Below are 57,671 nucleotides of genomic sequence, written 5' to 3'. Positions count from 1 at the left end.
CTCCTAAGTCTATGCTATAATAGTACTAATGAACGAGAACCTATCCCAAGAAAGCACCACACCAGAAGAAGCCCTCCTAGAAAAGTCCCTCCGCCCCCAATACCTCAGCCAATATATCGGCCAGGAAAAGGTCAAGGGCCAGCTTGAGATTTTTATCAAGGCAGCAAAGATGCGTGAAGAGGTCCTGGACCACGTCCTCCTCTTTGGCCCTCCTGGTCTTGGTAAGACGACCATGGCCTTTGTCATTGCCAATGAATTAGGCGTAGGCCTCAAGCAGACGAGCGGTCCGGCCATTGAAAAGCCGGGCGACCTGGTGGCCATCCTCAACGAGCTGACGCCGGGCGACGTCCTCTTTATCGATGAAATCCACCGGATGCCGATGGCTGTGGAGGAAATCCTTTATTCTGCCATGGAGGACTTCTACATTGACATTATGATTGGTTCGGGCGACGGCTCTCGCAGCGTCCATCTGGACCTGCCGCCCTTTACGCTGGTTGGGGCGACGACCCGGGCTGGCATGCTGTCAAATCCTCTGCGGGCCCGCTTCGGGATTTCTGCCCACATGGAGTATTATGCAGAAAAAGACCTGGAGGAGATTGTCAAGCGGACGGCTGAGATTTTTGAGGTTGAGGTCGCTGATGAGGCGGCTCTTGAGATTGCCCTCAGAAGCCGGGGAACGCCTCGTATCGCTAACCGACTCCTCAAGCGTGTCCGTGACTTTGCCCAAATCATGGGCGACGGCCAGGTTGACCGGACCATCACAGACAAGGCCCTGAACATGCTAGATGTCGATAATGAAGGCCTGGACTATGTCGACCAGAAGATTCTCAAGACCATGATTGACATGTATCAGGGAGGCCCTGTCGGCCTCGGTACGCTTGCTGTCAACATCGCTGAAGACCAGGAGACGGTTGAGGATATGTATGAGCCCTACCTGATTCAAAGAGGCTTCATTATCCGGACCAAGCAGGGACGGAAGGCGACGGCCAAGGCCTATGAGCACCTGGGTTATCCGCTACCAGAAAACTTGTAAAAAGAGAGGCTGAAAGGCCTTTTTTATATGTTAAAATATAGATATGAAAAGAAAACTACTCTTTGTCTGTCTCGGCAATATCTGTCGCTAAAGGCACTGCCTTTAGGTTGCGGATAGAGCAAGCGTAGCTTGCCTCCTCTCTGCGACAATCAGGTCCCATATAAAAGCTAGGAGAAGCGTTATGAAAAGGAAACTACTATTTGTTTGTTTAGGAAATATCTGTCGCAGCCCCATGGCTGAGTTCGTCATGAAAGACCTGGCTGAAAAAGCCGGCCGTGCCGAGGATTTTGAAATCGAGAGCCGTGGCACTTCTGACTGGGAGCACGGCAATCCCATCCACAAGGGCACGCAAGGGATTTTCAAGCAGTATGAGATTCCCTACAGCCAGAGCAAAGCAAGTCTTCAAATCCGGCCGGAAGACTTCGGGTATTTTGACGAAATCTATGCCCTGGACAGTTCAAATTACCAGGACCTCCAGGCCATGAGCCCAGCGTCTGAAAGTCACAAGATTAAGATGCTGGTCGAGACAGGTGTCCCAGACCCTTGGTATACGGGCGATTTTGAGGAGACCTATCGGCTAGTTAAGTCTTCTTGTCAAAAGATTTTAGATGAGATGTAAGAACTTCTAACATAACTTCGTTAAATTCTTGACCTCTCTCTAAATTTACGTTAAAATAGGTCACATGAAGGAGAAATTGTGAAAGAAAGAGAATTGCGACGCTCGATGGCAGTCCTGCCCATCGGGACAGTGATGAAGCTGACTGATTTGACGGCCCGGCAGATTCGCTATTATGAAGAGTCCAAGCTCATCTTCCCAGAGCGAAATGAGGGTAACCGCCGGATGTATTCGCTCAATGACATTGATGTCCTTTTTGAAATTTCAGATTTGCTGAAGGAAGGCAAAAATATTGCCAGCATCCAGAAGATTTTTGAAAAGAAAAAGGGGAAGCAGGAGGGGCAAACCCTCTCGATGAGCGAGGTCCATCAGGCCCTCGAGCGAGAATTTTACCAGCAAGGCCGCTTTGGCAATACGTCCTCAACTAAGTTTAATCAAGCCCGCCTCTAGGCTATAAGGAAAAGGAGCCCTTATGACAATCACTGCCACAGACATCCGCCGGGATGTCAAAGAAAAAAACATCAAGTTCTTGCGACTCATGTTCACAGACATCCTGGGAACCCTCAAGAACGTTGAAGTCCCAGCGACGGATGAGCAACTGGACAAGCTTTTTGAAAATAAGATGATGTTTGATGGCTCATCAATCGAAGGTTTTGTCCGCATCAATGAATCTGACATGTACCTCTACCCAGACCTGGATACCTGGATTGTCTTCCCATGGGGCGATGAAAACGGCAAGGTGGCAGGTGTCATCTGTGACGTCTACACACCAGAAGGCGAGCCCTTTGCAGGCGACCCGCGTGGTGTCCTGAAACGCAATCTGAAGAAGATGGAAGAGGCAGGTTTTGCCAACTTCAACCTTGGCCCAGAACCAGAATTTTTCCTCTTCAAGCTCAATGAAAAAGACGAGCCAACTTTAGAAGTCAACGACAAGGGCGGTTACTTCGACCTTGCACCGACTGACCTCGCAGGCAACACCCGCCGTGAAATTGTCAATGTCTTGACTGACCTCGGCTTTGAAGTTGAAGCCAGCCACCACGAAGTGGCGATTGGCCAGCACGAGATTGACTTCAAGTACACCGATGCCCTCAAAGCTTGTGATAATATCCAAATCTTTAAGCTGGTGGTCAAGACCATTGCCCGCAAGCATGGCCTCCATGCGACCTTCATGGCCAAGCCTGTTCACGGTATCAATGGCTCAGGCATGCACTGCAACATGAGCTTATTCACAGCTGATGGCGAAAACGCCTTTGAAGACCCAGCCGGCGACATGGGCCTGTCAGATGTGGCGCACAGCTTCATTGCTGGCCTGCTTGACCATGCCTACAACTTCACAGCCATTACCAATCCAACCGTCAACTCCTTTAAGCGGCTGGTGCCGGGCTATGAAGCCCCTGTCTATATCGCCTGGGCTGGTCGTAACCGCTCGCCTCTGATTCGCGTACCTGCAAGCCGTGGTAAATCAACTCGGGTCGAGCTCCGTGCCGTTGACCCAACAGCAAATCCTTACTTGACCCTGGGCGTCCTCCTTGCTGCTGGACTTGACGGTGTGAACCGCAAGCTTGAAGCCCCTGCAGCGATTGAAGACAACATCTATGTGATGACTGAAGAAGAGCGGAAGGCTCACGGCATCACAGACCTGCCATCTACCCTACACAATGCCGTCAAAGCCCTGCAAGAAGATGAAGTCGTCACTGAAGCCCTCGGTGGCCACGTCCTTGCGAACTTTGTAGAAGCAAAACGCATCGAGTGGGCGAGCTATGCTCAGTATGTCAGCCAATGGGAATTGGATAATTATTTGGAACTTTATTAAGACAGTAAAACCAGGCTTTGAGCCTGGTTTTTTCTGGTTTAGATTTTGATTTATGGTAAATATACCAGGAGCAAAAAATAAGAAGCGTTCGTACTTTGGCGAGTCCAACGGTTCTTAGAAACTAAATAAAACTGGCCACCGTTCTTCATACGGCTACAGGGCAGGTCTTCCTCCCTTTTTATAATTTCATTATAACAAACTTCCTTCCACAGTCAAGCCAAATTCTTTGAATTATCAAAGCTTAAATTGTAAACTAAGGAAAAGGCTTACTTTTTGAGAAAGGCGATAATGAAGATGACTAATAATGAAGAATTTCAAAAATTTTTAGATGAAATATCATACGGCGAAATCCGTGTTCTGGCCATGGAGAACAGGGGAGCTTACGCCGAGCCAGAAGAGGAGACTGCAAAATCTACAGACGCCAACTTTTCTGAATTTCTCAATGAAGATGAGGACCTGCTGTTATTAAAGCGGTCAGACGACTTTGAGCCACTTGATGAGGAAGATTTCAATCGCTCACTTGCCCAGTTGGACAAGCCACAGCATCTCATCATCGTAGACTGCCTGGTGCTGGGAACGACTGAAATCAGGGCTTTTCTGCTCAAACTCCTAGACGAAGGCCTTCTTGAAAAGAGCAAGCTCCTCCTGCTGGATTTACCAGAGCTGGAATACCTGACCTTAAAAGAGGCATTGACTAGCAAAATAAAATTTTAAGAAAATTTAAGGGCGCCCATAAGAAAAATTATCACGGTAAATGAAATCCTGTGATATTTTAATATAAAGAGCTTTTGAAAGGACAAATATGACAAAATTAAAGACAAAATTGATTCACGGTGGCATCTCAACAGACCAGACTACAGGGGCGGTTTCAGTACCTATTTACCAGGTCTCAACCTACAAGCAAAATGCCCTGGGCCAGCCCAAGGATTATGAATATTCTCGCTCTGGCAATCCGACCCGACATGCCCTCGAGGCCTTGATTGCTGACCTCGAAGAAGGGGTCCAAGGCTTTGCCTTTGGATCTGGCCTTGCCGGGATTCATACGGTCCTCTCGCTCTTTGAGCCTGGCGACCATATTATCATGGCTGATGATGTCTATGGCGGGAGTTTCCGCCTGATGGACAAGGTCTTCTCAAAGTTAGGGATTCGCTATGACTTGGTGGACATGAGCGACTTGTCAGCGATTGAGGTGGCCTTCAAGCCTGAGACCAAGGCGGTCTATGTGGAGACGCCATCGAATCCTCTGCTTAAAATTTTAGACATTGAAAAAATTGCAGGCCTTGCTAAGGAACATCAGGCCCTGACACTGGTGGACAATACCTTTGCGACCCCTTATCTGCAGAGGCCACTGACTCTTGGAGCTGATGTCGTGATGCATTCGGCGACCAAGTATCTGGGTGGCCATTCTGACGTTGTGGCAGGTCTTGTTGTCGCTAAAAGTCATGAGCTTGCTGAGCGGATTGCCTTCCTGCAAAATTCGATTGGGGGCGTTCTGGGACCGCAAGACAGCTGGATTGTCCAGCGGGGGATTAAGACGCTTGCTCTTCGGATGGAGGCGCATTCCAAGGCTGCGATGAAAATTGCAGAATTTTTAGAAGGCCATCCGGCTGTGGCCAAGGTCTATTATCCTGGCCTTGCGAGCCATCCAGGTCACGAGATTGCCAAGAAGCAGATGGCGACCTTTGGTGGTATGCTCTCCTTTGAGTTGGTTGATGAAGGGGCTGTGAAAGGTCTGGTAGAAGGCTTGAGCTACTTCACGCTGGCAGAATCACTGGGCGGTGTTGAGAGCTTGATTGAGGTGCCTGCGGTCATGACCCATGCTTCGATTCCAAAAGACATTCGTGAGTCAATCGGGATTAAGGACGGCCTGATTCGCCTGTCGCCAGGGATTGAAGACCTGGATGACCTCTTGGATGACCTGAAGACGGGCCTGGAAGGAATCTAGTCCAATGAAAAATAAAATCGTAAACAATATCACAGAATTGATTGGACAGACCCCTGTCGTCCGGATCAAAGCTGGCGATGAGCAGTCGGCTACTGTCTATGCCAAGCTGGAATACTTTAATCCTGGTGGTTCTGTCAAGGACAGGATTGCCTATCAGATGATCCAGCAGGCTATCGAAGACGGCGAGCTCAAGCCTGGTGGGACCATCGTTGAGCCGACTTCCGGCAATACAGGGATTGGCCTGGCCATGTCGGCTGCTGCCCTAGGCTTTAAGGCGGTCATCATCATGCCGGACAATTACAGCGAGGAACGCCGGAGGCTGGTCAAGGCCTATGGGGCGGAGTTAATTCTGACGCCAGAGGCAGAAGGGATTGCTGGAGCCATTGCCCTGGCTGAAAAATTGGTCGCTGAAAAAGGCTATTTTATGCCCATGCAGTTTGAAAATAAGGCCAATGTCAGAGCCCATGAGCTGACGACAGGGCCTGAAATCCTGGAAGCCTTTGAGGAGATTGGCCTGGATGCCTTTGTGGCAGGTGCTGGGACAGGTGGTACTATCTCTGGGGTGTCGCATTATCTGAAGGACAGAAAGCCTGAGATTAAGACTTATGTCGTCGAGCCGGCTGAAAGTCCAGTCCTCAGAGGGGGAGAAAAGGGCAGTCACAATATCCAGGGGATTGGGGTGCCCTTCATTTCTCCAAATCTGGATGAGACGGCTTATGACGGTATTATTGATGTTTCGACAGAAGAGGCGATGGAGGCTTCGAGGCTCCTTGCCAAGAGCCAGGGCATCAGCCTGGGGATTTCTTCAGGAGCTGCGATTCATGCGGCTTACCAGCTGGCCGATAAGCTGGGGGCTGGGAAGAATGTTTTGGTGCTTTGTCCTGATTCTGGGGAGCGTTATTTAAGCACAGAACTTTATGCAGATCTTAGTAATTAGAAATATTAAAAAAGGTTCACATCTGGAGTAGAGTTTTTGGCGACAAAATGCTCTGCAAAGCGACGGATGTAAAAGCAAAAAAATCCCAAATTCGGGATTTTTAATTTTCTAATTTAGCTTCCTGATATTGCCTAGACTGCTTCAGAATATCTTCAAAAGTCCTGAGAATACTGTCTTTGAAATCACTGTCTCCAAGCTGCTTTTCAAGTTTTTCAAAGACGGCTTTCTCCCGGTCTTTGTCCAAAATCGCTAGGCCTGCTTCTTTTTTAATCTGGACAATCCCTGAGACAGCCCTCATCCGCTCCTCAAGCAAGCTCAGCAACTCCCCATCTATCCGGTCAATTTCATTTCGATAATCTTCTAAATTCATATTCTCATTATAACAAATTTTTAAGAAGCTGATAGGCTAGAGGGAGGGTCGGATGGGGTCAATTTGTGCTATAATATTAGCATGAATAAAAGTGAAAAAATTGACGGCTATGAGCTTCTGAATCTTCAGCTCAAGGGCCTTTTAGCAGAACAAAACTACACGATTTCAAACCTTTCCAACGCCTCCGCCCTCCTCTGGGATTTCCTGCCAGACAGCGTCTTTACAGGCTTTTACCTTTATAATGGCGACAAGCTGATTTTAGCTCCCTTTCAGGGTTCTGTCAGCTGTGTTGAAATTGAGCTGGGCAAGGGAGTCTGTGGCCAGTCTGCGGCTGAACGCAAGACGATCGTGGTTGACGATGTGACCAAGCACAAAAACTATATTTCTTGTGACAGCCGGGCCATGTCTGAAATCGTCGTCCCTCTGATTAAAGATGACAAGCTGATTGGCGTGCTCGACCTGGACTCTTCAAAGGTCGGCGACTACGACGAAGAGGATATCAAGGGTCTCGAAGCCTTTGCGGAAAACCTGCTCGCATTGACAGATTTTGAATTTTTCAAGGTAGGTTAAAATGAATTCACAAATTGAAGCATGGCTCAAGGCCTACTATAAGCATGAAGAAGGCACAGCTCTCAACCCAGGAAACATGGGCGATAGCAAGAAGTTTGCCCGTGAACTCGGCATGCTCCTCTACCATCTGAAACGCCTGGACCAGGCGGGAGCACCCGGACCAAGCTTTGAAAATGCCTTTGCAGGTTCTGAACTTAGCTTTTTTGAGGCGGAATTTGCAGATTTATTGGCCAATTTCAAGGAGCTCGTCCCATCGGATTTGCTGGTCATCGAGTTTGACAAGGTCGTCAATCGGGCGACAGAAGCAAAGACAGACTGGTTGCACGGTGATTTCTGGCCGGAGAATATCTTGGTCAAAGACGGCAAAATCCAGCAGGTCAGAGGCTTTGATAAGGCCGTCGTCGGCAATCCTTCGGCGGACTTGGCGATTGCTTGGAGCCTCTTTGATGTCAAGGAGCGGAAGGTTTTCTTTTCAGCGGCTGAGGCCAGCCAGCAAAGCATCGATGAGGCTAGACTCTACGCCCTCCGTCATGCCCTGAAAAATTATCATTCAGAAGACATTGACCAGCTCATTATGAGCCGGGACAGTCTTACTGAAGTCCTCAAGGACTACGGCTTTACAGGCGATGAAGATCTCCGCCAGTAGGGTGATATTAAAGAAATAGAAAGATTAAATGGCTTACCAAGCACTTTATCAAAAATATAGAAGTCAACGTTTTGACGAGATGGTGGGGCAGGAAGTTGTCGCTACCACGCTTAAAAATGCAATCATAGGCGACCGGATTGGCCACGCCTATCTTTTTAGTGGCCCTCGTGGGACTGGTAAGACCTCGGCGGCCCGGATTTTTGCCAAGGCTATTAACTGTCCCAATCAGAAGGATGGCGAGCCCTGCAACAACTGCGACATCTGTGCTGCCATTACCAATGAAAGCCTCGATGACGTCATCGAGCTCGATGCAGCCAGCAACAACGGCGTCGATGAAATCCGAGAAATCCGGGATAAATCGACCTATGCACCGACCCGGGCCAGCCACAAGGTCTACATCATTGACGAGGTCCATATGCTGTCAACCTCGGCCTTTAACGCCCTCTTAAAGACGCTGGAAGAGCCGGCTGAAAATGTCGTTTTTGTCTTGGCCACGACGGAAATCCAGAAGGTGCCAGCGACCATCATCAGTCGTCTTCAGAGCTTTGCCTTCAAGGCCATTACGACGGCTGACATTGAGGGTCATCTGGCAGAGGTCTTGAACAAAGAAGGCCTCAGTTATGAGGAAAAGGCCCTCTCGATTCTTGCCAAATCTGCCCAGGGCGGGATGCGGGACGCCTTGAGCCTTCTCGACCAGGCGGTTTCCTATGCCGGCGATGGCCAGATTGATGCCCGGATTGCCATGCTGGTGACCGGGACGGTCGAAGACGAGGCCTTGAAAGCCTATGTGACGGCTGTCTTGTCCTATGATGAGGCAGCTGCCCTGGATGAGTTGGACAAAATTTTCCATGAAGGCAAGGACATGCTTCGTTTCACGGAGGACCTTCTGGCTTATTTCCGTGATCTGCTTCTGGACAAGTCGGCTGAGGTCGAGCATGCCCGCCTTTATCAGATGATTGATGTGGCCATTGAGAGCTTAAAAAATCTCAAGGAGACCACCCAGACCAAGATTGCGGCTGACCTGATGACGATGAAGCTAGCAGAGCCGGTCACCGCAGCATCGCAGACCGCTTCAGCTCCAGAAGGTTCAGCCGGTCTTGCCCAGCTCCAGGCTGAGCTGGCTAGCATGAGGGCACAACTCCAGCAGTTGAGCCAACAAAGGCCTGTGGCTTCAGTCGCTACTGCCAAAGCTGAGCCAACAGCAGAAGTCCGCCAGGACGCCCCAGCTCAAAAACGGCCTGCCAAGCCGGCTAAATCCAGCAGACTTTCCCAGGAAATCCTCTTCAAGGCCCTTGGCGAAGCGACGAGCGAGGCTAAGATGGCTGTTTCTGAAGCTTGGCCCGAGCTGGTCTCAAGCATCAACAAGCCGGCTGACCGGGCCCTGGTCAATAACACTGCCCCAGTCGCTGCCTCAGAAAACTACGTCGTTGTGACCTTCCCTCATGAGAATCTGGCTCATCGTCTCAGTGAAAATGAAGAGCTCCAACTGCTTTTTGGCAACATGCTTTCTAGCATCTGTGGCTTCTCGCCTGAGATCTTGGCCCTGGCTGAGGGCGACTGGCTGGAGGTCAGAGCCAGCTATGTGGCCCAGCTTAAAAAGACTGAAAGTCCTATGCCTGCTGAACTTCCTGATTCTGAAGGAGAACAAGTGGAGCAAGAGGACCCGACAGCCCTTGCCAAATCCCTCTTTGGCGATAAGGTTGTTGAAATACAAGACTAAAAAAACTAGCCATTGGCTAGTTTTTTCGATTCTGTTTTCCAGCGTTTCGTCCGCCAGCAGATGGAGTCACATCTTTTCTGGCTGATGAAATCAGATTGTCCAAGCCTTGAGCAGTCGCTGCGGCAGGCGTCACGTCCTTGGGCAGGTCGACCATCTTAGGAGGATTGAGCTCGAATTCTTTTTCAATCCGCTTTCTCAGGCGTGGTTTGATGATGAAGGTTACGATGACTTGTTGAAGGACCATGACAATACCACCGACCGCCCAGTAGAGGGAGACACCGGCAGGCGAGATGAGCGAGAAGACGAAGATCATCGCCGGACTCATGATGAGCATCATGCGAGAGGTCCGTTTTTGTTCTTCTGGCATGCCGATGGTTGAGATATAGGTCTGGATCAGGTAGAAAATCCCAGAAATGACGGCCAAGAGTACGCTAGGGTGGCCCAGGTTAATGCCGAAGAAGCTGGCGGTTGTGATCCCTTGCGTGTAGGCTGCTGCATTGTAGAGAGCAATGAAGAAGGGCCACTGAATCAACATCGGCAGGCATCCCAGTGAGGCGAACATGTTGACGCCGTTGTCTTTTTGGGCCTGCATGAGGGCCTGCTGGGCGGCCATCTTGGCTTCAGGGGTCTGGGCCTCTTTGAGGCGTTGGTTCAAGGGCTCAAAGACGGGCTTCAGATAGGCTGTCTTTTCCTGCGTGTAGGTCGCCTTGTGGGCCTGGTAAAGGCCGAGAGGCAGGATAATCAGGCGGATAATCAGCGTGACGAGGATGATTCCCCAACCGTAGCCCATGTGGAGGTTGTGGGCGAAGAGGTCGACAAAGTCAGACATGGGCGTGACGATAAAGCGATAGGTAAAGCCGTTCATACCGGCCTCTGTAGGGACTCGGACCCCGTTGACCATGTGGGTCTGCACACAGCCTGCAAGAAAGAGCAGGGCAGCTCCAGTGATTCCAGCAAGTGAGAGTCTTCTTGTTAATTTATTCAAATTCAAATCCTTTTCTAATAAAGCACTATTTACCTATTTTACAGAAAAAGGAGGGAAAATTCAATAGGGCTTAGGGATGAGTTTTGGCTGGTGCTCTTATTGTAGGTTCGTTCCAGAATTCCGGAAAAAGCTATTGTGTGGCCGCAAGCGAAGCCTGTCGGCTTCGCTTGCGGCCTACAGCATTTTGGTGAGATTTCTGGAATGAAACGAACTGCTAGAAGTTCCGATTGGTTCTTATTTACAAAACAAAAGCCCATCATCAGACAGGGCTTGTACATCATATCTATTAGCTGATAAAGGCCTTAATTTCCTTATCAAAGTTATCAATTTTAGCATTCGCAGCTACTTCACTATCAGCGGCAGCTGCCAGGTAGAACTTGATTTTAGGCTCTGTTCCTGAAGGGCGGACGGCAATCCAGCTTCCATCTTCGAGGTGGTACTTCAAGACGTCAGATGGCGGTGTCGTGAGCTTTTCGACCTTGCCAGTGTGGCTGGTCGCTGTGAGCTCTTTGAAGTCTTCAATCAAGAGGGCTTCGAGGCCGTCAAACTTGTCTGGAGCATCTGCACGGAATTTGCCCATGATTTCAGCGATTTGGGCCTTACCGTTTGAGCCTTCAAGTGTGACAGAGACGGTCTTTTCAACGAAGTAGCCGTATTCCTTATAAATATCTTGAATGCCGTCATAGAGAGTCTTGCCGAGGCTACGGTAGTAGGCTGCGACTTCGCAGACGATGAGCATGGCTTGAATGGCATCCTTATCACGGACAAATGGCTTAATCAGGTAGCCAAAGCTTTCTTCAAAGCCAAGCATGTAGCTGTGGGCATGGTCGTGTTCCCATTGTTCAATCTTTTCGCCGATGAACTTGAAGCCAGTCAGGACGTTGAACATGGTCACATTGTAGCTTTCAGCAATTTTGCTGACGAGCTCAGTGGAAACGATAGACTTGACAATGGCTGCGTTCGCAGGAAGGCTACCGGCAGACTTGTGGGCTTCGAGGATGTATTTAGCGAGAATCGCACCGATTTGGTTCCCTGTCAATGGCTGATATGAACCGTCTGGCAGGCGGACCTCAACGCCGAGCCGGTCGGCATCAGGGTCAGTGGCGATGAGGACGTCGGCACCGACTTCACGGCCGAGCTTTTCAGAAAGCTCAAAGGCTGCCTGGCTCTCAGGGTTTGGCGACTTGATGGTAGAGAAGTCAGGGTCTGGGACGGCCTGTTCTTCAACGACGGCGATGTTTTCAAAGCCAGCCTGCTGGAGGGCGCGACGGCCAAGCATTTCACCCGTCCCATGGAGTGGCGTAAAGACAATCCGCATGTCCTTGCCGTATTCGGCAATCAGGTCATGGTTGATGTTGATGGTCTTGAGGTTTTCAAGATATTTCACATCAATATCTTCGCCGATGACCTTAATCATGCCATCCTTGATGTATTGGTCAGTGTCTCCGAGCTTGATAGAGAAGATGTCGTCAACCTGGCGGATGTATTCGGTCAGCTTTTCAGCGTCTTCGGGTGGCATTTGGGCACCATCTTCGCCGTAGACCTTGTAGCCATTGTAGGGAGCAGGGTTATGGCTGGCCGTAATCATGACACCGGCCTTGGCGTTCAGCTCACGGACGGTAAAGCTGAGGTCTGGCGTTGGCCGCAGGCTGTCGTAGACAAAGCTAGGAATGCCGTGGTCAGCTAGCAGTGTCGCTGTTTCAAAGGCAAATTCTTTTGAGAAATGACGGCTATCGTAGGCAATGGCAACACCGCGTTTTTTTTCAGCATCTCCCCAAGAGTCCATGAGGCGGGCGAGGCCTTCGGTCGTCAGGCGGACTGTATAGAGGTTCATCCGGTTGGTTCCGGCACCAAGAAGGCCACGCTGGCCGGCTGTTCCAAATTCAAGGTAGGTATAGAAGGCATCTTCCTTGGTCGCTTCGTCCATTTGGACGAGTTCATCGTGAAGTTCAGGCAGGATGTCTGCTGCCAGCCATTTGTCATAGAGCTCTTGATAAGCCATAAATAATCTCCTTTATCGTCTGAAAACTAATCTAAAAATTCAATGAGAATTGAATTCGGTTTCAACACAATTATAACATTTTTCTTAGGAAAAGACAGCTGAAATCAGCCTGGGACTTTGACTAGGTAAAAAATTGAAAAGTTGCTTTTCGGTGGCTTTCTTTCATACAGTTTATTTTGGAATATAGAGCTGGTTGGTGCTATAATAAAAAGAGCTTGAGATAATGAAAATTCTTGAATCGAAGGATTACGAAGGTGGTGATTTGAATAACGATTTTTGAATACTTTGCGGTCATTCTTTTTTGGATTACTGTTCTGACATTTGCTGTTGTATATTTTTGGCAACAATGGCGTCAATCTAAAATTCAAAATGTTTTTGATGAAATGATACAGTTTTATGATCAAGGCGAGATTAAATTGGGGTGGAAAAAGTTGTCGAGTAATACATTCTTTAAGACGGAGATGTTTTTCGAGACAGAGGCAATCTACTTAGCTGAGGAGACTGATGTCAAACGTGTCTTTGTTCAATTTCGCAAGTCGAGTACAAAAAGTGTTGCTAGCGTCCGCTTGTTGCATCAACGTAAGATTGATGAGCAAATTGTATTTACGGTCAGTTTAGACTATTTGCCAACTAATAAAGCTTTTTATCCTAGATGGCAACTTGATGAAGTCTACCTTTCAATCGAGGACAAAGAGAGATTATCTCGCTTACTTAACCGTAACATACTAGAAGAGGCTAAAAAATATAAGGGGATTCCTAAAATCAAAGCTAAAGGCTATCGATTCGAGTTATTATATGATGAAGCTAAAAAGAGTATCAGTGATATTCTCATTAAAGATTACCTGGAGCAAAATTTGCAATCAAAATATAGTTTGACGGATACTGGCTACTGGAATATTATGAATGATGAAAGATATTTTTAGAGCTCAATCAAAAGTCTTTTCAATCAGTAAAAAAGGTCTGGCTCATAGTAGAGCTAGACCTTTTTAATTCTTCTTGGACATGTTGAAGGGAGTGTTATATTATTTAATAGCCTTTTCCAAGGCTGGCACGATGGCCATAGTCAAGATAATTGCAATGACAACCTCAGCCAAAGAATTGACCGTCACGATAGAAGCGATGAAGGCTCCAAAGGTCTGGTGCAAAGTCTCGTGGAAGAAGAGGTAGATAAAGCCGAGGACCAGGACGGTATTGGTCGCGGTGCCGACAAAGGCAGCAAGGCCTGCTCCGGCATAGTTCTTAGCAATTTTATAAATAAAGAAGGGGAAAATCCCGATGAGAATCCGGGGCAGAAAGGCGATGACCAGGGCAGAGAGCGAGCCGTGCTGGGTCGCTGGATTGGGCTGGAGGGGGCTAAAGAGGAAGCTGGACGGACTGGTCACAATAGTGGCGTTGATAAATGAAATCAGGCCCATCACGAAGCCAAGGATAGCTCCCTTACGCCATCCCAGGATAATCGAAGCGATAATAACCGGAATATGGAGCAGGGTTGGCTTGATTGGCACTGGCCAAAAGCTATAGATGATTTGGCTCAAAAATTGAATCACAATCATGATGGCGATGAAGATGGCAATAATGGCAATGTCGTTAGATTTTGATTTTCTCATTTTAGATGGTCTCCTTATTTAGCAATGCCTGATGAATGGCGGAAATAATGTCCGGCAACTCGGCGAGTGCCCCGCTCCCAAAGTCGCCACAGGCCAGCAGGGCCTCTCTGGGCTGGACCTTTTGATAGCCGACCTCTTCTAAGATGGCCAGATTTCTCTGGGTCAGTGGATTGGCGTACATTTCTGTGTTCATGGCAGGAGCGATGAGCTTGGGCTTGCCAGTCGGCAGGGCTAGGGCAACGCTGGTCACGATGTCGTTTGCCGCACCATGGGCCAGGCGACTGATGGTATCAGCTGTGGCAGGGGCCACGATGAAGACATCGGTCTGCTTGGCCAGCTCGATATGGTTGACGACTTCGGGCCGTTCTTCGTTCATGATGTCGGTGTGGACATGTTGCTTCGAGAGGACCTGGAGGGTCAGAGCGGGGATAAATTGCTGGGCTGACTTGGTCATTAGGACCGTGACCTGGTGGCCTTCCTTGGTCAGGAGATTGGTCAGGTCGGCCGCCTTGTAGGCGGCGATAGAGCCTGTGACCGCAAGTGTGATATTAGCCATGGAGGGCCTCCTCTGTCTGTGCGACCAGGGCTTGGGCGATTTCTGCCTTGGTCTGGAGTTTGGTCATCTGGTCTGACTTATCAATCAGCCAGGCCTGGTGCTGGTCTTTAGAAATCTGCTCGAGGTCATTGGCCAGGATAAAGTCGGCCTGGGCCTCGTCTCGCTTGGCTTTGGCGACAGTGAGCAGTTCTTCTTGAGAAACGCCGACCAGGAGCTTGAAGGCAACGAGAATCGCCTTGGGGTTCCAGTTCTTGATGAGCTTGATGACCTTTGGTGTCTTCTCAAGCAGGATAATCTGCTGCTCGGCGGATGAAGCCGTCTTCTTTTCCTGCTTGACTTGGAGCTCGGTCAGCTTCTGGACAGGGAAATCGGCGGGGAGGCTCTCGAGGTCGGTCATGAAGACCGGCCGGTAGTCTGAGACAGCCATGCTGTGGATGATGACGTCAGCCCTTGGGACTTCTGCCTGCATGGCCTTGATGAGACTGTCAACATTTGTAATGTCAATAATCTTGAGGCTGTTATGAGACTCTGGTCGCTTGGCCTGGGGGGCTGACAGGTAGATGACCTCGTGGCCAGCTTCAAGATAGGCTTCAGCCGTGAGGCAACCGAGCGAGCCTGTTGCAAAATTGCTGATGCCCCGGACCTCGTCGATTTTCTCGACAGTCCCGCCAGAACTGATGATTACCCGCATTGTGAACCCTTTCAGAATTGATAGCACTATTTTATCATGTTTTTTCTTAATATTCGAGCTGGAAAGCTTAAAAATTGCGACAAAAAAAGCCAGGATTGGGCTGGCTTTTTCCTGCTATTGAGGTCGCTGTGTTAGAGAAATCCTGGGAATGCAGTGGGGACACAAGCGAAGGCTCTGCCTTCCACTGGTTTTTCAGGATTTCTTACACTTCGTTCAAAGACATAAAAAATGATTTAAGCTAAGAAAAGAAGCTCGCTTACTTACGAGCTTCCCCTTCAGGATAGTGGTTTTCAGGCTTCATGTCCCGGAAAATCACGTGGATGGCAGATTTAGGAGCATTGGCGTGCTTCATGAGTGTTTCTGCGATTTCTTTGGCCACGATGGCCTTTTGTTCAGGCGTCCGGCCTTCGACGAGTTCGATAGTTACGTATGGCATTATTTATACCTCCTTTTCCTATATTTTAACACATTTTCATTCAAAAATTTCATCAAAAAAATATGCTATAATAGTATTCAGATTATTTTCAGAAAAGGGCAGTCATGAGCAAGCTTTACTTCAAATACGGGACCATGAATTCCGGCAAATCCATTGAAATCTTAAAAGTTGCACACAATTATGAGGAGCAGGGCAAGCCGGTCTTGATTATGACCTCAAGCCTGGACACTCGTGCAGGTGTGGGCGTGGTGGCTAGCCGGATTGGCATGCAGGAAGAAGCTGTAGCCATTGACGACAAGATGCAGGTCTACGACTATATCGCCGGACTAGATGAAAAGCCTTATTGTATCTTGATTGACGAGGCACAATTCCTTTCAAAAGCGAATATCTATGACTTTGCCCGGGTGGTCGATGAGCTCCATGTGCCAGTTATGGCTTTTGGTCTGAAAAATGACTTCCGCAATGAGCTCTTTGAGGGCTCAAAATATCTCCTACTTTTGGCTGATAAGATAGAAGAAATCAAGACCATCTGCTGGTACTGTAGCAAAAAGGCGACCATGGTTCTCAGGACCGTTGACGGCAAGCCGGTCTACGAGGGCGAGCAGGTCCAGATTGGTGGCAATGAGACCTATATCCCGGTCTGCCGTAAGCACTGGTTTAAGCCGGAAATCTAAGAGGGGGCGGCTATGAAAGATTTTTATTTTAAGGGAGAGTTGACAGCTGAGATTGTGCAGGGCCTGGCCCTTCGCTCGACCAAGCGGACCCGGATGATTCTCTGGGGACTGGTCGTGCTCTTTTGGATTGCCGCAATGCTTTATTTTCTCTTTCTTAAGGGGAATTTGTTCCTGTCGGCCGGCCTCTTTACGATTTTTGTCCTTGGTGTAGAAGCCTATATCCGGCTTTCTGTTGTCCGGACCTTTAAGAAGACACCGCTCTTGCAGGGTCTTCAAGAAACCTGGCTCAATGATAAGAGCCTGCGGATTAAGAATAAAAGCGGTCAGAGAGAAATTAAGGCTGAGCAATTTAGCAAGATTAAGATTTCAGAAAAAGCAGCTGACTTTTATATCAATAAGCAACAGGCCATCAGTCTGCTAAAAGACTGGCTCCAGGATGGTAACTGGGCGGACTTTACAAAGTTGGTCGAAGAGCACTGGATTAAATAGGAAGGAATAAGCATGTTCTATCATTTCAAAGGCACAGTCACCAAGGAGGATTATATCCGGACCCTGCGTCCCGGCCTTAAGTTTTCTCTGATTGCTTTTAATGTATTGTATCTTGTCATGTTTATCATTAATTTAACGACGGGTTTTAAGCTCCCCTTTATGATTTTCCTGATTGTGATCTGGGCCCTGCTCAATCTAGGAATTTATTATTCGCCAAAGCTAATGGTAGGGCGCTTTAAGAGTCAAAACGTCGACTTTTACATCACAGAAGAACAGCTCAAGGCCCAGGGCAAGTTGAGCCAGTTTGTCAATCTTGGCGATATGCTCCTTCTGGTCTACGGCAAGCAAGGGACCATGATTTTTAAGAAGGAACACCTGCAGGATTTGAGTCAGTGGGATGTATTTGTTGGCATGACGACTAAATTATGGAAGGAAAGAAAAAAAGCCTAGGCTTTTGTTTTTCTTGAGGAAAGTAGATGCAGTTTGAACTAGAGGGTAGCTTTGAGCTCGAGGATTATAGGCAAATGACGAAGGGGGACATGAAGCAAAGATATGTTTCTAACGCTTTGCTCTGCTTAATTGTTTCTATCAGTTGTTATATAGTGCTTTTCCGTTCGCTATTATTTGCTATTGCAATATTTGTAGTCGTTTATTTTATCAGAATCTTTAGAGTTAGAAAAATGCTCACGAAGAATTATGCATCAAATAAGCTATTAAATCTCTCTAGGCGCTATATTTTTGATGACAAGGAATTAAGCCAGGAATCAGAGCTGGGTCAGACAATCTACCGGCCTGACCTGATTCACAAGGTCGTCTATGACAAAGAGACGATAATGTTATATATGGGAAGCAATCAAGCCATTTTTTTGAAAAAAGACTGGCTCAAGACAGGCAGTTGGGAAGATTTCACTGCCTATATTAAAGAAAGTTGGGATATTAAAAAATAATGTTTGATCAATTAGAATCAATGATTGGCCGCTATGAAGAATTGGGCGAGCTTTTGAGTGACCCTGAGGTTGTGGCAGATACGAAGCGTTTTATGGCTTTGTCTCGTGAAGAAGCGGGATTGCGCGACACCGTGGCGACCTATCAAGAATATAAGAAAGTTCTTGAGACCATTTCAGACTCTGAAGAAATGCTGGGTGAATCAGGTCTTGACGATGATATGAAAGAAATGCTCAAAGAAGAGCTTTCTGAAGCGAAATCAGCGAAAGTTGACTTGGAAGAAAAAATTAAAATTTTACTCCTGCCCAAAGACCCCAACGATGATAAAAATATCATCCTCGAAATCCGTGGTGCTGCTGGCGGTGATGAAGCGGCCCTCTTTGCGGGTGACCTGCTCAATATGTACCAGCACTATGCAGAGTCTCAGGGCTGGAAGTTTGAAGTCATGGAGGCCTCAATCACGGGTATCGGTGGCTACAAGGAGGTCTCTGCCTTGATTTCAGGGACCAGCGTTTACAGTAAACTCAAGTATGAGTCAGGTGCTCATCGTGTGCAACGTGTTCCGGTCACTGAAACCCAAGGCCGTGTCCACACCTCGACAGCAACTGTCCTTGTCATGCCTGAAGTCGAAGAGTTTGATTATCAAATTGACCCGAATGAAATCCGGACTGACATCTACCATGCCTCAGGTGCTGGTGGACAGAACGTCAATAAGGTCGCGACCGCTGTCCGCATGGTCCACTTGCCAACAGGCATCAAGGTTGAAATGCAGGAAGAACGGACTCAACAGAAGAACCGTGATAAGGCCATCAAACTCTTGAATACCAAGGTCTTTGACTACTATCAACAGATCGAGCTGGACAAGCAAAATGCTGACCGGAAGTCGACCGTAGGGACTGGTGACCGCTCTGAACGAATTCGGACCTATAACTTCCCACAGAACCGGGTGACCGACCACCGGATTGGCCTGACCCTGCAAAAACTGGATACGATTTTGTCTGGGAAGATGGATGAAGTGATTGATGCTTTGATTGTTTATGACCAGACGGCGAAGTTGGAAGAGTTGAATAGATAAGCGTAGAATAAAGCTCTTAACTTGGAGGTCATTTAGACTGTTGATTAGGTCCGTTGCATTTCTTCCACTCCACTCATTTTATTTGCTTTGGAAATATTTTTCCACAGCTCTATTAAAAGGAAACGGGATTTCATTTCCACGCAGAAAGTCCTAAAAAGGAGGGCTTTTTTTCTTGCTGTTTTTTGCAAAAGATAGTGTAGAGAGATAAAGTTTTTGTTATAATTAAGATTACAATAACATTGAACGAGAGATAAAGGATAATAATGTCTAGGAATCGCTTAACTCTACACACACACACACACACACACACACGGTAGGCTTCGCCAGCCCTCTTTTTCGTCATCCATTAAAAAGGTCGACTTTTTTGTCGGCCTTTTTGCTGTTCCAGAAAGGAGAATCAAATGAAATTTGATTTGAAGAAAATGCCTCTCATTTGGAAGTTGGTCATTCTGATTGTAGCAGTTTTACTCACCATCTTCTTCGTTGCACCAATGATTATGATTTTCATGCTCCTGATCATTGGACTGATTGTAAACTTATTAATTAAACGTGTCCGTCAAGAAAAGCAGATTATTGAAAAACGACGAACAGTCGGAAGGCTGAAAAATGAGTTGATTTCAAAAGAGAATTCTTGGGCAGAACTGAAAGAGGCTTCTGTTATTCAGGCCCAGGAGTTTTTCCCAGAAATCAAAGAGCAAACAGAAGATATTTTCCAAGATGAAGAAAAGATTCAAGTCCTTCTTGAGGAATCAAGCCTTTCTAAAAACAAGGAATATCAACAGATTCAGCAGCTTGGTTTTCAGCGGTTTATTGTCATATTTAACAGCTGTATCAAGATGAAACGAGTGCCAGATGACTTTGAAGATGTTCAACGTCGTCTATGTGAAGGAAGAGAAAAAATCTCGACATATGCACAAAATCTTAGACAGCTTGTTAGAGATTTTAATGAAGAGGATATGAGAGACTTTGAAGTTGCCCTTAAACAAATGGAAGGAGGCAGCAATGGTCAGTAAGATTTCAATCGAAGAATTAGAAGCGGCAGGCCGCCTCCAAACTCTTGATGTTAAAATTGATGGGATAGACTATCAGATTGTTAAATACAGAGCACCTTTAGGACGCTCAGGCAAGCATTTTATCCGAGTCTTGCAAGCTGGTCAAACTGTTTCTAATACCAAAAATATTTTAGGGCAGATTTTTAATACCTTTCAGTTTCCAGCTGAACAATACAATGAAAATACAAATATTCTTGGCGATCGGCTCCTAGTCATGATTCCAGCGAAGATTAAAGAGATGCAAGAAGCACAAAGGCAGGAAGAGTTACGTAAAGAACAGCAAAGACAGCAAGAAATTCAGCTTGAGCAGCAAAGGCTACAACAGCAGAGGGCGGAAGAAGAGCGTCAGAGAAGGCTTGCTGAGGAAAAAGAGAGAAAAGCCAGAGCCTTGGCAGAGCAAGAGAAGCGAGTGAAAGAAGCTGCGGCTCAAGAGAAGGCTAGAAAGGCTAATCTTGACCTAGAAGAGCAGTATGCTGCTTACAGCAAAATTTTTGACCTGAAAACTGTAAAGCAGCAGGAAGAAGCTGAGCTGAAGGTTCTTGAGCAGAATCGAAAATTCAAACTGCCGAGTAAGATGACCTGGATTTCTATAGCGAGTCTCTTTGTGGCGATGCTTGTAGGAGGTGGACTTTCAGCCAATGCAACTCAACTTCAACAGCAAAGAGATGCTTTGAAACAAGTTGAAAAGCAGTTGAATCATCTGGATAAGTCAGAGGTCTCAAAAGAAACTAAGGCTGAGATTAAGAAGGAACTTTCTGATACCAATGAGATTATCAAGGCTAAGAGCCTTGATAATATGAAGGCTGAAAGTAGCCGACTGGAGGCGCTTAGCAAGAAGGCTTCAGGGGAAAGCAGTCAAGTTCAAGAGCTCTTACAGAGAGCAGTTCGCTTGGAAAGTCAGTCTTCAAAAGAAGATAAGGACCAACTCAGTGATTGGGAGAAGAAAGCGAGTGATTATTCCTCTATAAGCAGTTATTCATCAGATTTTACCCATCTGATGGATTTGGTTGAAGCCCATAATAATAGAACGACCAGTATAGCTTCGATAGATAAGATTTTGGCTGATAAAGACTTATCTAAAGCCAATAAAAAGCTTTTGACTGATGATATCCAAAAACTTAAGAAGGCATCAACAACTGATGACATTACTTCCTTGATTGGAAAACTAAGCACAGATTCGTTGACAGCACAAAATCAAATTGAAGATACTGTAACTAAGCGGAAGGAAGATGAAAAGAAAGCAGCCGAAGCCCAGGCGGCTGCAGAAAAAGCTGCAAAAGAAAAAGCGGCTCAAGAGGCAGCTGCAGCGGCCGAAGCCAAGAAGAAGGCTGATGAAGAAGCAGCCGCCCAGGCAGCCGCTCAAAAGAAGGCTGCTGACGATGCTGCAGCTCAAGCAGCTCAGGATGCACAAAATGCACAAGCAGCAGCTCCAGCAAGCTCAGGCTATACAACATCAGCGGGCTGGGCTAATGCTGAGTCAGGAATGTGTTTCTACAGGCCTGATTCAGGGAAATATTATGTAAGTGTAAAAAATCCTGGTAACTATCAATATATCAGTATTTCGGAAGCTGCTAGCATGGGAGGGACCCCAGGACATAGCAACGGCTCAGCACGCAATTAGAAAGAGGAGTCAAAAATGACTGACGCATTCAATATCGATGGGATTATCGCAGAAAGTTTAGAAACAAAGAATGAAGTTCAAGAAACATCGGAGGTGAAATCTCAAGAGGGAACTAACTTTTTGACCTCGCTTCCAGCAGAGACTCAGCTTAAAATCAAGAATGAAACGCCTGCTTTGGCTAACAAGTTTGTAGAGGATGAGAATTATCTTTTAGAATTTGGCACACAGGCTGTAGAAAACGTTAATCGCTTGGTTAATCGAATTTTAGATGAGCAAAGAAAAATTCAACTTCCAGAAATTGATGATATTTTAAGAAATGCCAATCGAGATCTTAAAGGTTTTTCTACAAAATACGGTGAAATCAAACAGGCCGACCTCGATAAGGAACCAGGTTTACTTGAAAAGCTCTTTAGAGGCGGAAAGTCTAAACTAAATGACCTTTATTTTGATGCTAAAAACGTCGAAGAAAAAATGGATGTTCTTGCAGCAGATATTGTTAAACAGGAGGACCAGCTTTCTAAAAATATCATATCAGGTCAGATGTTGGTTGAAGAAAACAATAAATCTATTGAGCCTTTGATTGGTGTGATTGCCTTGATTGAGTCCAGCCAGCTAGAACTTGGCTCGAGAGCTGAAAAACTGAAAGCAAAGCTGGATGGAGCGAATAATACCAGTCCAGAAACGGCGGCTCATCAGGATGAATTAACACGAGTTACTGATGTTATCAATCGTTTAGAACAGCGACATACTGAGTTTCTTGGCCGGCTTTATGTAGCTTGGGCTAATACTCCGGCTATGCGAAACCTCATAAAGACCTCATCTGACTTAAAATCTAAACTTTCATTGGTACGCCTTAATACATTGCCAACCATGAAGTTGACCATTGCTCAGCTAGGTTTTCTTCAACAGGCTAACGCAACGAATAAGGTGGCGAGCTCTATTGATAAGGCTAATAATGATGCCTTGCAAATGCTTTCGGCTACTTCAGAAAAGGTTATACCTGAAATTGAGCGGACAGTTCAAAATCCGAGCTTGACTGTGGAGACAGTAGTCAAAATGGCAAATTCTATTGTTGAACAAAACAGTGCCTTGATTGATGCTATCAGTGATGGGCGTATGAAGCGAAAAGAAGTAGAAGATGCCATGGTACAAAATGCCCAAATTATCACGGATAGCAGTAAGTTGAAAGATGAGAAAATCATTTCAGTCATTACTGAAAAGGCAAAATTGCTTGATGAGAACTAAGCTAAGTTTATAGAAAACTGATATACTTAGAGCATGCTTTGGATAGAACTCACCCGAAAATTATCAGAAAATCTAAAAGAACCCTTCGAACTTGAATTCGTCTGGCGACAACAGCATGAACTCAGCAAGCTTGACTGGCTTAACCTCATGCGGGAAGAAATCTCTGAAGAAGATGAGACTACACTCAAAGCCATCGCTGACCGCCTCGCCAAAGACGAGCCTCCCCAGTACATCATCGGCTGGGAGGACTTTGCCGGCCTGCGTTTTAAGGTAGACGAGCGGGTCTTGATTCCACGTCCTGAGACGGAGGAGCTGGTCCAGATGATTTTAGAGGAAAATCCCCATCAGGAGGCCTTGAGCGTCCTCGACATCGGGACGGGTTCAGGTGCGATTGCTATCAGCCTGGCCAAGGCCTGCCCCAGCTGGAAACTGACGGCCAGTGACCTGTCAGAATCTGCCCTCGAGTTGGCTGGAGAAAATGCCAAGGCTAACCAGGTCCAGCTTGAGCTGGTCTGCTCGGATGTCCTGGATGACATCGCTGGGAGCTTTGATTTGATTATCTCAAATCCGCCCTATATCAGTCCTGATGATAGGGATGAGGTCGACGCTTCGGTCCAGAAGTTTGAGCCCGATTCAGCCCTCTATGCAGAGAATGATGGCTATGCCATCTATGAAAAAATTGCCCAGCAGGCTCCTCAGCATCTTGATGAAGCCGGCCGTCTTTACATGGAGATTGGCTACAAGCAGGGCGAGCGTCTCAAGGCGATTTTTGAGACGGCCTTTCCTGAAAAAGAGGTCAGTGTCATCAAGGATAGCTTTGGCAAAGACCGGATGTTAAAAGTCTGCTAGGCAGGCTTTTTTCCTTGTCTCGATTATGCTAAAATAGAAGGATGAAAAATGAAGCCATCACAGCCCTAAAATCTGGCCAACTCGCTATCCTCCCGACAGAGACCGTCTACGGCCTCTTTGCTGATGCGACCAATCAGAAGGCCGTCGAGCGACTCTATGCTGTGAAAGGCCGACCTGTCGAAAAGGCTCTGAACCTGAATGTCTCAAGCTTCGAGACCATCATGCAATACAGCCAAAATCAGCCAATTTACCTAGAAAAGCTGGTCAAGACCTTCCTGCCTGGCCCGCTGACCATTATCTTAGAGGCCAGTCCAGCAGTGCCGGAATGGATTCATATCGGCAAGTCAACCGTCGGCTTCCGCATGCCTGCTATCGATGAGACCCAGGCCGTTATCCAGTCTGTCGGCCTCTTGGTTGGCCCTTCGGCTAATTTGACCGGTCAAGCTAGCCCTAGATATTTTGCCGACCTCTCGCCAGAAATCAAGGCAGCTTCAGCCGTCGCTATCCAGGATGACAGTATCTCAGGCCTTGATACGACCATTCTTGATTTGACTGGTCCTGAGCCAAAAATCCTGCGGCAGGGAGCACTGAGCTGGGATGAGCTGGTTGAGAAAGTGCCTGAGCTCTGTGCATTTCCTGAAAATGCGGGATGAAAAAATGCTATAATGTAGGAAAGCTTACCTTATCTCCACTCTTCTTACTAAGTAAAAGTCAGTTGACTGGTATTGAGTGGAGTTTTAGCTTTTTTTGCAAAAAATGCCATGTCAAAGGCAAATCTGGAGACCAAAGGGCTCCAGATTTAGCAATGGCAAGGAGGAAAGCTCCGCTTTCCTTATCTGCAGATGCTTTTGGAGGGCTCTGGCTCTCAAAGGCTCCCCCTAGTCGCCTTGTTGGCTCAGGGTCCTGAGCCAATCGCACTTGCGCCTCCATATCCTTAAACTAAGAATCACCACGAAATAGAGAAAAACAAAAATGCCTTTAATGAATGACGGATTAAAAAAATCCAATTTCTTAAATTATTCCATCCTCATCCCCTACCTCCTCCTGTCAGCCATTGGTCTGGTCATGGTCTTTTCGACGACCTATTATGCCCAGCTGGCCTTGGGAGGAAATCCTTATAAGCAGGTCATCAACCAGACGGCCTTCATGCTCTTGAGTTTTGTAGTCATTGCCATCATCTACCGGATGAAGCTCCGAGCCATCAAAAATCGACGGATGATTAGCCTGGTGCTGGTCTTCCTAGTCGTCTCCCTTCTGGCCTGCCGTTTTGCTCCAGGTGCCCTCTTTGCTCCGGTTAATGGGGCTAGGGGCTGGATTCATATCCCAGGAATTGGGACCATCCAGCCCGCCGAAATTGCCAAGTTCTTTGTGGTCTGGTATCTGGGTTCTATCTTTTCTGAAAAGCAGGACAAGATTGCTGAGCGGGACTTTGATGAGGTCTTCAAGGGTAAGACGCTCGGTCAGAAGTTCTTTTCGGGTTGGCGACTCCCCTTGTGGATCATGATTATCCTTGACTACATGATGCCCGACCTTGGAAATGCCGTGATTCTCATCCTCCTGATCTTTGTTATGGTTGGTGCCAGTGGTATTAGCTGGCAGTGGTTCAAGGGTTACGGGATTATTGGGACCGTTGCCTCCATCCTGATTCTGGGCTCGATGGTCATCTCAGGAGGGGCTCTGGCCAATCTCATTCCGATGGCCCACGTCCGGAGCCGTTTCATTGCCTTTGTCAATCCCTTTGCTGACCAGCAGGTCCTGGCGAGTGTCGGCCACCAGATGGCTAATTCTTATTACGCCATTGCCAATGGGGGCTGGACTGGACGCGGGCTTGGGAACTCGGTTGAGAAGATGGGCTACCTGCCTGAAGCCACGACCGACTTTATCTTCCCAGTCGTCGTCGAAGAGCTTGGGATTATTGGAGCTATAATCATTCTCGGGATTCTTTTCTTCTTGATTGCTCGGATTCTACAAGTCGGTATTAAGGCAAAAAATTCTTTTAATAGCCTGATGTCTATCGGGATTGCTTCACTCCTACTGATTCAAATCTTCATTAACCTGGGTGGAGCCATCGGGATTATCCCAGAGACCGGTGTCACCTTCCCCTTCATATCTCAAGGGGGGTCGTCCTTCCTGATTTTATCCATCGGGATTGCCTTTGTCCTCAATATCTCGGCCGATGAGAAACGCCGGGAAATCACAGAATTAACCACAGAATATCGGGTCTTCCGTGGCTAAACAAAATAATGTTCGTGATAAAACAGTTTTTTAAGAAAAGCTGTTTTTTTCATCCGAATTTGACTTGAATTAGGCCTGGAAAGCTGAGATAATAAGAACATCTATAGAAAGTTAGGAATTGTATGGAAAAATTACTTGTTGCCAATCGGGGTGAAATTGCGATTCGGGTTTTTCGTGCGGCCAGTGAGCTAGGGCTCAAGACTGTCGCCATCTATGCCCAGGAAGATGAATATTCGGTCCACCGCTTCAAGGCGGATGAGGCCTATCTGGTCGGGGCTGGGAAAAAGCCGATTGACGCCTATCTGGACATGGATGACATCATCCGGATTGCATTGGATGCCGGTGTTGACGCTATTCATCCGGGTTATGGTCTCTTATCGGAAAACCTGGACTTTGCCAGCAAGGTCCAAGAGGCTGGCCTGACCTTCATTGGCCCAGAGCTTCGACATCTGGACATTTTTGGCGACAAGATTAAGGCTAAGGCTGTGGCCATCAAGGCTGAAGTCCCTGGGATTCCAGGGACAAATGGGGCAGTTGACATTGATGGAGCCCTTGCTTTTGCCCAGCAATACGGCTATCCGGTCATGATTAAGGCGGCCCTTGGCGGTGGTGGTCGTGGCATGCGGGTGGCCAGAAATGACGCGGAAATGCGGGATGGCTACGAGCGGGCCAAGTCAGAAGCTAAATCCGCCTTTGGCTCAGCTGAGATTTACGTTGAAAAATACATCGAAAATCCGAAGCACATCGAGGTCCAGATCCTCGGAGACCAACACGGCAACATCGTTCACCTCCATGAGCGGGACTGCTCTGTCCAACGCCGGAATCAGAAGGTCATCGAGTTTGCCCCAGCTGTCGGGCTTTCCACTGAACTCCGTGAGCGAATTTGTGCCGCTGCAGTCAAGCTCTGCCAGTCGGTCGACTATGTCAATGCCGGAACGGTCGAGTTTCTGGTCAAAGACGATGAATTTTACTTTATCGAGGTCAATCCCCGAGTCCAGGTAGAACACACGATTACAGAGCTGATTACAGGGATTGACATCGTGACCAGCCAAATCCTGATTGCCCAGGGCAAAGACCTGCATGCGGACATGAGGATCCCAGAGCAGGCCGACATCCTCTCGATTGGTGCGGCCATCCAGTGCCGGATCACGACAGAAGACCCTGAAAATGGCTTCCTGCCTGATACGGGGAAGATCAACACCTATCGCTCGCCTGCAGGCTTCGGTGTCCGTCTCGACGGGAACGCCTATGCCGGTTATGAGGTCACGCCTTATTTTGATAGCCTCCTGGTCAAGGCGTCGACTGTGGCCCTGACCTTTGAAGAGGCCGTTGTCAAGATGAACCGGGTCCTTCATGAGTTCCGGATTCGGGGCGTTAAGACCAATATTCCCTTCTTGATCAACGTGGTTAATGACGAGCAGTTTACCAGTGGCCTGGCCCAGACGACCTTTATTGACAATACGCCGAGCCTCTTTGACTTTCCTCGCCTGAGGGACCGGGGCTCTAAGACCTTAAATTATCTGGCCAATATCACGGTTAACGGATATCCAGGCATTGACCGCCAGGGAAAGCCCCATTTAGAGCCTGCCAGACTCCCTGAGCTTGAGCTGCTCCAAAAGGAAACCGCAAAAAATATTCTGGACAGCCGGGGAGCAGAAGCGGTCGTGGACTTTGTCAAGGCCTCTAAGGAGGTCCTCTTGACAGACACGAGCTTCCGGGATGCCCACCAGTCGCTCCTTGCGACCCGCCTGAGAAGTCAGGATATGAAGGGGATTGCCTCAAGTATCGACCAGGGCCTGCCTGAGCTCTTCTCTGCTGAGATGTGGGGCGGGGCGACCTTTGACGTGGCCTATCGTTTCCTCAATGAAAGCCCCTGGCTCCGCCTGCGTGAGCTTCGCAAGCGGATGCCCAACACCCTCTTCCAAATGCTCTTTAGAGGAAGCAATGCCGTGGGTTACCAAAATTATCCAGACAATGTCATCGAAGAATTCATCAAGATTTCTGCCCGGGAGGGCATCGATGTCTTCCGGATTTTTGATAGCTTGAACTGGCTTCCACAAATGGAAAAATCCATTCAGACGGTCCGAGATGCAGGCAAGATTGCAGAGGCGACCATTTGCTATACAGGCGACATCCTGGACAGTAGTCGGCAGAAGTACTCGCTGCAGTATTATAAAGACCTGGCCAAAGAGCTGGAAGCGACTGGTGCCCATATTCTAGCCATCAAAGACATGGCCGGTGTCCTCAAACCCCAGGCGGCTTATCGTCTGATTTCAGAGCTCAAGGACACGGTGGACATGCCGATTCATCTCCATACTCATGATACTTCGGGAAATGGAATCATTACCTATTCTGGGGCGACCCAGGCGGGCGTGGATATTATTGACGTGGCCAGTGCCAGCCTCTCTGCTGGGACCTCACAGCCTTCGATGCAGTCGATTTATTATGCCCTCGAGCATGGTCCTAGACATGCCAAGCTCAATATTTCAAATGCTGAAAAAATCGACCATTACTGGGAGGATGTCCGCAAGTACTATGCTCCCTTTGAAGGCGGTATGACACGTCCCCAGACCGAGGTCTACAAGCACGCCATGCCTGGAGGTCAGTACAGTAACCTCAAGGCCCAGGCGACTGCTGTAGGTCTTGGCCACCGTTTTGATGAGGTCGTGGCGACTTACGAGACTGTCAATATGATGTTTGGCGACATTATTAAAGTCACGCCGAGTTCTAAGGTCGTCGGCGATATGGCACTATTTATGGTCCAAAATGACCTGACAGAGGCCGGAGTTTATGAAAAAGGCGAAAGTCTTAATTTTCCTGAGTCCGTCGTCAATTTCTTTGCCGGCAATCTAGGTCAACCCGTCGGTGGCTTCCCTGAAAAACTGCAAAAGATTATCTTAAAAGGCAAGCCAGCTCTGACTGACCGGCCGGGCCTCCATGCTGAGCCAGTCGACTTTGAGGCCATCCAGAAGGAGTTGAGCGAAAAAATGGGCTATGAAGCCCGTGACTACCATGTCATCTCCTACCTGATGTATCCTGAGGTCTTTCTGGACTATCAAAGACGCCTGGCTGAAATGGGCCGTGTGACCCTGCTAGACAGTCTGACCTTCTTCCACGGCATGCGCTTGGGCGAGAAGATTGAAGTGGAAATCCAAAAAGGAAAAAACCTCATCATCCGCCTCGATGAAATCGGCGAGCCAGACCTTGCCGGCAACCGGGTCCTCTTCTTTAACCTGAATGGTCAACGCCGTGAGGTTGTCGTCAAAGACCAGTCCATCAAGACGCAGATCACCGTCAAACAAAAGGCAGATTTGGCCAATCCCAAGCAGATTGGGGCCACCATGCCAGGATCTGTCGTTGCAGTCCTCGTCAAAGCAGGAGAGCAGGTCAAGCAAGGCCAAGCCCTGATGGTGACCGAGGCCATGAAGATGGAGACGACGATTGAAGCTCCATTTGATGCCGAGGTCTTGGCTGTAGAGGCTAAGGCTGGAGAGCCGATTCAAACGCGGGATCTTTTGATTGAGTTGAAGTAAGGGAGCTTGAAGACCAATCCCAAGCCTTGAAAAATTCCTCTAAAAATGCTACAATACTACTAATAGTTTGTCAGCAAATTCTGTGGGAAATATTGTCCCCATGGCTTTTGTAAGCAGCGAAAATCTCCGGATTCTCGTTGCTTTTTTGCCGTTTTAAGACCTAGAATCTTTGAAAAGTTATAAAAAAGACAAACTACTGACTATTCAGAATTTTTAAGTCTACGGCCTACTGACGAACTTTAGAACTTTATCTCACTACTTATACAAGGAGAAAAATCTTGGCAGGACATGACGTACAATACGGTAAACACCGTACACGACGCTCTTTTTCTCGGATTAAGGAAGCCATTGGCTTACCAAATCTGATTGAAGTGCAAACCGCAAGCTACCAAAACTTTCTTGACGAAGGCTTGGCAAATGTATTCAAAGAAATCTTTCCAATCGACAACTTCGCTGGAAATATGGAATTGGAATTTGTCGGCTATGAAATGAAAGCACCAAAATACACTGTAGAAGAAGCTCGCGCCCATGATGCGAACTACTCTGCACCTATTTTTGTGACTTTCCGTCTCATCAATAAAGAAACTGGCGAATTGAAGACGCAAGAAGTCTTCTTTGGCGACTTCCCACTTATGACTGAGATGGGAACATTCATCAACAACGGTTCTGAACGTCTCATCGTCAGCCAGCTCGTTCGTTCACCAGGTTCATACTTCCACTTGAAGACTGATAAAAACGGTCTTGAAAGCTATGGACATACCACAATCCCTAACCGTGGTGCTTGGTTCGAATTGGATACTGATGCCAAAGGGATTGGTTATGTTCGTATCGACCGTACTCGTAAGCTCACTTTTACTACAATGATGCGTGCGCTTGGTTTTGGTTCTGACGAAGAAATCCAAGAAATCTTGGGCGAATCTGAACTTTTGGCTGCGACACTCGCTAAGGATGTTCACAAGAACCCAGGCGATACTCGCGTTGAAGAAGCCCTCAAAGACATCTACGATCGTTTGCGTCCAGGTGAACCTAAAACAGCTGATAGTTCACGTGGTCTCTTGGTGGCTCGTTTCTTCGACCCACGTCGTTATGACTTTGCGCCTGTTGGACGTTACAAATTCAACAAAAAACTTGCCCTTAAAAACCGTATCCTCGGCTTGACCCTTGCTGAACCTATCGTTGATGCTGAAACTGGTGAAATCATCGTTGAAGCTGATACCTTGGTGACACGTGATGTTTTGAACAGCATTGAAGAATTGCTCGACAATGGTTTGAACACAGTCACACTTTACCCATCAGAAGATGCCGTAATTCCTGAAGCCATCGAAATTCAAACGCTTAAAGTTTACTCACCTAAAGATCCAGAACGTGTCGTAACTTTGATTTCTAACGGTCAAATTCCTGCTGAAAATCGCGTTTTGATGCCTGCTGACGTCATTGCCAACATCAACTACTGGCTTGGTCTTTCAGAAGGTATCGGTAAAGTCGATGATATCGACCACCTCGGTAACCGTCGTATCCGTTCAGTTGGTGAATTGCTTCAAAACCAAGTTCGTATCGGACTTTCACGTATGGAACGTGTCATCCGTGAACGGATGTCTTCATCTGAAAATGAAAACATCACACCTCAAGGTTTGATTAATATCCGTCCTGTTACAGCTGCTATCAAAGAATTCTTTGGTAGTTCACAGTTGTCACAGTTCATGGACCAACACAATCCGCTCTCTGAGCTTTCTCACAAGCGTCGTTTCTCAGCCCTTGGCCCTGGTGGTATCTCACGTGACCGCGCTTCATACGAAGTCCGTGACGTGCACTACACGCACTACGGCCGGATGTGTCCTATCGAAACACCTGAAGGACCAAATATCGGTTTGATTAACAACTTGTCATCCTATGCCAAGGTCAACGAATATGGCTTTATCATGAGTCCATACCGCCGTGTCGACCGTGAAAACGGCGTGGTTACTGAAGAAGTTGACTACTTAACAGCTGATGAAGAAGATAACTATACTGTGGCACAGGCCAATTCTCCATTGAATGAAGACGGCAGCTTTGCTTCTGAAACCGTTATGGCCCGCCACACCGGTAACAATATTGAAGTTGAAGCTTCTACTGTTGACTACATGGACGTGTCACCTAAGCAGGTTATCGCCGTTGCTGCCGCATGTATTCCATTCCTGGAAAACGATGACTCCAACCGTGCCCTCATGGGTGCCAACATGCAACGTCAGGCCGTGCCTTTGATCGATCCACACGCTCCTTATATCGGAACGGGTATGGAACATCAAACAGCCCGCGACTCTGGTGCTGCACTCTTGGCTAAACACGCTGGTACAGTAGAATTCTCAGATGCCAAGGAAATCCGTGTCCGTCGTGAATCAGGCGAACTGGACATCTACGAAGTGACAAAATACCGTCGTTCAAACTCAGGAACTTCTTACAACCAACGCACACTCGTTGAAGTGGGCGACAAGGTTGAAAAGGGTGATTTCCTGGCTGACGGCCCTTCTATGGAAAAGGGTGAAATGGCTCTGGGTCAAAACCCACTCGTTGCCTACATGACCTGGGAAGGTTATAACTTCGAGGATGCGGTTATCATGTCTGAACGTCTGATCAAAGACGACGTTTATACTTCTATTGCCATCGAAGAATACGAATCAGAAACCCGCGATACAAAGCTTGGCCCTGAAGAAATCACACGTGAAATTCCTAATATCGGTGAAGAGGCCCTTAAAGACCTCGACGAAGAAGGAATCATCCGTGTCGGTGCTGAAGTAAAGGACGGCGACCTCTTGGTTGGTAAAGTTACTCCTAAGGGTGAAACTGACCCAACACCTGAAGAACGTCTTCTCCGTGCAATCTTCGGTGAAAAAGCTCGTGAAGTCCGCGATACTTCACTCCGTGTCCCTCACGGTGGTGGCGGTGTCGTGCACGATGTCCGTATCTTTACCCGTGAAAATGGGGATGAATTGCCATCAGGCGTGAACAAACTTGTTCGTGTCTTCATTGCACAAAAACGTAAAATCCACGTTGGTGATAAGATGGCCGGTCGTCACGGTAACAAGGGTGTCGTTTCAAATATCGTTCCTGTTGAAGACATGCCTTATCTTCCTGACGGAACACCTATCGACATCATGTTGAATCCTCTGGGTGTGCCATCACGTATGAACATCGGTCAGGTTATGGAGCTTCACTTGGGGATGGCGGCGCGTACGCTTGACCTCCACATTGCAACACCCGTCTTTGATGGTGCGAGCGATGAAGACATCTGGGATACGGTCAAAGAAGCTGGTTTGGCAGAAGATGCCAAGACCATCCTCTATGACGGACGTACAGGTGAACCATTTGATAACCGGATTTCAGTCGGTGTCATGTACATGATCAAACTCCACCACATGGTTGACGACAAGCTCCACGCTCGTTCAGTTGGTCCTTACTCACTCGTTACACAACAACCGCTCGGTGGTAAAGCACAGTTCGGTGGACAACGTTTCGGTGAAATGGAAGTCTGGGCCCTCGAAGCTTATGGTGCTGCCAATGTCCTCCAAGAAATCTTGACTTACAAGTCAGATGACGTGGTGGGACGTACACACGCCTATGAAGCCATCGTCAAGGGAGAACGCATTCCTAAACCAGGTCTGCCAGAATCATTCCGCGTGCTTGTGAAGGAATTGCAATCTCTTGGTATGGATCTTAAGGTCCTCGACGGAGAACACAATGTCCTTGACCTCCGCGAACTCGATGATGATGCCATCCAAGCTCGTCAAAACAACGACGACATCACAGTAGAAATGCTCGAAGCACAAGAACAAGTCGTAGCCGAAGCCGAAGCCGCTGAAGCCGAATTGATTCAAGAAGCTGAAAGCACTGATGAGCACTAATTTTTATCTTTGAAGATTGTCCTTTTCGGGGCCGTTACGTTCCGTGTTTGAAGGCAATGAAGCTGTGACGCCGGCAGCGATGCCTTTGGCTTCCATGCCTAAATTGTGAGCCCCTACGGGTCTCCCAATTTGCGATATTTCATAGCTTATTGCCTCCAAACACTCCACTCCACTGTATGAGTGCCAGCAACTGCACGTTTGCGAAGCAAACGCCCGAAGGGCAACCTAAGGAAATTTTCTAGTAGTGGGAAGACAAGCAGCTCTGCTGCTTAGTCTTCCGCACAGGGGAGATCCGCAAGTAGCAATTCTTAGCCACTCGACGGCTCGCGTAAGCGAGACTAAGAGGGGCTTAGAATTGCTACTTGCGGATCTCCCCGAGCACTCCACTACTAGAAATATTTCCAAAATTGATAAATATTTATCCACAAGAAAGTGAGAAAAAATTGGTCGATGTAAATAAATTTGAGAGCATGCGTATCGGAATCGCATCTCCACAAAAAATTCGTTACTGGTCTTTTGGTGAAGTTAAGAAGCCAGAGACCATTAACTACCGGACACAAAAACCAGAACGCGAAGGGCTTTTTGATGAGCGTATCTTTGGTCCTCAAAAAGACTGGGAATGTGCCTGCGGAAAACTGAAAGGTGTTTTCTATAAAAACCAAGTCTGTGAAGTCTGTGGTGTTCAAGTCACTACTGGTAAATCTCGTCGTGAACGCATGGGTCACATCGAGTTGGCTGCTCCAACTTCACACATCTGGTACTTCAAAGGGATTCCATCACGTATGGGTCTTGCCCTTGACATGAGCCCTCGTGCCCTTGAAGAAGTTATCTACTTTGCAAGCTATGTGGTCATTGACCCTAAAGAAACTTCGCTTGAAAAGAAACAACTTCTGACAGAACGTGAATACCGTGAACAACTCCTGAAAAACGGTTTCGGTTCATTCGTTGCCAAGATGGGTGCTGAAGCGATTCAAGACCTCTTGAAAGATGTCGATATCGATGCTGAAGTCGCTGAGCTTAAAGAAGAGCTCAAGAGCGTTTCAGGTCAACGCCGTGTCAAAGTCATCCGTCGTTTGGACGTTTTGACAGCCTTCAAGAACTCAGGCAACAAGCTTGAATGGATGGTATTGAACGTCCTTCCAGTCATTCCACCTGATCTTCGTCCGATGGTACAGCTTGACGGTGGTCGTTTTGCCACTTCTGACTTGAATGATTTGTATCGTCGTGTTATCAACCGTAACAACCGTTTGAAACGATTGATGGAATTGAACGCACCAAACATCATTCAACAGAATGAAAAACGTATGCTTCAAGAAGCCGTTGATACCTTGATTGACAATGGTCGTCGTGGTCGTCCAATCACTGGTGCCGGCAACCGTCCGCTTAAATCTTTGAGCCACATGCTGAAAGGGAAGCAAGGACGTTTCCGTCAAAACTTGCTCGGTAAACGTGTTGACTACTCTGGCCGTTCCGTTATCGCTGTAGGTCCTACACTCAAGATGTATCAATGTGGTGTCCCACGTGAAATGGCGATTGAGCTCTTCAAGCCATTCGTCATGAGCGAACTCGTGAAACGCGACATGGCTGCCAATGTGCGTGCTGCAAAACGCAAGGTAGAACGTCAAGATGCCGACGTTTGGGACGTGCTTGAAGAAGTAGTGAAAGAACACCCTGTTTTGCTTAACCGGGCACCTACCCTCCACCGTCTTGGTATCCAGGCCTTTGAACCTGTCTTGATTGACGGTCGTGCCATGCGTCTTCACCCACTGGCTTGTGAAGCCTACAATGCCGACTTCGATGGTGACCAAATGGCCATCCACGTCCCATTGTCTGAAGAAGCCCAGGCTGAAGCCCGTATCTTGATGCTTGCTGCAGAGCACATCTTGAACCCTAAAGATGGTAAGCCTGTCGTTACCCCATCTCAAGATATGGTCCTTGGTAACTACTACTTGACCATGGAAGAAAAGGGTCGTGAAGGCGAAGGCATGATCTTTGCCACTGCTGAAGAAGTGGAAGTAGCCCGTCGTAACGGTTACGTTCACTTGCATACCCGCATTGGTATTGCTACAAAATCTTTGAACAAGCCTTGGACAAAAGACCAGGAAGATAAAATTTTGGTTACTACTGTCGGTAAGGTCATCTTCAACAGCATCATGCCTGAAGGAATCCCTTATCTGAACGAACCAACCCAAGAAAACTTGACCAAGCAGACCGACGACCGCTTCTTCATGGAGCTCGGTCAAGACATCCAAGAAGTCTTGGATGCTGTCGACACTGTCCTTCCATTCAAGAAGAAATACCTTGGAAATGTCATCGCTGAAGTCTTCAAGAAATACAAGACCACTGCGACGTCAGAATTCCTTGACCGCCTGAAAGACTTGGGTTACCACCAGTCTACACTCGCAGGTTTGACCGTAGGTATCGCAGATATCCCTGTCGTTGAAGACAAGGCTGAAATCATCGAAGCCAGCCACGAACGTGTGGCGCAAATCACGAAGCAATTCCGCCGTGGTTTGATCACAGACGACGAACGCTACAATGCCGTCACGACCGTATGGCGTGAAGCCAAAGAAGAACTGGAACGCAAGCTTATCGCTGGCCAAGACCTCTCTAACCCTATCGTTATGATGATGGATTCAGGTGCCCGTGGTAACATCTCCAACTTCTCACAGCTTGCCGGTATGCGTGGTCTGATGGCCGCTCCTAACGGTAAGATCATGGAATTGCCTATCATTTCTAACTTCCGTGAAGGTCTCTCTGTCTTGGAAATGTTCTTCTCAACTCACGGAGCCCGTAAGGGTATGACCGATACGGCCTTGAAGACTGCCGACTCAGGTTATCTGACCCGTCGTCTCGTTGACGTGGCCCAAGATGTCATCATCCGTGAGGACGACTGTGGCACAGACCGTGGTCTTGTCATCTCAGACATTGCCAATGGTAAGGAAATGGTTGAACCACTGTTTGAACGTTTGGTAGGTCGTTATACCCGTAAGACTGTAAAGCATCCAGAGACTGGTGCTGTCATCATCGGCGAAGACGAGCTTATCACTGAAGACATTGCCACTGAAATCATCAATGCAGGCATCCATGAAGTCACTATCCGTAGCGTCTTCACATGTAAGACACCACACGGTGTATGTAAACACTGTTATGGTGTCAACCTTGCCACTGGTGAAGCTGTAGAAGTCGGTGAAGCTGTCGGTACGATCGCTGCCCAATCTATCGGTGAACCTGGTACACAGCTTACAATGCGTACCTTCCACACGGGTGGTGTAGCCTCATCTGAAGATATCACACAAGGTCTACCTCGTGTCCAAGAAATCTTCGAAGCACGTAACCCTAAAGGGGAAGCTATCATCACTGAAGTGACAGGTACTGTTGAGTCTATCATTGAAGATGCTTCTACTCGTACCAAAGAAGTTACTATCAAAGGTCAAACTGATACTCGTTCTTACACTGTGCCAATGTCAGCTGAGATGCTGGTCGAAGAAGGGGAATTCATCCACCGTGGTGCACCTTTGATTACTGGTTCTATCGAGCCTAAGCACTTGCTTGAAGTCCGTGATGCACTCAGCGTTGAGACTTACCTGCTCGGTGAAGTCCAAAAGACTTACCGTTCACAAGGGGTTGAAATCGGCGATAAGCACATTGAGGTTATGGTTCGTCAAATGCTCCGTAAGGTCCGCGTCATGGACAACGGAGATGCTGATATCCTCCCGGGTACACTGATGGATATCTCAGACTTCGAGAAGGCCAACGAAAGCTTGCTCTTGAGCGGTAAGACACCAGCTACTGGTCGTCCTGTCCTCATGGGTATCACAAAAGCCTCACTCGAAACCAACTCATTCCTTTCTGCCGCATCATTCCAGGAAACAACTCGTGTCCTTACAGATGCTGCCATCCGTGGTAAAGAAGATCACCTTCTTGGTCTTAAGGAAAATGTCATCATCGGTAAGATCATCCCAGCTGGTACTGGTATGCAACGTTACCGCAACCTCGAACCACTTGCGAATTTGACAGGGGCTCCAGAGCCATTGCCAAAGGAGGAAGTGAAAGTCGAAGCTATTGAGGATTAACCTGAAAGTTCAGCTTGCAGCTGGGCTTTTTTTGTGTCCTGCGGACGGCTTTTCCCTTCGGGGCCACCTACGGTGGAAGACCCCTTCGGGATTGGGGATGTTTCTAATAATGGAGTGCTCGGTGAGCTAGCTGCGACTATTTCTAAGTGTCATTTAGTCTCGCCAAGGCGAGCCGTCATGCCACTAAGAAATAGTACTTGCGGATCTCACCTGCGCGGAAGACTAAGCAGCAAAGCTGCTTGTCTTCCCATTATTAGAAAATCCCCTAAGGATTGACCTTCGGCCCTTTTGCCTTGCAAAAGCCGCGAAGCGGTCCGCCGAAAGCGGGAGCGGAGCTCTAGCTCAAGGGGATTTTCTAGTAGTGGGATTACCGACAGCTTGCTGTCGTGTAATCCGCGGAGCGGAAATCCGCAAGTAGTGTTGCTTTGCCATGCGACGGCTCGCGTGAGCGAGACTAAGCAGGGCTTAGCAACACTCGAAGCTAGTTCCGCGAGCACCCACTACTAGAAACATCCCCAACCCCGAAGGGGAAAAGCCGCCTGCAAGGCAGACATAAAGCCACCAAATGCTTGAACAAAGCAACAAATTTTGTTAAAATATTTACATGTCTAAGAAAAAAGATACTGAAATCGAGATCGTTGAGACGGATTTTGGTGCGACCTTGAAGGTCGGAACAAAGACAGTGGCTGAGATCACTGAAGAAGAAGCAGGAAGCTTTAGCGTTGCTGTCAATGCTAAGAATATTGCGACTGTCAATAGCTTCGATGCTGCCCTTGAAGAGGCTATCAAGGCCTATAACCTGTCCGTCTAAGGACCTTGATGGGGTATAGCCAAGCGGTAAGGCAAGGGACTTTGACTCCCTCATGCGTTGGTTCGAATCCAGCTACCCCAGTCGACTCACAGCTTCGGCTGTTTTTTTTATTTTTTTAAGTTAAGTTTTGATATGAGAATGAGCATGCCGTTCCACTTCAGAAAAGCCCGCAAACTATCGTGAGGCCATCTTCGTGGCTCTGCCACTACGCTCTCCATGCTCGCTAAGTCGTTAAAGCGACTAGTCGCATGGGCACAGCGAAGCCTTCGGCTTCCATGTCTAATTCTTGAGCCCAAGGTCTCAAGAATTGCCAAATTTCACGAAAGTTTGCGGGCTTTTCTGAAGTTCCACTGGTTTGATGTGGATTATCATTCTGGGGCTACAGAGAAGGACTTTGGCATTACAAGGGTGGATGGTAGCTTTGTGCCTCACTGAGAGATGTAGAATAGGGAAACGGCAAAGCCACAATTGATTTGGAGTGGAGCTGTCGCTGTGGTGGATTCAGCCCTGAAAAGGCAGATTTGAAGACCCGTAGGGGCTTTAAATCTAGGAATGGAAGCCGTAAGGCTTCGCTTCCGGCCCAGGGCAGAATCCGCCCCGCCGACAGCGCAACGAAACGGACCACTTCAGCACAGAAAAAAAGGCCCATCAAGCCTTTTTATCCTTCGTCACTGCCCGCTTATAATAGTGCTCGAAAATATTTTCTAATTCATAGCTCTCGAGGGTTTCGCAGATGCGGATGAGTTTTCTCATCTCCTTTTTGCCCTCGCTTTTGTTGACAAAGGCGTATTCATAATAGCCCTCAAAGAACTTGATGAAGACCCGGAGGACCAGGTCTGTAGGAAAGAGGGCGTCCTTGAGGCGTTTTAAGATGACTTCAGCCATCTCCTTTTCATCGGCTTCGACAAAGTTGATCAAAACACGACAGACGGCCCGGGTCAGAATTCGTCGATAAGAAGACGAGGCCATATAGGAATGACGGCTGTTCCAGAAGTGCTCCATGAGCTTAAAGGTATAGTCATTATCGAGCTGGGTAATACAGTTGGCGTAGACTGAGAGGTCAAAGAGGTTCCATTCTTCCAGATGGTCAAAATAATGCATGAGCTCAGCCTTTTCCGCATCGCTCAGCGACCGGTAGCAGGCCTTGGCTGAGAGGGCGATTTTATGGTCCCATTCATTGATAGAGTCCTTGTAGTCCTGATAAATAAAGGACAACTGCCGTTCATCCTGGGCAAAATAGGCCGACTCAATCCGGCTAAAGGCATCAATATAATGGTCGATAATGCCGTTGTTAATCGACAGCTGATAGTCGGAGAGGGTCACGTGCATCTCCCGAAGAGCCGCCTCGACCTTGTCAAAGGCCATCATCTGCTTGCCATTTTCAAAATTGGAAATGGTGGTCTTAGAAATCCCAAGATACTTGAAGGCAGAGGTCGAGAGCCCCCTCTGCTGGCGAATCCGTCGGAAGGTTTCGCCATATTTTTGATAGACCATCAGCTACCTCCTTAGCCAATATAGACATAGATAGAGAGCCACATGAGTAAGGCAGCAGCCAGAACAAAGATGTGCCAGACCACGTGATTAAAAGGGAATTTGAAGCGGTAGATCACAGCCCCGACCGAATAGATGACCCCGCCAATGATCAAGAACCAAAAGGCCGTATGGTCAAGTGATTTCCACAAGGGATAAAGGGCAAAGAGGATGACCCAGCCCATGACCACATAGATGATGGTCGAAAAGCGAGGCACAGCGTTCCATTTAGGGAGATAAACCGAGGTCAGGACAATGCCGGTAATGGCACAAATCCAGACCAGGATAATCATGGCCCAGCCTAGCCAATTATTGAGGACAATCAGGCAGTAGGGGGTATAGGTCCCAGCAATCAAGAGATAGATGCCGTTGTGGTCAAAGACCTGGAAGACCTTCTTGGCCCGGGTAAAATGCAGGCTATGAGCCAGGGTCGAAAAGAGAAAGAGCAGAATCAGCGAAGCCCCGTAAATGGCAAAGGCGACCAGCTCAAGGATAGAACCGGAGCCGACCCCCTTGATCAAAAGAAGGACGGTCCCGATAATGGCAAAGATGACACCGATTCCGTGGGTCACCGAGTTAAAGACCTCGTTGACAATCAGATAAGCCTTTGAGGGGTGTTTCTTGTTGACTGCATTCATGTTTTGGCTTCTCTTTTCTTCCTTATAATGCTTGTTTTTGCTATAATATTTATAATAACACAAAAAACAGTAAAATAGAATGTGGTGACCTATGGCAATCAAAATTGTAACAGACTCCTCTATTACGATTGAGCCTGAGCTGATTGAAGCTCTTGATATTACAGTAGTACCCTTATCGGTGACGATTGATGATGTCTTGTATTCAGACCAGGACTTGGATCTCGATGCCTTTATGGCTAAGATGGCTGACAGCAAGATCCTGCCAAAGACCAGCCAGCCACCGGTTGGAGTCTTTGCAGAGGTTTATGAGAATATTGCTGGAGCAGACGATGACATCATCTCGATTCATATGACGGAGAGCCTTTCAGGTACGGTTGAGGCGGCAAGACAGGGTTCGCTTTTGAGCAACCGCAAGGTGACTGTCCTTGACAGCGATTTTACTGACCAGGCCCTCAAGTTTCAAGTCATTGCAGCGGCTAGGCTTGCTGCTGAGGGAGCTGATAAGGACGCTATTCTAAAAGAGATTGACAAGGTAAGAAAGAACACGGAACTCTTTATCGGCTTTTCGACTTTGGAAAATCTGGTCAAAGGTGGCCGGGTCAGCCGGGTGCAGGGATTGCTGGGCTCACTGCTTAACGTCCGGGTGGTCGGGACCCTCAAAGACCGCCAGATTGATACGCTCTTGAGAGGCCGGGGCAACAAGACCTTCAGCAAGTGGCTGGAGGGCAAGGTCTCTGAGATTAAGGCTTCAGGCCGGAAAATCAAGGCGGTCGGGATTTCTCATGCTGATGGCATGGACTTCTCGCTTAAAATCAAAGAGGCCCTGCAGGGCTTAGCTGAGGCTCCGATTAGCCTGATGAAGACCAATAAAACCATTGCGACCCATACAGGACCAGGTGCCTGGGCGGTCATGATCCAATTTGATGAGGATACCACATCATGATGAAGCATTTTGCTAAAAGCATAGGAAAAATTGCTGGCTTTCTGCTGGCAGTTTTCCTTATCTTCGGCCTTTTCTGGCTGATTTTTCCAAAGGCGGGGAATCGGATTGACCAGCCAAAAATGACGAGCAAGGCTGGGACAACGACCCTCCACTATACGGCCCTCGGCGACTCGCTGACCGAGGGCGTAGGCGACGCGACCAAACAAGGTGGCTTTGTGCCTCTTTTTGCCAAGGACATCGAGCAGGAAAAGAAGGTGAGCGTCCAGTCTGATAACTACGGCAAGGCCGGCGACACTTCTGAGCAGATTTTAGAGCGAATGACCAGCCAGTCTAAGATTACTGACAGTCTTAAAAATGCCAATGTCATCACGCTGACGGTCGGAGGAAACGACGTCCTAAAGGTCATTCGAGACAATATCGATAAGATTTCGACCCTGAAGGCAGAGGATTTTAAGGAGCCGTCTAAGACTTATCAAGCAGAGCTCCAGAAGATTTTCTCAGAAATCAGAAAGTATAATAGTCATGCTCAGATCTATGTCCTGGGCATCTACAATCCCTTCTATCTCAACTTCCCGCAGATTACGGTCATGCAGGAGGTCATCAACCAGTGGAATCAGGCGACCACAGCCGTTGTCAAAGGCCAGGACAAGAGCAGATTTGTAGCCATCAATGACCTCCTATATAAGGGCCAGGACGGCCAAAAAGGGATTGCTGATGCTGGGGCTGACAGCCAATCTGGCGAGAAAAACGACCTGCTCTACGCCGGCGACCATTTCCATCCCAATAATATTGGCTATCAAATCATGGCCCAGGCCGTCTTTGAGGCCTATCAAGGAGACAAGTAAAAAATGCGACAAATGAAAGAGCAAAAGAAATCGCAGAAGAAGAGTATCTGGAAGTGGCTTTTCTTCCTGCTTTTGGCTATTAACCTGGCTGGCATGGCCTTCGTGGCTGTGCGTGTCCTGATGCCTAGAGACCAGGCGACCTTGAGCCAGGTCTCGGCCCCAAAGGATGCGGTCAAGGTTGGTCAACTCGACCTCAACCGAGATCAAATCAATCAGCTGGTCAACGGATACCTGGAAAGCTATCAGAGCAAGGAGATGTCTTACAAGTTCTATCTTTCTAATAATCAGGCTGTCCTTGAGGCGAGCTACCAGCTCTTTGGGACCAGCGTCCCCTTCTATGTCTACTTCCAGCCTTTGGCCTTGGAAAATGGCTCAGTGGCCCTGTCTGTGACCTCGGTTTCAGCAGGCTCACTCAGCCTACCTGCGAATACAGTGCTTTCCTATATCAAGGGGAGTCTGAAATTACCTGACTTTGTTCAGATCGATAGTAAAAATGACCAAATCATTATAGAGCTCGCCAAGGCCTCTAGCCACAACATCTCGATTTCAGCCAATAAAATCGACCTGGCCAACGACCAGTTTAGTTTTGATTTGATAAAAAAATAACAAAAATGACCTAAAAATGGGTGAAAAATAATAAAAAAGCCCTGAAAAGCCCTGAAAATGCGGATTATTGCTTGCAATGGCTTTTAATTTTTGATAATATGAAATTACCTAATTGTAGGTAAACAAAAAATCTATGGAGGACATTGAAAAATGGCTAACAAACAAGATCTTATCGCAGCAGTTGCAAAATCTACTGGATTGACTAAAAAAGATTCAGAAAAAGCAGTTAACGCTTTCGGCGAATCTGTAACTTCATTCCTTGCTAAAGGTGAAAAAGTTCAATTGATCGGTTTCGGTACTTTTGAAGTTCGCGCTCGTGCAGCCCGCGAAGGACGCAACCCACAAACTGGTAAAACCATCAAAATCAAAGCGACTACAGTTCCAGCATTCAAGGCTGGTAAAGCTTTGAAAGACTCTGTTAAAAAAGTTAAAGTTAAATAATTAACTCTATAAACAGTAATAAAAACGGGCTTGCCCGTTTTTTTGTTTATTAAAAATGCTTTTGCAAAAAGACATTAAAAATAGTAAAATAGAGAGAACTATGAAAAAGACAAACATTGTCCTATCAAGCTTTAACGGGGAAAAATACATTGCTGAGCAGATTGAAAGTATTATTGGTCAGACCTATCAAGACTGGCAACTTTTAATCCGAGATGATGGCTCGACAGATCGGACGCGGGAGATTGTCAAGAGCTACGAGCAGAGGGACTCACGGATTCGCCTGATCAATCCAGAGACGACAGAAAATATAGGGCTGGTCAGCTCTTTTTATGAGCTGGTCAAATCTGAACGGGCGGATTATTACTTCTTTTCAGACCAGGACGATGTCTGGCTGCCTGAAAAGCTGGAGGTCACGCTGGAAAGCCTCAGGAAAGCCAAGCTTTCTGCCATGGTCTATACTGACCTCAAGGTGGTCGATGCTGAGCTCAATGTCGTCAGCGAGAGCTACCTGGCTCCCAATCCCTACATTAACACAAGCCTCAAAGACCAAATCCTGACCAATAACGTCGTGGGCGGAGTATCCGCCATCAATCATGCCCTGGCTGAGCTTTGGACGACCGACCAGGTCTTTATCCATGACTGGTATCTGGGTTTGCTCGCTGCAGCCTTTGGCGAGCTGATTTATCTGGATTTGCCAACCGAACTCTACCGCCAGCATGCGGCCAATGTGGTCGGGGCCAATCAAAAGGCGACGACCATGCAGGCCATCAAGGAAGCCCGCCAGCAATCAAGTGGTTTTCTCAGCAATTACTGGGCTTATTTTGACAAAATCAAACAGCTGAACCTGGCCTTGTTAAACAGCCAGGGCGATAAGCTCTCGCAGGAAAAGCGCCAGCTGATAGAAGCCTTTGTCAGCCTAGATGAAGCCAGCTTTTTCAAACGCTTGAAGGTCTTCAAATTCAGCCGGAAAAACTGGCGGGCAACAGTCATTTTTAGATTGCTCTATCTCACAAAATTAGGAAGAAAGTCATGAATATTGCACTATTAACCGCAGCCGGCACAGGGAACCGGATGCAACAGCAGACCCCAAAACAGTTTATGCATGTCAACGACAAGCCTTTGATCATCTATAGCATGGAGGCCTTTCAGAAGGTTCCGGAAATCGATGTGATTGCAGTCGTTTGCCTAGAGGGCTGGGAGGCCATTCTTCAGGCCTATGCTGAACAATTTGGCATCACAAAGCTCAAACACATCTTTCCTGGGGCTGAGAGCGGTCAGGCTTCGATCAGGAGTGGCTTGAAGGGGCTCGAGGCGTTTTATCCTAAGGACAGTCTGATTCTGGTCCACGACGGTGTGAGACCGCTCGTCTCGCAGGATATTATCTTGGACAATATCGTCGTGGCTGAAAAATACGGCAACGCCATTGCCAGCATTCCGACGATTGAAGCCATGCTTTATTCTGAGGATACCCAGGCTTCAGAGCGTTATTTTGACCGGGAATTTCTCCAGCGGACCCAAACACCGCATGCCTTTAGGCTCGGAGAATTGCTGGAGATGCACGACATGGCTGAGGAAAAAGGGATTGAAAACTCGGTAGCTTCATGCACGCTGGCCATTGATTTGGGCAAGACCGTCCACTTTTCACTCGGTTCAGAGAAAAATTTTAAGATTACCCACCAGGATGACATTGACATCTTTAAGGCCCTCCTGATGCTGAAAAATAAAGAGGTATAATGACTTTTTTAGAGAATCCCTTCTATCAGAAGGACCTGCAGGAGAGCATTGACAACACGCTTTTTGCAGAACAATTAAGCGGAAAAAAGGTCCTTGTGACGGGTGCTGCAGGGATGATTGGCTCTTATCTGGTCGATGTCCTGGAAAAGCTGGGGGCAGAGGTTTTTGCATTGGGACGGAATCTGTCAGCCCTGGAAAAACGCTTTGCAGGCCAAAAAATTGCCTTCATACAGCAGGATGTCATGCTGCCTTTGAATTTGAAGACTGAGGAAGATTTTGACCTGATCATCCATGCCGCCTCAAATGCCAATCCGGCGAGCTATGCCAAGGATCCGGTCGGGACGATTGATGCCAATGTGCTGGGGACCAAACAGCTCTTAGACTATGCGGTGGCCCATGGGTCAGACGTTCTCTATCTGTCGACAGGCGAGGTCTATGGCCAGTTGCCAGCAGAATCCAGCCCCTTCACTGAAGAGATGGCTGGCTATATTGATGGCTTGGCTGTCCGCTCTTCCTATATGCTCAGCAAACGCCTGGCTGAAAATCTCTGTGTCGCTTATGCCCAGCAGTATGGGGTCACAGCAAAGATTGGCCGGCTTTCTCACGTTATCGGGGCCTCTTATACCGATAAGGACAACCGGGTATCAGCGAGCTTTGTCTCAGAGGTCCTGGCCGGTCGAGACCTGGTCATGAAAAGCCCAGGCCAGCAAATCCGGTCATACGTCTATCTTTCTGACGCGGCCTCAGGCCTCTTGTCTATCGTGACTGCTGGTGAAAACGCGACGGCCTATAATGTCAGCCGGACGCTTAACGCCATAAAATTGGCAGACTTTGCCAGAAAGCTCGCAGAAGCCAAGGGCAGACAGCTCTTATTTGACGTCAAAGAGGCTGACCCGCTTAAGTCAACCCCGATTGAGCTGGCTGTCTTGAGCGATGAAAAGCTAAAGGGTCTAGGTTGGTCGCCAAGAGTTTCAGTCGACAGCGCTGTAAAAAGACTCTTTGAGATTTTAGATGTTCAGAAAAATTAGCCAAATATATCCAAAAAGCCTGCCCTTAATTATGGTATACTAAAATAAGTGATAATTTTTTAATTAAAGGGTGGATATGAAAAGAATATTGTTAGTATCAACAATGGGTCAGCTAGGGGGCGTGCAGGCAATGAATGCCTGGCTTGCTGATAGCCTAGCTGGCCATTATGAGACAGCAATCTATTCGAGGGGCGAAGCCAAGCCCTCTGCCTTTGAGCTGAAGACGACCAGATTCACAGACGAGCGAGATGAAAACTGGGGCTTGAAATTCAAGCTCTTGACCGCTTTCGGCCTCGCAAAGCTTGGCTTTCTAAGAAAAAGCATTTATAAAAGAGAAGCAGATAAAATCGCTACTAAAATAGAGCAGTTTCAGGCAGACCAGGTCATTCTGAGTGCTAATGAAATTCTTTTTTTGCCCTTACTCAAGGCAAAATTTCCGGCCCTCAAGTTTATCGCCTGGCTCCACAGCTCGGCAGAACGCTATATGACCAAGGTCTTCTTCGGTCTCAAGGCAGATTTTCTGGCCGGCATCCGGCAGGCTGACGAGCTTGTCTGTTTGACAGATGAGGATGTCAGCTATTTTAAGCTGACGAATCCTCGTTGCCGCCGGATTTTTAATCCCAACCGCTTGGAACATGAGCAGGTCTCAGCGCTCAAGGAGCCCATCATTGCCTGGACAGGTAGGCTTTCCTACCAGGTCAAGGGCCTGGATTATCTGATTGAGCTGGCTAAGGACCTGCCTGAACCTTGGAAAATCGCTGTGGCAGGGCCTGGTGATGCCTCTATTTTCAAGGACTTACCAGAAAATAAACTCCTCTACCGGGGAGCCCTGTCTGGTGAGGAGCTCGTCCAGCACTACAAAGAAGCCTCTATCTTTCTGATGACCAGCCGTCTCGAGGGCTTTGGCCTGGTCCTCGCGGAAGCCATGAGCTTTGGCCTGCCGGCGATTGCCTTTGAGCAGACCGGCTCCCGGGCCATTCTTGATGACGGAAAATATGGCCGGCTGATTGCCCAAGGCGACCTTGAAGCCATGAAGGCTAGCCTTCAACAACTGATAAATAACGCGGAAGAAAGAAAAAAACTGAGCCAGCTCTCCATCGAGCGGAGCCAGGCCTTTCTTCCCAAAGTGATTCTTGAAGCCTGGAAAGAGCTCATTGAATCAACATAAGGAAATGACAACAATGACCAAGACAATCGCCTTCTTTCAAGGCTTTTATCTCCCCTATTTGGGCGGAGTAGAGCGTTATACTCATAATATCGCCTTAAAACTCATGGCCAAGGGCCACCGGGTCATTATTGTGACGAGTCTCCATGATGAAAAGCTCAAGACTAAGGAAGTCGACGGCCTGCTCACGATTTATCGTCTGCCCAGCCATAGCTTTTGGAAGCAACGTTATCCTTTTTTGAAGAAAAACCGGGACTATCAAGCCCTCATCGAAGAAATCAAAAAAGAAGACATCGACCTCTATGTGGCCAATACCCGTTTTCAACTGCCAGCCTTGCTCGGAGCGAGGCTGGCGACAGAGGCCAAGAAGCCGGTCATCTGTATCGAGCACGGGACAGGCTATCTGACCCTCAACAATGCCCTGATTGACAAGATTTTAAGCTTTACAGAACGCCAACTCATCAAGCGAATCAAGCGGGATGTCAGTGATTTTTACGGGGTCTCTCAAGAAGCGACCAGCTGGCTCAAGGCCTTTGACATCAAAGGAAAAGGTATCTTATACAATGCTATCAATGCCCAGGAAATCCTGACCTATCCGATTGAAAAGTCAGCTGACAAGACCATCATTAGCTATGCCGGTCGCCTCCAGCCCAAGCTCAAGGGGGTTGAGACCCTGCTTTCAGCCTTTGAGAAAATGAGCCAAGACTTTAGCCAGCTCGAGCTTCATATTGCTGGCGACGGACCTATCCTAGAAGATCTGAAGGCCAAGCATCAGTCGGCCTCGATTGTCTTTCATGGCAAGCTATCTCATGAAGAAGTGATGACACTGGATGCAAGGAGCGACATCTTTGTCCTCATGTCTAAGTTGGAAGGCTTCTCGACCGCCTTGCTTGAGGCCGGCCTCCTCCAGAACCTCCTGATTTCTACAGATGTCGGTGGGGCCAGAGAGATGATTCCCAATGATGACTATGGCTATGTGATTGAAAACTCTGAAGAAGCCCTGATGGAGGTCCTCCGGACGGTGCTTTCCAATAAAGAACAGATGCGTCAGACCCAGCTCAAGATTTCTGAGCACATCAAGGAAAACTTTACCTGGGACCAGACGGCATTAGCCTTTGAAAAGATTATAGAAGAAAAAACAAGATGAACAAGATTTCCAGCCAGGAACTCAAAAAAATCCAGCTTGACATGCTGGCCTTTATTGATCAGACCTGTCGGCAAGAACAGATTAACTATTCGCTCGGTGGTGGTTCACTCCTTGGTGCAGTCAGACACGGGGGCTTCATTCCCTGGGATGATGACATTGACCTGGTCCTGCCTAGGGCAGACTATGAGCGGTTATTAGAGCGGTTTATGCAGGAGCTTCCTGATGAATACGGCCTGATTTATTATAAGAGCCGTCCGACCTACCTGCCCTTTGCCAAGCTTTATGACAAGCGGACTTATTTTACAAGCAAGCTGGATAATCTCAATCGGGGAACGGGCGTCTTTATTGACCTCTTTCCGATGGATGTCCTGCCTGGTGATGCGACTGAGCGAGCAAAATTTAAGAAGGAAGTAGCTAAGGCAGCGATTGATTTGACCAGCTCAAACCCGACTGGCCTTGATTATGCCTCAGCGACCAAGCCCATTTATTTCATCGGAAAGGTCCTTCTTTGGGGTCCAAGACACTTGAAAAACAAGGGCAAGGCCAGATATTGTGCTGAAAAGGTCGACCTGCTAATGCAGTCTTATCGTGAAAAGGACACGCCTTATGTCGGTTATGCTTATTCGGGCTATTCAGGCGAATGCTTTGACAAGGCCATTTTCGAGGCTTACGAAGATGTCGCCTTCGAAGAGCTGACCGTCAGAAAGCTGGTCAATCATGACAGCTATCTCAAGGCCTTATACGGCGACTACATGACCCTGCCCCCAGAAGATGAGCGGGTCAACCATTCTTATTACCAGTGGTTTTGGAAGGATGATGAAGCCAGTGAGCATATTAAGAAAGCCTGACACATCAAGGCTTTTTTGCTATAATAAAGAAAGCAAAATTTAGGAAAGAAATACCATGACCAGAGAAGAAGAAGTAAAAAAACGTAGAACCTTTGCCATCATCTCCCACCCGGATGCGGGGAAGACGACCATCACTGAGCAACTCCTGAAATTTGGGGGAGCTATCCGTGAGGCAGGGACCGTCAAGGCCAGAAAGACCGGCAACTTTGCCAAGTCTGACTGGATGGACATCGAAAAAGAACGTGGGATTTCCGTGACCTCCTCTGTCATGCAGTTTGACTATGCTGGCAAGCGGGTCAATATCCTGGATACACCAGGTCACGAGGACTTTTCTGAGGACACCTACCGGACGTTGATGGCGGTCGATGCGGCTGTCATGATTATTGACTCGGCAAAGGGGATTGAAGCACAGACGAAGAAACTCTTCCAAGTCGTGAAACACCGGGGGATTCCTGTCTTTACCTTTATCAATAAACTCGACCGGGACGGGCGTGAGCCACTGGACTTGCTCTCTGAGCTTGAAGAAATCCTTGGTATTGCCAGCGTGCCGATGAACTGGCCAATTGGGATGGGGGCGAATTTCCAGGGCCTCTACGACTTTACCAATCAGCGGGTTGAGGTCTATCAGGGCGAAGAACGTTTCCTTCCATTTGCGGAAATTGAAGGCCATGAGCTGACCAGAAATCCCTTCTTTACCCAGGCGGTCGAAGATGCAGAGCTCCTAGCTGATGCCGGCAATCCCTTCGATGAAGAAGCAGTCCTCAAAGGCCAACTGACACCAGTCTTCTTTGGTTCAGCCCTGACCAGCTTTGGGGTCCAGACCTTCTTGGACAGCTTTTTGACCTATGCTCCAGAGCCCCACAGTCATAAGACAGTCGACGGCGACGATGTCGACCCGCTCAATCCTGATTTTTCAGGCTTTGTCTTTAAGATTCAGGCCAATATGGACCCCCGTCACCGTGACCGGATTGCCTTTGTCCGTGTGGTTTCTGGCGAATTTGAACGGGGCATGGATGTCAATCTCCTCCGGACCGGCAAAAAAGTAAAATTGTCTAACGTCACGCAGTTCATGGCAGAATCCCGGGAAAACGTCGAAAATGCTGTGGCTGGCGACATCATCGGTGTCTATGATACCGGGACCTATCAAGTTGGAGACACGATGGCAACAGGAAAATTGAAAACTGCTTTCGAGCCATTGCCGACATTTACGCCAGAAATCTTTATGCGGGTCCAGGCTAAAAACGTCATGAAGCAGAAGTCCTTCCAAAAGGGTATTGAGCAGTTGGTCCAAGAAGGAGCCATCCAGCTCTACAAGAGCTACTCGACCGGCGACCTTATGCTGGGAGCGGTCGGCCAGCTCCAATTTGAAGTCTTCAAAGACCGTATGGAACGTGAATACAGCTCAGAAATCGTCATGACACCTATGGGGAACAAAACCGTCCGTTGGATCAAGCCAGAGCAACTCGACGAAAAGATGTCCAGCTCCCGCAATATCTTAGCCCGTGACCGCTTTGACCACCCCCTCTTCCTCTTTGAAAACGACTTTGCCATGCGTTGGTTTGTCGACAAATATCCAGATGTGGAATTGATGGAAGAATTTTCAGTATAAGGGAGAATGAAGATGGCAGAAAAGCCTTTAATATCAGTCATCCTCCCGGTCTATAATGCAGAAAGCTATCTGGCTGAAAGCCTGGACAGCCTCCTTAATCAAAGCTACCAAGAGCTTGAAATCTTGGCGGTGAACGACGGCTCAACAGACCAGAGCCTGGCGATACTTGAAGCCTATGCAAAGGCTGATGCCAGGCTAAGAGTCATCAGTCAGAAAAATAGAGGCCAGGGATCCGCTAGAAATCAGGGGCTCGATGAGGCCCAGGGGGCCTATATCAGCTTTGTCGACAGCGACGACCTCCTGGCTCCCCAGTATTTTGAAGCCCTGCTTTCCGCCCTTGTCGAGAGCCAAGCAGACTTTTCTACTAGCGCCTATGAGAAGTTTAAGGAGACCAAGCCGGACTTTAGCCGGATTGGTAAGCCGGCTAGAGAGCTCTTCACAGGGGATGAGGCAGAGCGTCGCTTTTATGCAGGTGACCGGGTTCCCTTCTATATCATGCCCTGGGGCAAGCTATTCAAGGCTGACATCTTTGAGGGCCTGCGATTCCCTGAGGGCCGATTTGTCGAGGATGAGTTTATCGCCCCCTATTTTCTTGATCGGGCGGACCGCATCGTCTATCTTGGGGAGAAGCTCTATTTCTACCGGGAAAACGATGCAGGGACGATGGCCAGCTATAGTCTCGCCAATGTCAAAGATGCCTTTGAGATGTTTGAAGGCCGGATGGCCTTCTTGCAGGATAGAAGCAAGACCCGCTTTGTAGAGCAGACGAGAGACCAGTATGCGACTTATTGCTTGAGCCTGCGGGTGGATTATAGCAAGCAGGCGGAAATCGCAGAGCTGGCAGACCAAAAATTCCGAGAGCTTTTTAAGGAAAAGCAGGGCTTTCGGACGAAAATACGCTGGATGGGACGGGTTTACCTACTCAATCAGGGCTTGTTTATTGGTCTGATGAAGCTAGCGAAGAGATTTGGTATCTAACATTAATAATAAAAAATTCGCTTATGATTAGAAATTTGGAGCGAAAACAAACATAGCTTTTGACGATGAAAAAGGCAGATTTGAAGACCCGTAGGGGCTTCAAATCTAGGAATGGAAGCCCTAGGCTTCGCTTCCGGTCCATCGTCAAAAGCTATGTTTGTTTTCGTGGAAGCCCTTTAATATCAGATTTTCAAAAAACTAAACAGGGTAAGATAAAAAGGCCAGATTTTATGATATAATAGAAAAGTTATGTCAGGCGAGCCCAAAATTTTCGCCTGTTTGCAGGCTATTCCTGCAAGAAGTAATTAGAAATAGGTGTAATATTGAAATTTTCAGAACTCGGCCTGTCACAAGGAATCATTGACACGCTCACTAGCATTGGCTACGAAAAGCCAACTCCAATCCAAGAACAGACCATCCAGTTGGCCCTCTCAGGCCGGGACGTTTTGGGTCAAGCCCAGACCGGTACCGGTAAGACCGCTGCCTTTGGTCTGCCAACCATCGAAAAGATTGACGAAAACAATCAAGGCATTCAAGCCCTCGTCATCGCTCCAACCCGGGAACTCGCAGTTCAAGGGCAAGAAGAGCTCTTCCGCTTTGGGAAATCAAAAGGCCTCAAGGTCCGCACTGTTTTCGGTGGCTCTAGCATCGAAAAACAAATCAAGGCCATCCGCTCTGGTGCCCACATCGTTGTCGGCACGCCAGGCCGTCTGGTTGACCTGATCAAACGTAAGGCGATTGACTTGTCACACTTGACGACCCTTATCCTTGATGAAGCTGACGAAATGCTCAACATGGGCTTCCTCGATGATATTGAATTTATCATTTCAAAGACGCCAGTGGAACGTCAAACCCTGCTTTTCTCAGCAACCATGCCTGATGACATCAAGAAAATCGGCGTGAAGTTCATGAAAAATCCTGAACATATTAAGATTGCAGCCAAGGAAATGACAGCTGACCGGATTGAGCAGTTCTATATTAAAGCCAAAGAATTTGAAAAATTTGACTTTATGACTCGCTTGATTGACGTGGAACGTCCTGAGCTGGCCATCGTCTTTGGTCGGACAAAACGCCGGGTTGACCAAATCACACGGGGTCTGAAGCTTCGTGGCTACCGGGCAGAAGGCATCCATGGTGACCTAGACCAGTCTAAGCGTCTGGCTGTCCTCCGTGACTTTAAGGCTGGCCACCTCGACATTCTGGTGGCGACCGACGTTGCGGCTCGTGGCCTTGACATCTCTGGCGTGACCCATGTCTACAACTACGACATCACGCAAGACCAGGAGTCATACGTCCATCGGATTGGTCGTACTGGGCGTGCTGGCAAGTCTGGTCGTTCATTTACCTTTGTTTCCTATAATGAAATGGGCTACCTGCGTGCCATCGAAAAGCTGACCAAGAAGCCGATGACTTCCCTCAGACCACCAACAGAAGAAGAAGCCTACAAGGCTTCACTCTCTGTGGCCTTGGAAGAGCTGGACAAAGACCTCTCTAATCCTAAGGTCACGTCTAAGTTGGATAAATTCGACGAAGATGCAGAAAGCCTGCTCGAAAAATATGATGCCAAGACCATCGCAGCCATGCTCCTTCAGAGTCGTGTCAAAGACCCTGACACCATGGAGAAAGTCGACATCGCGGCTGAACGCCCACTGCCATTTAACGGTGAAGGCGGTAAAGGCAAGGGCCGTGGTGGCAACAAGAGCAACTACCGTGGCAAGGGCCGTGGTAACGGCAACGGCAACTGGAAAAAGCGTGACGATAACCGTGGTGGCTACCGTGGCAAACGTGACGACCGCCGATTCGATGACCGTAAATCAGATAATAAAAAACCACGTCAACGGACGGGGGATGAGAAGAAATCTGGTTTCGTGATGAGAAATCGTGGAGATAAATAAAGAGCCCACTGGCTCTTTTTTTGTGTCCTGCGGACGGCTTTCCCTTTGGGTTTGGGGATGTTTCAAATAATGGGTGCTCGGGGAGCTAGCTTCGACTATTTCTAAGTCTGATTTAGTCTCCCTTACGGGAGCCGTCATCAGCCTAAGAAATAGTACTTGCGGATCTCCCTTGTGCGAAACATACGACAGCAGAGCTGTCGATGTTTCCATTATTATAAAATCCCCGTTGTTTGTGAGCTTCGCTCCCGGCTTCGCCGGACCGCTTTGCGGGTTTGGCAAAGCCAAACGGCCGAAGGCCTAGCTCAGGGGATTTTCTAGTAGTGGGATTATGAGAAAGCTTTGCTTTCCCATAATCCGCGGAGCGGAAATCCGCAAGTAGTGTTGCTTTGCCATGCAACGGCTCGCGTGAGCGAGACTAAGCAGGGCTTAGCAACACTCGAAGCTAGTTCCGCGAGCACCCACTACTAGAAACATCCCCAAACCCGAAGGGGCCGAGCCGCCTGCTAAGGCAAATGGCAAAAACGCCTCAGCTTCCGTTCTTCTGCTCCAAATACTCATAATGATGCCGCTTCAGCCCGCGAATAAAATCCAAATCCCGCTCAATTGCCTTGAATTGGGCATCTAAAATAGCCTCCTGCTCGACCAAAAGCCGGATGCGGTCAATCAGCGAGGCATCGCCGGCCTCATAGAGCTGACGATAGCGGTCGAGGTTTTCCTCTGGCATACCGGTAGCTGCCAGCTTTTGATAGTCTTCATCCGAAAAGTGCTGTGCCTTGTTTTCCATCATTTTTTGGCCCTCCTTTTTCCTTTGATTATAGCATAGAAAGCCCTTCCAGTATTAAATTTTGTTTTTTCAATATTAAAAGGAGTATAATAAGAAAATATACATATATATAAGGAGAAAAACATGGTTTTTGAAAAAACACTACTGAGTAAGGCGATGGGCTCGGCTTTTGATATGCCGGTTGAAGTGACCTACTGGGACGGCAAGACTGAACGTTACGGTGACGGCGAGCCTGAGGCTAAGATTAAATTTAACAAAAAATTCTCTTTTAACGACATCAGCAGCCAGCCAACACTGGTCCTCGCTGAAGCCTACATGAATGAAGACATCGAGATTGAAGGTTCTATTCAGGAACTCATTGTCTCAGCCTATCGCAAACGGGACAGCTTCTTGACAGACCAATCTGGTTTGACGGGAAAAATTGCGAAGCGCCTGATGGGTAGCCACACGCAAAAAGACTCACGCGAAGACATCCACAGCCACTATGATATCGGGAACGACTTCTACAAGAAGTGGCTGGACCCTACGATGACTTACTCATGTGCTTATTTTGCCAATGACGAAATGAGTCTGGAAGAGGCACAAATCGCCAAGGTGCATCATATCTTGAACAAGCTCAACAGCCAGCCTGGTGGTCGCCTACTTGACATCGGTTGTGGTTGGGGAACGCTCGTCATCACAGCGGCTCAAGAATACGGTCTGAATGCTGTCGGTATCACGCTTTCTGATGAACAATTCTACTTTGCCCGCCGGAAGGTTGAAGAACTCGGCCTCCAAGACAAGGTCGAAATTAAGCTCATCGACTACCGTGACCTTAAAGACGAACAGTTTGACTACATCACTTCTGTTGGTATGTTTGAGCACGTTGGTAAGGAAAACCTGGCCATGTACTTTAACAAGGTCGCAGAATACCTGAAGCCAAACGGCCGTGCCTTGATTCATGGCATCACAGGCCAACACTACGGCATGGGTGTCGATCCATTCATCGAAAAGTACATCTTCCCTGGCGGCTATATTCCTAATGTGGCTGAACAAGTTACCCACATCATGGAGGCCGGCCTTCAACTCGATGACCTGGAACCCCTCCGCCGTCACTACCAAAAGACGCTGGAAATCTGGGATGAAAACTACCTCAAAGTCTTCGATGAAACCATTGATGAAATGGGCAAGCCTTTCGCCCGCATGTGGGACCTCTATCTCCAAGCCTGTGCGGCTGGATTTGAGTCTGGCAACATCGACGTCATGCAGTTCTTGATGACCAAGGGTGCTGCAGGTCAAGGGCTTCCTATGACGCGTGATTATATTTATAAAAAATAAGAAATTTTGACTGGCTCTTGGGCTGGTCTTTTCTTATGCAAAGCTGAAGACGTGCATAAATCAGAGTAGCCTTACAGGTTCCAGGCTCATTATAAAGATAAAATCGTTTTCAGTATCAAAGCAAAGCATTCTCAAAATAAAAGTGTTACAATAAAGGAGTTACAAGTCCCGAAAGGCTTAAAGCAATTAGTTTTAAGGTGGCGAGTCCCTATGAACTGGCCGAAAAACCCTTGTAACCAATACTGAGCAAAGCTCAACTATTAGAATTGGGGGACATTAAATTGTCAAAAGAAAAACGTTTATTTACTTCAGAATCAGTATCTGAAGGCCATCCAGACAAGGTCGCTGACCAAATCTCTGATGCCATTCTTGATGCCATCGTGGCCCAAGACCCAGATGCTCACGTCGCCTGTGAAACAGTGGTTTACACAGGTAGCGTACACGTCTTTGGTGAAATCTCAACCACAGCCTATGTTGATATTGCTGGTGTCGTTCGCGAAACCATCAAAAACATCGGCTACACAGACAGCTCGCTCGGCTTTGACTACAAGTCAGTCGGTGTCCACGTCAGCCTGATTGAACAATCTCCAGATATCGCTCAAGGGGTTAATGAAGCCCTCGAAGCCCGTGGTGAAGCTGACAAGGATCCACTTGATGCAATCGGTGCCGGTGACCAAGGCTTGATGTTTGGTTTTGCAACCAACGAAACCGCTGAATACATGCCTCTGGCCATCAACCTCAGCCACAAGCTGGTGAAGAAGTTGACTGACCTGCGTAAATCTGGCGAGCTTGAATACCTTCGTCCAGATGCTAAGTCACAAGTTACTGTAGAATACGATGAAAACGGTGTGGCTCAACGTATCGATACGGTCGTTATCTCTACACAGCACGCGCCTGAAGCAACTAACGAACAAATCCACGATGACGTGATTAACAAGGTCATCAAGGCTGTGATTCCTGCTGAGTTGCTTGACGATGAAACAAAATACTTCATCAACCCAACCGGCCGTTTCGTTATCGGTGGCCCTCAAGGGGACTCAGGTTTGACTGGGCGTAAGATCATCGTTGATACTTACGGTGGCTACGCTCCTCACGGTGGGGGTGCCTTCTCTGGTAAGGATGCGACTAAGGTTGACCGCTCTGCCAGCTATGCAGCCCGCTATGTAGCGAAGAACATCGTTGCTGCTGGTCTTGCTGACAAGGCTCAAATCCAGCTTTCATACGCGATTGGTGTGGCGAAGCCAACCTCAATCAACATCGATACCTTTGGTACTGGTAAGGTTTCAGACGATGAGCTCCTTGCAGCCATTCGTGAACTCTTTGACCTCCGTCCAGCGGGTATCATTGAAATGCTCGACCTGAAACGTCCAATCTACGGCAAGACCGCAGCCTACGGACATTTTGGCCGGACTGACGTTGAATTGCCATGGGAACAAACTGATAAGGTTGAAGCACTTAAGGCTTACTTTAATAAATAAATTTTGTGATTAGCGAGACTTTTGCTCTTGCTTTTTTGTTTGCTTGTTCCGTTCCAGAAATTTCACCTTGAATGACTGAATCCAGCAGTAAGTGCTGGGTTTTTCTTGTGTGAAAAATAAATTATACCTTACATTTTTAGAACCGAACTGACATTAAGTCAAGAAACTGGACACCAAAATGGGTAAATTACCTTTCTGCCTATGCGGCTAATTTTAGTTGTTTATTTTCGAATTCATTGGGCGTTAAATAATTGAGTCCTTGATGAATTCGATTA

51 protein-coding genes and 1 tRNA gene are annotated in these 57,671 nt (G+C 47.8%); 42 read left to right on the top strand and 10 right to left on the bottom strand.

Going from position 1 to position 57,671, the window contains the following annotated elements:
• Nucleotides 1–28: 28 nt before the first annotated feature.
• The 7 genes from ruvB to cysK all read left to right on the top strand — a co-directional run bounded on the left by ruvB (nt 29) and on the right by cysK (nt 6,344).
• Entirely contained in the window at nt 29–1,033 is a 1,005-nt protein-coding gene (gene ruvB, locus NtB2_RS07105) for a Holliday junction branch migration DNA helicase RuvB (RefSeq protein WP_109246254.1), read from the top strand.
• A 181-nt stretch (nt 1,034–1,214) separates the two neighbouring features.
• The gene (locus NtB2_RS07100; protein ID WP_109246253.1) at nt 1,215–1,652 is read left to right on the top strand and encodes a low molecular weight protein-tyrosine-phosphatase; all 438 of its coding nucleotides are present in this window, start codon (nt 1,215–1,217) and stop codon (nt 1,650–1,652) included.
• Nucleotides 1,653–1,730: 78 nt separating this feature from the next.
• Complete coding sequence (locus tag NtB2_RS07095) at nt 1,731–2,099, top strand: MerR family transcriptional regulator (RefSeq protein ID WP_109246252.1); 369 nt, start codon at nt 1,731–1,733, stop codon at nt 2,097–2,099.
• Between the two features lie 22 nt (nt 2,100–2,121).
• Nucleotides 2,122–3,462, top strand: a complete 1,341-nt coding sequence (glnA, locus tag NtB2_RS07090) for a type I glutamate--ammonia ligase (protein WP_109246251.1) — start codon at nt 2,122–2,124, stop codon at nt 3,460–3,462.
• Between the two features lie 294 nt (nt 3,463–3,756).
• Nucleotides 3,757–4,176 carry a hypothetical protein gene (locus NtB2_RS07085; RefSeq protein ID WP_109246274.1) on the top strand — a complete coding sequence of 140 codons (420 nt, stop codon included), beginning with the start codon at nt 3,757–3,759 and terminating at the stop codon, nt 4,174–4,176.
• Between the two features lie 88 nt (nt 4,177–4,264).
• Nucleotides 4,265–5,407 carry a cystathionine gamma-synthase gene (locus tag NtB2_RS07080; protein ID WP_109246250.1) on the top strand — a complete coding sequence of 381 codons (1,143 nt, stop codon included), beginning with the start codon at nt 4,265–4,267 and terminating at the stop codon, nt 5,405–5,407.
• Between the two features lie 4 nt (nt 5,408–5,411).
• A complete protein-coding gene (gene cysK, locus NtB2_RS07075; RefSeq protein ID WP_109246249.1) occupies nt 5,412–6,344 on the top strand; it encodes a cysteine synthase A in 933 nt (310 codons plus the stop codon).
• A gap of 100 nt (nt 6,345–6,444) precedes the next feature.
• Here the strand turns inward: cysK and NtB2_RS07070 are convergent, their stop codons facing one another.
• Nucleotides 6,445–6,714 (bottom strand): chorismate mutase, encoded by a 270-nt coding sequence (locus NtB2_RS07070; protein ID WP_109246248.1) that lies wholly within the window; start codon nt 6,712–6,714, stop codon nt 6,445–6,447.
• Nucleotides 6,715–6,795: 81 nt separating this feature from the next.
• On the opposite strand from NtB2_RS07070, the gene msrC reads away from it, so the two are divergent.
• Genes msrC through dnaX form a run of 3 tightly spaced genes read left to right on the top strand, consistent with a single transcriptional unit; the run spans nt 6,796 to nt 9,650 of the window.
• The gene (gene msrC, locus NtB2_RS07065) at nt 6,796–7,284 is read left to right on the top strand and encodes a free L-methionine (R)-S-oxide reductase MsrC (RefSeq protein ID WP_109246247.1); all 489 of its coding nucleotides are present in this window, start codon (nt 6,796–6,798) and stop codon (nt 7,282–7,284) included.
• 1 nt (nt 7,285) lies between these two features.
• The gene (locus NtB2_RS07060; RefSeq protein ID WP_109246246.1) at nt 7,286–7,930 is read left to right on the top strand and encodes a phosphotransferase; all 645 of its coding nucleotides are present in this window, start codon (nt 7,286–7,288) and stop codon (nt 7,928–7,930) included.
• A gap of 28 nt (nt 7,931–7,958) precedes the next feature.
• Nucleotides 7,959–9,650 (top strand): DNA polymerase III subunit gamma/tau, encoded by a 1,692-nt coding sequence (gene dnaX, locus NtB2_RS07055; RefSeq protein WP_109246245.1) that lies wholly within the window; start codon nt 7,959–7,961, stop codon nt 9,648–9,650.
• 16 nt (nt 9,651–9,666) lie between these two features.
• On the opposite strand, the gene yidC is transcribed toward dnaX, so the two are convergent.
• A complete protein-coding gene (yidC, locus tag NtB2_RS07050) occupies nt 9,667–10,635 on the bottom strand; it encodes a membrane protein insertase YidC (RefSeq protein ID WP_109246273.1) in 969 nt (322 codons plus the stop codon).
• A gap of 286 nt (nt 10,636–10,921) precedes the next feature.
• The gene (locus tag NtB2_RS07045) at nt 10,922–12,637 is read right to left on the bottom strand and encodes a phospho-sugar mutase (protein WP_109246244.1); all 1,716 of its coding nucleotides are present in this window, start codon (nt 12,635–12,637) and stop codon (nt 10,922–10,924) included.
• Nucleotides 12,638–13,206: 569 nt separating this feature from the next.
• On the opposite strand from NtB2_RS07045, the gene NtB2_RS07040 reads away from it, so the two are divergent.
• A complete protein-coding gene (locus tag NtB2_RS07040) occupies nt 13,207–13,560 on the top strand; it encodes a hypothetical protein (protein WP_125194993.1) in 354 nt (117 codons plus the stop codon).
• A gap of 99 nt (nt 13,561–13,659) precedes the next feature.
• Here NtB2_RS07040 and NtB2_RS07035 read toward each other — a convergent pair whose 3' ends face one another.
• The 4 genes from NtB2_RS07035 to thmT form a co-directional block, all read right to left on the bottom strand.
• The gene (locus tag NtB2_RS07035) at nt 13,660–14,244 is read right to left on the bottom strand and encodes an ECF transporter S component (protein ID WP_109246242.1); all 585 of its coding nucleotides are present in this window, start codon (nt 14,242–14,244) and stop codon (nt 13,660–13,662) included.
• A gap of 1 nt (nt 14,245) precedes the next feature.
• The gene (gene coaC, locus NtB2_RS07030) at nt 14,246–14,800 is read right to left on the bottom strand and encodes a phosphopantothenoylcysteine decarboxylase (protein ID WP_109246241.1); all 555 of its coding nucleotides are present in this window, start codon (nt 14,798–14,800) and stop codon (nt 14,246–14,248) included.
• Nucleotides 14,793–15,491, bottom strand: a complete 699-nt coding sequence (locus NtB2_RS07025; RefSeq protein WP_109246240.1) for a phosphopantothenate--cysteine ligase — start codon at nt 15,489–15,491, stop codon at nt 14,793–14,795. The genes coaC and NtB2_RS07025 overlap by 8 nt, the downstream gene beginning before the upstream one ends.
• 256 nt (nt 15,492–15,747) lie before the next feature.
• Nucleotides 15,748–15,927, bottom strand: coding sequence for a 2-hydroxymuconate tautomerase (thmT, locus tag NtB2_RS07020; protein WP_109246239.1), 180 nt, complete (start codon nt 15,925–15,927; stop codon nt 15,748–15,750).
• Nucleotides 15,928–16,031: 104 nt separating this feature from the next.
• Here thmT and NtB2_RS07015 point away from each other — a divergent pair, with 104 nt between their 5' ends.
• The 16 genes from NtB2_RS07015 to NtB2_RS06935 all read left to right on the top strand — a co-directional run bounded on the left by NtB2_RS07015 (nt 16,032) and on the right by NtB2_RS06935 (nt 38,491).
• Entirely contained in the window at nt 16,032–16,601 is a 570-nt protein-coding gene (locus tag NtB2_RS07015; RefSeq protein WP_109246238.1) for a thymidine kinase, read from the top strand.
• Nucleotides 16,602–16,613: 12 nt separating this feature from the next.
• On the top strand, nt 16,614–17,090 hold the full coding sequence (locus NtB2_RS07010; RefSeq protein ID WP_109246237.1) for a YcxB family protein: 477 nt from the start codon (nt 16,614–16,616) through the stop codon (nt 17,088–17,090).
• 12 nt (nt 17,091–17,102) lie between these two features.
• Nucleotides 17,103–17,540: a hypothetical protein gene (locus NtB2_RS07005; protein WP_109246236.1), complete on the top strand. Its 438-nt coding sequence runs from the start codon at nt 17,103–17,105 to the stop codon at nt 17,538–17,540.
• Between the two features lie 26 nt (nt 17,541–17,566).
• Entirely contained in the window at nt 17,567–18,037 is a 471-nt protein-coding gene (locus NtB2_RS07000) for a YcxB family protein (protein WP_109246235.1), read from the top strand.
• The gene (gene prfA / locus NtB2_RS06995; protein ID WP_109246234.1) at nt 18,037–19,110 is read left to right on the top strand and encodes a peptide chain release factor 1; all 1,074 of its coding nucleotides are present in this window, start codon (nt 18,037–18,039) and stop codon (nt 19,108–19,110) included. The genes NtB2_RS07000 and prfA overlap by 1 nt, the downstream gene beginning before the upstream one ends.
• Before the next feature lie 401 nt (nt 19,111–19,511).
• Complete coding sequence (locus tag NtB2_RS06990; protein WP_109246233.1) at nt 19,512–20,123, top strand: hypothetical protein; 612 nt, start codon at nt 19,512–19,514, stop codon at nt 20,121–20,123.
• Nucleotides 20,113–21,783, top strand: coding sequence for a coiled-coil domain-containing protein (locus NtB2_RS06985; protein ID WP_109246232.1), 1,671 nt, complete (start codon nt 20,113–20,115; stop codon nt 21,781–21,783). Before NtB2_RS06990 ends, NtB2_RS06985 begins: the two co-directional genes overlap by 11 nt.
• 15 nt (nt 21,784–21,798) lie before the next feature.
• Nucleotides 21,799–23,028: a toxic anion resistance protein gene (locus tag NtB2_RS06980; RefSeq protein WP_109246231.1), complete on the top strand. Its 1,230-nt coding sequence runs from the start codon at nt 21,799–21,801 to the stop codon at nt 23,026–23,028.
• A 33-nt stretch (nt 23,029–23,061) separates the two neighbouring features.
• A complete protein-coding gene (gene prmC / locus NtB2_RS06975; RefSeq protein ID WP_109246230.1) occupies nt 23,062–23,877 on the top strand; it encodes a peptide chain release factor N(5)-glutamine methyltransferase in 816 nt (271 codons plus the stop codon).
• Nucleotides 23,878–23,918: 41 nt separating this feature from the next.
• On the top strand, nt 23,919–24,530 hold the full coding sequence (locus tag NtB2_RS06970; protein ID WP_109246229.1) for an L-threonylcarbamoyladenylate synthase: 612 nt from the start codon (nt 23,919–23,921) through the stop codon (nt 24,528–24,530).
• Between the two features lie 328 nt (nt 24,531–24,858).
• Entirely contained in the window at nt 24,859–26,112 is a 1,254-nt protein-coding gene (locus NtB2_RS06960; RefSeq protein WP_109246272.1) for an FtsW/RodA/SpoVE family cell cycle protein, read from the top strand.
• A gap of 122 nt (nt 26,113–26,234) precedes the next feature.
• On the top strand, nt 26,235–29,645 hold the full coding sequence (locus NtB2_RS06955; protein WP_109246227.1) for a pyruvate carboxylase: 3,411 nt from the start codon (nt 26,235–26,237) through the stop codon (nt 29,643–29,645).
• 278 nt (nt 29,646–29,923) lie between these two features.
• Nucleotides 29,924–33,523 (top strand): DNA-directed RNA polymerase subunit beta, encoded by a 3,600-nt coding sequence (gene rpoB / locus NtB2_RS06950; RefSeq protein WP_109246226.1) that lies wholly within the window; start codon nt 29,924–29,926, stop codon nt 33,521–33,523.
• Between the two features lie 443 nt (nt 33,524–33,966).
• Nucleotides 33,967–37,599, top strand: a complete 3,633-nt coding sequence (gene rpoC, locus NtB2_RS06945; protein ID WP_165814979.1) for a DNA-directed RNA polymerase subunit beta' — start codon at nt 33,967–33,969, stop codon at nt 37,597–37,599.
• A gap of 604 nt (nt 37,600–38,203) precedes the next feature.
• Entirely contained in the window at nt 38,204–38,410 is a 207-nt protein-coding gene (locus NtB2_RS06940; RefSeq protein ID WP_109246225.1) for a DUF2969 family protein, read from the top strand.
• Nucleotides 38,411–38,419: 9 nt separating this feature from the next.
• Nucleotides 38,420–38,491: transfer RNA gene (locus NtB2_RS06935), tRNA-Gln, on the top strand.
• 567 nt (nt 38,492–39,058) lie between these two features.
• On the opposite strand, the gene NtB2_RS06925 is transcribed toward NtB2_RS06935, so the two are convergent.
• Nucleotides 39,059–39,904, bottom strand: a complete 846-nt coding sequence (locus tag NtB2_RS06925; protein ID WP_109246223.1) for an Rgg/GadR/MutR family transcriptional regulator — start codon at nt 39,902–39,904, stop codon at nt 39,059–39,061.
• Nucleotides 39,905–39,915: 11 nt separating this feature from the next.
• A complete protein-coding gene (gene trhA / locus NtB2_RS06920; protein ID WP_109246222.1) occupies nt 39,916–40,578 on the bottom strand; it encodes a PAQR family membrane homeostasis protein TrhA in 663 nt (220 codons plus the stop codon).
• 91 nt (nt 40,579–40,669) lie between these two features.
• Between trhA and NtB2_RS06915 the strand changes: the two genes are divergently transcribed.
• From NtB2_RS06915 to cshA, 13 genes are all read left to right on the top strand, one after another.
• Nucleotides 40,670–41,521 carry a DegV family protein gene (locus tag NtB2_RS06915; RefSeq protein WP_109246221.1) on the top strand — a complete coding sequence of 284 codons (852 nt, stop codon included), beginning with the start codon at nt 40,670–40,672 and terminating at the stop codon, nt 41,519–41,521.
• Complete coding sequence (locus NtB2_RS06910) at nt 41,518–42,366, top strand: SGNH/GDSL hydrolase family protein (RefSeq protein ID WP_174683339.1); 849 nt, start codon at nt 41,518–41,520, stop codon at nt 42,364–42,366. The genes NtB2_RS06915 and NtB2_RS06910 overlap by 4 nt, the downstream gene beginning before the upstream one ends.
• Before the next feature lie 3 nt (nt 42,367–42,369).
• Nucleotides 42,370–42,972 carry a YpmS family protein gene (locus NtB2_RS06905; RefSeq protein ID WP_225867058.1) on the top strand — a complete coding sequence of 201 codons (603 nt, stop codon included), beginning with the start codon at nt 42,370–42,372 and terminating at the stop codon, nt 42,970–42,972.
• 150 nt (nt 42,973–43,122) lie between these two features.
• Nucleotides 43,123–43,413 (top strand): non-specific DNA-binding protein Hbs, encoded by a 291-nt coding sequence (gene hbs / locus NtB2_RS06900; protein WP_109246219.1) that lies wholly within the window; start codon nt 43,123–43,125, stop codon nt 43,411–43,413.
• A gap of 100 nt (nt 43,414–43,513) precedes the next feature.
• Nucleotides 43,514–44,446 carry a glycosyltransferase family 2 protein gene (locus tag NtB2_RS06895; RefSeq protein ID WP_109246218.1) on the top strand — a complete coding sequence of 311 codons (933 nt, stop codon included), beginning with the start codon at nt 43,514–43,516 and terminating at the stop codon, nt 44,444–44,446.
• Nucleotides 44,443–45,147, top strand: a complete 705-nt coding sequence (locus NtB2_RS06890) for an IspD/TarI family cytidylyltransferase (protein WP_109246217.1) — start codon at nt 44,443–44,445, stop codon at nt 45,145–45,147. Before NtB2_RS06895 ends, NtB2_RS06890 begins: the two co-directional genes overlap by 4 nt.
• Complete coding sequence (locus NtB2_RS06885) at nt 45,147–46,175, top strand: NAD-dependent epimerase/dehydratase family protein (RefSeq protein ID WP_109246216.1); 1,029 nt, start codon at nt 45,147–45,149, stop codon at nt 46,173–46,175. Before NtB2_RS06890 ends, NtB2_RS06885 begins: the two co-directional genes overlap by 1 nt.
• 88 nt (nt 46,176–46,263) lie before the next feature.
• Nucleotides 46,264–47,343, top strand: coding sequence for a glycosyltransferase (locus NtB2_RS06880; RefSeq protein WP_165814978.1), 1,080 nt, complete (start codon nt 46,264–46,266; stop codon nt 47,341–47,343).
• 13 nt (nt 47,344–47,356) lie between these two features.
• Nucleotides 47,357–48,487 (top strand): glycosyltransferase family 4 protein, encoded by a 1,131-nt coding sequence (locus NtB2_RS06875; RefSeq protein ID WP_109246214.1) that lies wholly within the window; start codon nt 47,357–47,359, stop codon nt 48,485–48,487.
• Nucleotides 48,484–49,335, top strand: a complete 852-nt coding sequence (locus NtB2_RS06870) for a LicD family protein (protein WP_109246213.1) — start codon at nt 48,484–48,486, stop codon at nt 49,333–49,335. The genes NtB2_RS06875 and NtB2_RS06870 overlap by 4 nt, the downstream gene beginning before the upstream one ends.
• A 55-nt stretch (nt 49,336–49,390) precedes the next feature.
• Nucleotides 49,391–50,944 carry a peptide chain release factor 3 gene (locus NtB2_RS06865; protein WP_109246212.1) on the top strand — a complete coding sequence of 518 codons (1,554 nt, stop codon included), beginning with the start codon at nt 49,391–49,393 and terminating at the stop codon, nt 50,942–50,944.
• A gap of 12 nt (nt 50,945–50,956) precedes the next feature.
• Nucleotides 50,957–51,922, top strand: coding sequence for a glycosyltransferase family 2 protein (locus NtB2_RS06860; RefSeq protein WP_165814977.1), 966 nt, complete (start codon nt 50,957–50,959; stop codon nt 51,920–51,922).
• Nucleotides 51,923–52,245: 323 nt separating this feature from the next.
• Nucleotides 52,246–53,817: a degradosome RNA helicase CshA gene (cshA, locus tag NtB2_RS06855; RefSeq protein WP_109246210.1), complete on the top strand. Its 1,572-nt coding sequence runs from the start codon at nt 52,246–52,248 to the stop codon at nt 53,815–53,817.
• Nucleotides 53,818–54,343: 526 nt separating this feature from the next.
• Here cshA and NtB2_RS06850 read toward each other — a convergent pair.
• Nucleotides 54,344–54,604: a transcriptional regulator gene (locus tag NtB2_RS06850; RefSeq protein ID WP_109246209.1), complete on the bottom strand. Its 261-nt coding sequence runs from the start codon at nt 54,602–54,604 to the stop codon at nt 54,344–54,346.
• Between the two features lie 120 nt (nt 54,605–54,724).
• Between NtB2_RS06850 and NtB2_RS06845 the strand changes: the two genes are divergently transcribed.
• Together NtB2_RS06845 and metK are read left to right on the top strand one after the other, a co-directional pair.
• Nucleotides 54,725–55,918 carry an SAM-dependent methyltransferase gene (locus NtB2_RS06845; RefSeq protein ID WP_109246208.1) on the top strand — a complete coding sequence of 398 codons (1,194 nt, stop codon included), beginning with the start codon at nt 54,725–54,727 and terminating at the stop codon, nt 55,916–55,918.
• 281 nt (nt 55,919–56,199) lie between these two features.
• Entirely contained in the window at nt 56,200–57,396 is a 1,197-nt protein-coding gene (gene metK / locus NtB2_RS06840) for a methionine adenosyltransferase (protein WP_109246269.1), read from the top strand.
• Nucleotides 57,397–57,671: the final 275 nt, after the last annotated feature.

This window comes from Lactococcus termiticola (genome assembly GCF_003116835.1).
Taxonomy (GTDB): domain Bacteria; phylum Bacillota; class Bacilli; order Lactobacillales; family Streptococcaceae; genus Lactococcus; species Lactococcus termiticola.
Note: the sequence above shows the minus strand (reverse complement) of the source record. Positions and strands in the feature narration are given on the sequence as shown.

What these genes read in the sequence shown, in the direction of transcription:
- ruvB (WP_109246254.1), top strand. Translation starts at nt 29, where the DNA reads ATGAACGAGAACCTATCCCAAGAAAGCACCACACCAGAAGAAGCCCTC.
- NtB2_RS07100 (WP_109246253.1), top strand. Translation starts at nt 1,215, where the DNA reads ATGAAAAGGAAACTACTATTTGTTTGTTTAGGAAATATCTGTCGCAGC.
- glnA (WP_109246251.1), top strand. Translation starts at nt 2,122, where the DNA reads ATGACAATCACTGCCACAGACATCCGCCGGGATGTCAAAGAAAAAAAC.
- NtB2_RS07085 (WP_109246274.1), top strand. Translation starts at nt 3,757, where the DNA reads ATGACTAATAATGAAGAATTTCAAAAATTTTTAGATGAAATATCATAC.
- NtB2_RS07080 (WP_109246250.1), top strand. Translation starts at nt 4,265, where the DNA reads ATGACAAAATTAAAGACAAAATTGATTCACGGTGGCATCTCAACAGAC.
- cysK (WP_109246249.1), top strand. Translation starts at nt 5,412, where the DNA reads ATGAAAAATAAAATCGTAAACAATATCACAGAATTGATTGGACAGACC.
- NtB2_RS07070 (WP_109246248.1), bottom strand. Translation starts at nt 6,714, where the DNA reads ATGAATTTAGAAGATTATCGAAATGAAATTGACCGGATAGATGGGGAG.
- msrC (WP_109246247.1), top strand. Translation starts at nt 6,796, where the DNA reads ATGAATAAAAGTGAAAAAATTGACGGCTATGAGCTTCTGAATCTTCAG.
- NtB2_RS07060 (WP_109246246.1), top strand. Translation starts at nt 7,286, where the DNA reads ATGAATTCACAAATTGAAGCATGGCTCAAGGCCTACTATAAGCATGAA.
- dnaX (WP_109246245.1), top strand. Translation starts at nt 7,959, where the DNA reads ATGGCTTACCAAGCACTTTATCAAAAATATAGAAGTCAACGTTTTGAC.
- NtB2_RS07045 (WP_109246244.1), bottom strand. Translation starts at nt 12,637, where the DNA reads ATGGCTTATCAAGAGCTCTATGACAAATGGCTGGCAGCAGACATCCTG.
- NtB2_RS07035 (WP_109246242.1), bottom strand. Translation starts at nt 14,244, where the DNA reads ATGAGAAAATCAAAATCTAACGACATTGCCATTATTGCCATCTTCATC.
- coaC (WP_109246241.1), bottom strand. Translation starts at nt 14,800, where the DNA reads ATGGCTAATATCACACTTGCGGTCACAGGCTCTATCGCCGCCTACAAG.
- NtB2_RS07025 (WP_109246240.1), bottom strand. Translation starts at nt 15,491, where the DNA reads ATGCGGGTAATCATCAGTTCTGGCGGGACTGTCGAGAAAATCGACGAG.
- thmT (WP_109246239.1), bottom strand. Translation starts at nt 15,927, where the DNA reads ATGCCATACGTAACTATCGAACTCGTCGAAGGCCGGACGCCTGAACAA.
- NtB2_RS07015 (WP_109246238.1), top strand. Translation starts at nt 16,032, where the DNA reads ATGAGCAAGCTTTACTTCAAATACGGGACCATGAATTCCGGCAAATCC.
- NtB2_RS07010 (WP_109246237.1), top strand. Translation starts at nt 16,614, where the DNA reads ATGAAAGATTTTTATTTTAAGGGAGAGTTGACAGCTGAGATTGTGCAG.
- NtB2_RS07005 (WP_109246236.1), top strand. Translation starts at nt 17,103, where the DNA reads ATGTTCTATCATTTCAAAGGCACAGTCACCAAGGAGGATTATATCCGG.
- NtB2_RS07000 (WP_109246235.1), top strand. Translation starts at nt 17,567, where the DNA reads ATGCAGTTTGAACTAGAGGGTAGCTTTGAGCTCGAGGATTATAGGCAA.
- prfA (WP_109246234.1), top strand. Translation starts at nt 18,037, where the DNA reads ATGTTTGATCAATTAGAATCAATGATTGGCCGCTATGAAGAATTGGGC.
- NtB2_RS06990 (WP_109246233.1), top strand. Translation starts at nt 19,512, where the DNA reads ATGAAATTTGATTTGAAGAAAATGCCTCTCATTTGGAAGTTGGTCATT.
- NtB2_RS06985 (WP_109246232.1), top strand. Translation starts at nt 20,113, where the DNA reads ATGGTCAGTAAGATTTCAATCGAAGAATTAGAAGCGGCAGGCCGCCTC.
- NtB2_RS06980 (WP_109246231.1), top strand. Translation starts at nt 21,799, where the DNA reads ATGACTGACGCATTCAATATCGATGGGATTATCGCAGAAAGTTTAGAA.
- prmC (WP_109246230.1), top strand. Translation starts at nt 23,062, where the DNA reads ATGCTTTGGATAGAACTCACCCGAAAATTATCAGAAAATCTAAAAGAA.
- NtB2_RS06970 (WP_109246229.1), top strand. Translation starts at nt 23,919, where the DNA reads ATGAAAAATGAAGCCATCACAGCCCTAAAATCTGGCCAACTCGCTATC.
- NtB2_RS06960 (WP_109246272.1), top strand. Translation starts at nt 24,859, where the DNA reads ATGAATGACGGATTAAAAAAATCCAATTTCTTAAATTATTCCATCCTC.
- NtB2_RS06955 (WP_109246227.1), top strand. Translation starts at nt 26,235, where the DNA reads ATGGAAAAATTACTTGTTGCCAATCGGGGTGAAATTGCGATTCGGGTT.
- NtB2_RS06940 (WP_109246225.1), top strand. Translation starts at nt 38,204, where the DNA reads ATGTCTAAGAAAAAAGATACTGAAATCGAGATCGTTGAGACGGATTTT.
- NtB2_RS06925 (WP_109246223.1), bottom strand. Translation starts at nt 39,904, where the DNA reads ATGGTCTATCAAAAATATGGCGAAACCTTCCGACGGATTCGCCAGCAG.
- trhA (WP_109246222.1), bottom strand. Translation starts at nt 40,578, where the DNA reads ATGAATGCAGTCAACAAGAAACACCCCTCAAAGGCTTATCTGATTGTC.
- NtB2_RS06915 (WP_109246221.1), top strand. Translation starts at nt 40,670, where the DNA reads ATGGCAATCAAAATTGTAACAGACTCCTCTATTACGATTGAGCCTGAG.
- NtB2_RS06910 (WP_174683339.1), top strand. Translation starts at nt 41,518, where the DNA reads ATGATGAAGCATTTTGCTAAAAGCATAGGAAAAATTGCTGGCTTTCTG.
- NtB2_RS06905 (WP_225867058.1), top strand. Translation starts at nt 42,370, where the DNA reads ATGCGACAAATGAAAGAGCAAAAGAAATCGCAGAAGAAGAGTATCTGG.
- hbs (WP_109246219.1), top strand. Translation starts at nt 43,123, where the DNA reads ATGGCTAACAAACAAGATCTTATCGCAGCAGTTGCAAAATCTACTGGA.
- NtB2_RS06895 (WP_109246218.1), top strand. Translation starts at nt 43,514, where the DNA reads ATGAAAAAGACAAACATTGTCCTATCAAGCTTTAACGGGGAAAAATAC.
- NtB2_RS06890 (WP_109246217.1), top strand. Translation starts at nt 44,443, where the DNA reads ATGAATATTGCACTATTAACCGCAGCCGGCACAGGGAACCGGATGCAA.
- NtB2_RS06885 (WP_109246216.1), top strand. Translation starts at nt 45,147, where the DNA reads ATGACTTTTTTAGAGAATCCCTTCTATCAGAAGGACCTGCAGGAGAGC.
- NtB2_RS06875 (WP_109246214.1), top strand. Translation starts at nt 47,357, where the DNA reads ATGACCAAGACAATCGCCTTCTTTCAAGGCTTTTATCTCCCCTATTTG.
- NtB2_RS06870 (WP_109246213.1), top strand. Translation starts at nt 48,484, where the DNA reads ATGAACAAGATTTCCAGCCAGGAACTCAAAAAAATCCAGCTTGACATG.
- NtB2_RS06865 (WP_109246212.1), top strand. Translation starts at nt 49,391, where the DNA reads ATGACCAGAGAAGAAGAAGTAAAAAAACGTAGAACCTTTGCCATCATC.
- NtB2_RS06860 (WP_165814977.1), top strand. Translation starts at nt 50,957, where the DNA reads ATGGCAGAAAAGCCTTTAATATCAGTCATCCTCCCGGTCTATAATGCA.
- NtB2_RS06850 (WP_109246209.1), bottom strand. Translation starts at nt 54,604, where the DNA reads ATGATGGAAAACAAGGCACAGCACTTTTCGGATGAAGACTATCAAAAG.
- NtB2_RS06845 (WP_109246208.1), top strand. Translation starts at nt 54,725, where the DNA reads ATGGTTTTTGAAAAAACACTACTGAGTAAGGCGATGGGCTCGGCTTTT.